Source organism: Streptomyces sp. CNT360 (assembly GCF_000424785.1).
This window is the reverse complement of the sequence record NZ_AUKO01000026.1, coordinates 1-57671: the sequence shown is the minus strand read 5'-3', so window position 1 is coordinate 57671 and position 57671 is coordinate 1. Positions and strand designations below refer to the sequence as shown.

46 protein-coding genes (1 of these 46 running past the window's edge) are annotated in these 57671 nt (G+C 72.6%); 28 read left to right on the top strand and 18 right to left on the bottom strand.

The genetic code is table 11. The features are described from left to right. Positions 1–158, bottom strand: partial view of a TetR/AcrR family transcriptional regulator gene (locus H297_RS0119960; protein WP_027738506.1) — the beginning only. The gene continues 433 nt to the left of window position 1, outside the view; the window shows 158 of its 591 coding nt (coding positions 1–158); the start codon lies at positions 156–158; its stop codon lies beyond the left edge, outside the window. Between the two features lie 247 nt (positions 159–405). Between H297_RS0119960 and H297_RS0119955 the strand changes: the two genes are divergently transcribed. From H297_RS0119955 to H297_RS0119945, 3 genes are read left to right on the top strand one after another with little or no spacing between them, the layout of a single operon-like run. Next, positions 406–987, top strand: a complete 582-nt coding sequence (locus tag H297_RS0119955; RefSeq protein WP_027738505.1) for a 2Fe-2S iron-sulfur cluster-binding protein — start codon at positions 406–408, stop codon at positions 985–987. Then, positions 984–1976 (top strand): FAD binding domain-containing protein, encoded by a 993-nt coding sequence (locus H297_RS0119950; RefSeq protein WP_027738504.1) that lies wholly within the window; start codon positions 984–986, stop codon positions 1974–1976. The genes H297_RS0119955 and H297_RS0119950 overlap by 4 nt, the downstream gene beginning before the upstream one ends. After that, positions 1973–4093 (top strand): xanthine dehydrogenase family protein molybdopterin-binding subunit, encoded by a 2121-nt coding sequence (locus tag H297_RS0119945; protein WP_027738503.1) that lies wholly within the window; start codon positions 1973–1975, stop codon positions 4091–4093. The genes H297_RS0119950 and H297_RS0119945 overlap by 4 nt, the downstream gene beginning before the upstream one ends. Positions 4094–4309: 216 nt before the next feature. On the opposite strand, the gene H297_RS0119940 is transcribed toward H297_RS0119945, so the two are convergent. Together H297_RS0119940 and H297_RS0119935 are read right to left on the bottom strand one after the other, a co-directional pair. Further along, complete coding sequence (locus tag H297_RS0119940; RefSeq protein WP_027738502.1) at positions 4310–4735, bottom strand: CBS domain-containing protein; 426 nt, start codon at positions 4733–4735, stop codon at positions 4310–4312. 116 nt (positions 4736–4851) lie between these two features. Continuing rightward, positions 4852–6300 (bottom strand): dihydrolipoyl dehydrogenase family protein, encoded by a 1449-nt coding sequence (locus H297_RS0119935; protein WP_027738501.1) that lies wholly within the window; start codon positions 6298–6300, stop codon positions 4852–4854. A 313-nt stretch (positions 6301–6613) separates the two neighbouring features. Between H297_RS0119935 and H297_RS0119930 the strand changes: the two genes are divergently transcribed. The 3 genes from H297_RS0119930 (at position 6614) to H297_RS0119920 (ending at position 9600) form a co-directional block, all read left to right on the top strand. After that, positions 6614–8095, top strand: coding sequence for an NCS1 family nucleobase:cation symporter-1 (locus tag H297_RS0119930; RefSeq protein WP_027738500.1), 1482 nt, complete (start codon positions 6614–6616; stop codon positions 8093–8095). A 166-nt stretch (positions 8096–8261) separates the two neighbouring features. Continuing rightward, positions 8262–8987 (top strand): aspartate/glutamate racemase family protein, encoded by a 726-nt coding sequence (locus H297_RS0119925; RefSeq protein WP_027738499.1) that lies wholly within the window; start codon positions 8262–8264, stop codon positions 8985–8987. A gap of 154 nt (positions 8988–9141) precedes the next feature. Beyond that, positions 9142–9600, top strand: a complete 459-nt coding sequence (locus H297_RS0119920) for a hypothetical protein (RefSeq protein WP_027738498.1) — start codon at positions 9142–9144, stop codon at positions 9598–9600. 399 nt (positions 9601–9999) lie between these two features. On the opposite strand, the gene H297_RS43770 is transcribed toward H297_RS0119920, so the two are convergent. The 3 genes from H297_RS43770 to H297_RS0119900 all read right to left on the bottom strand — a co-directional run bounded on the left by H297_RS43770 (position 10000) and on the right by H297_RS0119900 (position 11279). Continuing rightward, complete coding sequence (locus H297_RS43770; protein ID WP_027738497.1) at positions 10000–10221, bottom strand: hypothetical protein; 222 nt, start codon at positions 10219–10221, stop codon at positions 10000–10002. Positions 10222–10441: 220 nt separating this feature from the next. Beyond that, positions 10442–10759, bottom strand: a complete 318-nt coding sequence (locus H297_RS0119905; RefSeq protein ID WP_027738496.1) for a winged helix-turn-helix domain-containing protein — start codon at positions 10757–10759, stop codon at positions 10442–10444. Then, positions 10746–11279, bottom strand: a complete 534-nt coding sequence (locus H297_RS0119900) for a hypothetical protein (RefSeq protein WP_027738495.1) — start codon at positions 11277–11279, stop codon at positions 10746–10748. The genes H297_RS0119905 and H297_RS0119900 overlap by 14 nt, the downstream gene beginning before the upstream one ends. Positions 11280–11584: 305 nt before the next feature. On the opposite strand from H297_RS0119900, the gene H297_RS0119895 reads away from it, so the two are divergent. The 4 genes from H297_RS0119895 (at position 11585) to H297_RS37385 (ending at position 16720) form a co-directional block, all read left to right on the top strand. Continuing rightward, positions 11585–13543, top strand: a complete 1959-nt coding sequence (locus H297_RS0119895; RefSeq protein ID WP_027738494.1) for an aconitate hydratase — start codon at positions 11585–11587, stop codon at positions 13541–13543. 150 nt (positions 13544–13693) lie between these two features. Further along, complete coding sequence (locus tag H297_RS0119890) at positions 13694–14482, top strand: SAM-dependent methyltransferase (protein WP_027738493.1); 789 nt, start codon at positions 13694–13696, stop codon at positions 14480–14482. Between the two features lie 73 nt (positions 14483–14555). Then, entirely contained in the window at positions 14556–15176 is a 621-nt protein-coding gene (locus tag H297_RS0119885) for an L-threonylcarbamoyladenylate synthase (RefSeq protein ID WP_027738492.1), read from the top strand. Positions 15177–15307: 131 nt separating this feature from the next. Next, the gene (locus H297_RS37385) at positions 15308–16720 is read left to right on the top strand and encodes an MFS transporter (RefSeq protein ID WP_051352015.1); all 1413 of its coding nucleotides are present in this window, start codon (positions 15308–15310) and stop codon (positions 16718–16720) included. A gap of 120 nt (positions 16721–16840) precedes the next feature. Here the strand turns inward: H297_RS37385 and H297_RS0119875 are convergent, their stop codons facing one another. Then, a complete protein-coding gene (locus tag H297_RS0119875; RefSeq protein WP_027738491.1) occupies positions 16841–18568 on the bottom strand; it encodes a PucR family transcriptional regulator in 1728 nt (575 codons plus the stop codon). A 125-nt stretch (positions 18569–18693) separates the two neighbouring features. On the opposite strand from H297_RS0119875, the gene H297_RS0119870 reads away from it, so the two are divergent. Together H297_RS0119870 and H297_RS0119865 are read left to right on the top strand one after the other, a co-directional pair. Beyond that, complete coding sequence (locus H297_RS0119870) at positions 18694–20196, top strand: CoA-acylating methylmalonate-semialdehyde dehydrogenase (RefSeq protein ID WP_037794820.1); 1503 nt, start codon at positions 18694–18696, stop codon at positions 20194–20196. A gap of 49 nt (positions 20197–20245) precedes the next feature. Beyond that, the gene (locus H297_RS0119865) at positions 20246–21604 is read left to right on the top strand and encodes an aspartate aminotransferase family protein (RefSeq protein ID WP_027738489.1); all 1359 of its coding nucleotides are present in this window, start codon (positions 20246–20248) and stop codon (positions 21602–21604) included. 101 nt (positions 21605–21705) lie between these two features. Here H297_RS0119865 and H297_RS0119860 read toward each other — a convergent pair whose 3' ends face one another. Further along, on the bottom strand, positions 21706–22128 hold the full coding sequence (locus H297_RS0119860) for a winged helix-turn-helix transcriptional regulator (RefSeq protein ID WP_027738488.1): 423 nt from the start codon (positions 22126–22128) through the stop codon (positions 21706–21708). 80 nt (positions 22129–22208) lie between these two features. On the opposite strand from H297_RS0119860, the gene H297_RS0119855 reads away from it, so the two are divergent. The 3 genes from H297_RS0119855 to H297_RS0119845 all read left to right on the top strand — a co-directional run bounded on the left by H297_RS0119855 (position 22209) and on the right by H297_RS0119845 (position 25739). Beyond that, positions 22209–23678, top strand: a complete 1470-nt coding sequence (locus H297_RS0119855) for an MFS transporter (protein WP_027738487.1) — start codon at positions 22209–22211, stop codon at positions 23676–23678. A 240-nt stretch (positions 23679–23918) separates the two neighbouring features. Continuing rightward, positions 23919–24656: a VOC family protein gene (locus H297_RS0119850; protein ID WP_027738486.1), complete on the top strand. Its 738-nt coding sequence runs from the start codon at positions 23919–23921 to the stop codon at positions 24654–24656. Positions 24657–24881: 225 nt separating this feature from the next. After that, positions 24882–25739 carry an endonuclease gene (locus H297_RS0119845; RefSeq protein WP_027738485.1) on the top strand — a complete coding sequence of 286 codons (858 nt, stop codon included), beginning with the start codon at positions 24882–24884 and terminating at the stop codon, positions 25737–25739. Between the two features lie 22 nt (positions 25740–25761). Here the strand turns inward: H297_RS0119845 and H297_RS0119840 are convergent, their stop codons facing one another. The 7 genes from H297_RS0119840 to H297_RS0119810 form a co-directional block, all read right to left on the bottom strand. Continuing rightward, the gene (locus H297_RS0119840; protein WP_027738484.1) at positions 25762–26925 is read right to left on the bottom strand and encodes an FAD-dependent oxidoreductase; all 1164 of its coding nucleotides are present in this window, start codon (positions 26923–26925) and stop codon (positions 25762–25764) included. A gap of 185 nt (positions 26926–27110) precedes the next feature. Continuing rightward, entirely contained in the window at positions 27111–27803 is a 693-nt protein-coding gene (locus H297_RS0119835) for a TetR/AcrR family transcriptional regulator (protein ID WP_027738483.1), read from the bottom strand. A gap of 169 nt (positions 27804–27972) precedes the next feature. Beyond that, a complete protein-coding gene (locus H297_RS0119830) occupies positions 27973–29133 on the bottom strand; it encodes an NAD(P)/FAD-dependent oxidoreductase (protein ID WP_027738482.1) in 1161 nt (386 codons plus the stop codon). A 56-nt stretch (positions 29134–29189) separates the two neighbouring features. After that, positions 29190–30650: a sodium:solute symporter family protein gene (locus tag H297_RS37380; protein ID WP_051352014.1), complete on the bottom strand. Its 1461-nt coding sequence runs from the start codon at positions 30648–30650 to the stop codon at positions 29190–29192. 218 nt (positions 30651–30868) lie between these two features. Beyond that, on the bottom strand, positions 30869–32014 hold the full coding sequence (solA, locus tag H297_RS0119820; protein WP_027738481.1) for an N-methyl-L-tryptophan oxidase: 1146 nt from the start codon (positions 32012–32014) through the stop codon (positions 30869–30871). A 63-nt stretch (positions 32015–32077) separates the two neighbouring features. Next, on the bottom strand, positions 32078–32791 hold the full coding sequence (locus tag H297_RS0119815; RefSeq protein ID WP_027738480.1) for a GntR family transcriptional regulator: 714 nt from the start codon (positions 32789–32791) through the stop codon (positions 32078–32080). A gap of 110 nt (positions 32792–32901) precedes the next feature. Continuing rightward, complete coding sequence (locus H297_RS0119810; protein WP_027738479.1) at positions 32902–33612, bottom strand: FadR/GntR family transcriptional regulator; 711 nt, start codon at positions 33610–33612, stop codon at positions 32902–32904. Between the two features lie 314 nt (positions 33613–33926). Between H297_RS0119810 and H297_RS0119805 the strand changes: the two genes are divergently transcribed. From H297_RS0119805 to H297_RS0119795, 3 genes are all read left to right on the top strand, one after another. After that, positions 33927–34886, top strand: coding sequence for a dihydrodipicolinate synthase family protein (locus H297_RS0119805; protein ID WP_027738478.1), 960 nt, complete (start codon positions 33927–33929; stop codon positions 34884–34886). A gap of 205 nt (positions 34887–35091) precedes the next feature. Beyond that, a complete protein-coding gene (locus H297_RS0119800; protein WP_027738477.1) occupies positions 35092–36561 on the top strand; it encodes a sialate:H+ symport family MFS transporter in 1470 nt (489 codons plus the stop codon). A gap of 104 nt (positions 36562–36665) precedes the next feature. Continuing rightward, positions 36666–38780: a prolyl oligopeptidase family serine peptidase gene (locus H297_RS0119795; protein ID WP_027738476.1), complete on the top strand. Its 2115-nt coding sequence runs from the start codon at positions 36666–36668 to the stop codon at positions 38778–38780. Between the two features lie 176 nt (positions 38781–38956). Here H297_RS0119795 and H297_RS0119790 read toward each other — a convergent pair whose 3' ends face one another. Further along, on the bottom strand, positions 38957–40588 hold the full coding sequence (locus tag H297_RS0119790; RefSeq protein WP_027738475.1) for an amidase family protein: 1632 nt from the start codon (positions 40586–40588) through the stop codon (positions 38957–38959). A gap of 343 nt (positions 40589–40931) precedes the next feature. Between H297_RS0119790 and H297_RS0119785 the strand changes: the two genes are divergently transcribed. From H297_RS0119785 to H297_RS0119750, 8 genes are all read left to right on the top strand, one after another. Continuing rightward, positions 40932–41816, top strand: a complete 885-nt coding sequence (locus tag H297_RS0119785; RefSeq protein ID WP_027738474.1) for an SGNH/GDSL hydrolase family protein — start codon at positions 40932–40934, stop codon at positions 41814–41816. A gap of 124 nt (positions 41817–41940) precedes the next feature. Next, positions 41941–43662 (top strand): PH domain-containing protein, encoded by a 1722-nt coding sequence (locus H297_RS37375; RefSeq protein ID WP_051352013.1) that lies wholly within the window; start codon positions 41941–41943, stop codon positions 43660–43662. 185 nt (positions 43663–43847) lie between these two features. Further along, positions 43848–45131 carry an ABC transporter substrate-binding protein gene (locus H297_RS0119775; RefSeq protein ID WP_027738473.1) on the top strand — a complete coding sequence of 428 codons (1284 nt, stop codon included), beginning with the start codon at positions 43848–43850 and terminating at the stop codon, positions 45129–45131. A gap of 112 nt (positions 45132–45243) precedes the next feature. Next, a complete protein-coding gene (locus tag H297_RS0119770) occupies positions 45244–46206 on the top strand; it encodes a carbohydrate ABC transporter permease (protein WP_027738472.1) in 963 nt (320 codons plus the stop codon). Positions 46207–46227: 21 nt separating this feature from the next. Continuing rightward, positions 46228–47055 (top strand): carbohydrate ABC transporter permease, encoded by an 828-nt coding sequence (locus H297_RS0119765; protein WP_027738471.1) that lies wholly within the window; start codon positions 46228–46230, stop codon positions 47053–47055. Then, entirely contained in the window at positions 47052–48098 is a 1047-nt protein-coding gene (locus tag H297_RS0119760) for a LacI family DNA-binding transcriptional regulator (RefSeq protein WP_027738470.1), read from the top strand. The genes H297_RS0119765 and H297_RS0119760 overlap by 4 nt, the downstream gene beginning before the upstream one ends. Positions 48099–48189: 91 nt before the next feature. Further along, the gene (locus H297_RS0119755) at positions 48190–50124 is read left to right on the top strand and encodes a cellulase family glycosylhydrolase (RefSeq protein WP_027738469.1); all 1935 of its coding nucleotides are present in this window, start codon (positions 48190–48192) and stop codon (positions 50122–50124) included. Then, a complete protein-coding gene (locus tag H297_RS0119750; protein WP_027738468.1) occupies positions 50121–52424 on the top strand; it encodes a glycoside hydrolase family 3 N-terminal domain-containing protein in 2304 nt (767 codons plus the stop codon). Before H297_RS0119755 ends, H297_RS0119750 begins: the two co-directional genes overlap by 4 nt. A gap of 25 nt (positions 52425–52449) precedes the next feature. On the opposite strand, the gene H297_RS43765 is transcribed toward H297_RS0119750, so the two are convergent. Both H297_RS43765 and H297_RS0119740 read right to left on the bottom strand, forming a co-directional pair. Further along, complete coding sequence (locus H297_RS43765) at positions 52450–52923, bottom strand: hypothetical protein (protein ID WP_199787237.1); 474 nt, start codon at positions 52921–52923, stop codon at positions 52450–52452. Positions 52924–53258: 335 nt separating this feature from the next. Then, the gene (locus H297_RS0119740; RefSeq protein ID WP_486589585.1) at positions 53259–54155 is read right to left on the bottom strand and encodes an SAM-dependent methyltransferase; all 897 of its coding nucleotides are present in this window, start codon (positions 54153–54155) and stop codon (positions 53259–53261) included. 380 nt (positions 54156–54535) lie between these two features. Here H297_RS0119740 and H297_RS0119735 point away from each other — a divergent pair, with 380 nt between their 5' ends. Next, a complete protein-coding gene (locus H297_RS0119735; protein WP_027738465.1) occupies positions 54536–55450 on the top strand; it encodes an AurF N-oxygenase family protein in 915 nt (304 codons plus the stop codon). Positions 55451–55542: 92 nt separating this feature from the next. Then, a complete protein-coding gene (locus tag H297_RS0119730; protein WP_027738464.1) occupies positions 55543–57234 on the top strand; it encodes an FAD-dependent oxidoreductase in 1692 nt (563 codons plus the stop codon). Positions 57235–57671 lie beyond the last annotated feature (437 nt).

Here is a 57671-nt window from a genome sequence, read left to right as displayed (position 1 = left end):
CGGTAGAAGGTGCCCTGGCCGACCCCGGCCTTCTTCGCGATGACGCTGAGGGGCGTGTCCGCCGCGTGTGTCAGTTCCACGAGGGCGACCTCAAGGATGCGGGCCCGGTTGCGTTGCGCGTCCGAGCGCAGCGGGGCGTCGGGCTTCCGGTGTCCCACTCGTCCTCCTCCTGTCGCTCCTGCTCGGCGCACCGCAGCCGAACCGCCGTGCGGGGTGGCCGCGTTGTGGCCCCCTTGCGAAGTGGACACCTGTCCTCTACGTTCGTGTCCCATGCCGGACAGTTGTCCGCTTCCCGCCCCCACACCATAGCGGCGTACGAGGGGAGGGAGGACCACCTCCACCCACCGTTGCCACCGCGCACCGCGACGATCCTCCTCAGCACCGCACTCGCGAAAGAAGCTGCCCATGGCACCAGCCACCGCCGGCGCGATCACCCTGACCGTCAACGGGGAGAAACACACGCTGACCGTCGACCACCGCACCACGCTCCTCGACGCGCTGCGCGAGCGCCTCGGTCTGACCGGCACCAAGAAGGGCTGCGACCAGGGCCAGTGCGGCGCCTGCACGGTCCTGGTCGACGGACGCAGGACCGTCTCCTGCCTGCAGCTCGCGGTCGCGGTGGGCGACCGTGCCGTCACCACCATCGAAGGGATCGCCGACGGGGAGGACCTGCACCCGGTGCAGCAGGCCTTCCTCGACCTCGACGGCTTCCAGTGCGGCTACTGCACTCCCGGGCAGATCTGCTCGGCGCTGGCCGTGCTCGACGAACACGCGGCCGGCTGGCCGAGCGCCGTCACCGAGGACGTACGGCCCGAAGCGAGGCCGCCGGCCCTGACAGCCGAAGAGATCAGGGAGAGGATGAGCGGGAACCTGTGCCGCTGCGGCGCCTACGTCTCCATCGTCCGGGCGGTCGCGCAGGCCGCCGGGCAGCCGGAGGCGACGCCGGCCGGACAAGCGCCCCAGCAGCCGAAGGAGCCCGCCGCGTGAAGGAGTTCCACTACGAACGCGCCCACGACGTCGAGGGCGCCGTGGCGCTGCTCGGCGCCGATCCCCGGGCCCGCTGGCTGGCCGGCGGCACCAACCTCGTGGACCTGATGAAGGCGGGGGTGGAGCGGCCCGAGCGGCTGGTGGACGTGACCGAACTGCCGCTGGACCGGATCGAGGTGACCGAGGAGGGCGGCCTGCGCATCGGCGCCACCGTCACCAACAGCGATCTGGCCGCCCATTCCGAGGTCCGCCGCAGGTATCCCGCCCTGGCCCAGGCCGTTCTGGCAGGAGCCTCCGGCCAGTTGCGCAACATGGCCACCGTCGGCGGGAACCTGCTGCAACGCACCCGCTGCCCCTACTTCACCGACACCGCGTTCCCCTGCAACAAGCGCGCTCCGGGCAGCGGTTGTCCGGCCCGCACCGGTGAGCACCACAACCACGCGATCCTCGGCGCCTCCTCCCACTGCGTCGCCGTCCACCCCTCGGACATGGGCGTGGCGCTGGCCGCCTTCGATGCCGTCGTCTCATACGTGACCGCCGAGGGAGCGGGGCAACTGCCGCTGGACGACTTCTACCCGCCCGTGGGAGAGACCCCGCACGTGGAGACGGCGCTGCCGCCGGGAGCGCTGATCACCTCCGTGACGCTGCCGGCCACCGCGTCGGCGGCGCACTCGCGGTACCGCAAGGTCCGGGAGCGGGCTTCGTACGCCTTCGCCGTCGGCTCCGCAGCCGCCGCACTCGACGTGTCGGACGGTGTGGTGCGTCAGGCACGGCTGGCCCTCGGCGCGGTCGCCTCCCGGCCCTGGCGCGCCCACGCGGCCGAGCGTGTGCTGGCCGGCCGGCCGGCCGACGGTGCCGTGTTCGCCGAGGCCGCCGACGCCGAACTGGCCGCTGCCCAGGCCCTCCCCCGCAACGCCTACAAGGTTCCCCTGGTACGCAACCTCGTCGTCGCCCTGCTCACCGAACTGGCCGAGGAGGCCGCCCGATGACCACCACGGCGAAGCCCCGTGCCCTCGGGGTCGCCCACACCCGCGTCGAGGGCCGGGACAAGGTCACCGGCGCCGCCCGCTACGCGAGCGACCAGCCCTTCGAGCAGCTGGTGCACGGCTGGTTCGTGCTGTCCACCGTCGCGCGCGGCCGCGTCCGCACACTCGGCGAAGAGGCCGTCCGCGCCCTGCCGGGTGTCGTGGCCGTGCTCCACCACGGCAACGCACCCCGGGTGACTACCGACTACACCTCCTTCCTCGGCGCTCCCGACCCGACCACTGCGCTCTTCCAGCACGACCGGGTGCCGCACGTGGGCTGGCCCGTGGCGCTGGTGCTGGCCGAGACGCCCGAACAGGCCCGCGAGGCAGCGGAGCGCCTGGAGGTGGCGTACGACGTCGCACCGCACGACGTCACCTTCCACGCCGACGTCCCCGGCGCGCAGGTGCCCGAGGGCGGCAACCCGGTCATGGCCAAAGGGGATCTGGAGGCCGAACTCGCCGCCTCCGCAGTGGTGGTGGACGCCTCCTACACCACCCCCGAGGAGCACCACAGCGCCATGGAACCGCACGCCGCCACGGCCCGGTGGGACAGCGGCCGACTGGAGGTCTTCGACTCCAACCAGGGCAGCATGTGGGTGGCGGACGAGCTCGCCAAGATGTTCTCGCTGGACCCGTCCTCGGTACGGGTGCGCTCCGAGCACATCGGTGGGGCCTTCGGCTCCAAGGGCATGCGGCCGCACCAGGTCGGCGCCGTCATGGCCGCCACCGTGCTGCGCCGGCCGGTGCGGGTCGCGCTGAGCCGGCCGCAGACGTTCGCGATCACCGGCTACCGCAGCCCCACAGCGCAGCGCGTACGCCTCGGCGCCGATCCGGACGGGCGGTTGCGCGCCCTCGGACACGAGGCCCTCAACCTCACCTCAACGCTGCGCCCCTTCCTGGAGACGAGCGCCGCCCTGGGGCGGGTCCTGTACGACGCGCGGGCGCACCACACGACACACCGCACGGTTCCGCTGGACATGCCGACGCCGACCTGGATGCGGGCCCCCGGTGAGGCACCGGGTTCGTTCGCGCTGGAGTCCGCCCTCGACGAGCTGGCCGACGAGCTCGGCATGGACCCGATCGCCCTGCGGGCCCGCAACGAACCCACCGTCGGGCCGCTGTCCGGGCTGCCCTTCAGCAGTCGTGACCTGCACGGCTGTTTCGCCGAAGGCGCCCGCCGGTTCGGCTGGGTCGACCGCGATCCGCGACCGCGCATGCGCCGTGACGGCCGCTGGCTGCTCGGCACCGGAACGGCGGCCGCCACCTATCCGTCGGGGGCCGCGCCCTCCACGGCCGCGGTGACCGCCGAGGCCGACGGGACCTTCACCGTACGGATCACGGCAGCGGACGTGGGCACCGGCGCCAGGACAGCCCTCACCCTGGTCGCCGCGGACGCCCTCGACGTGGAGCCGGCACGCGTGACCGTACGGATCGGCAACAGCGACTTCGGCCCCGCCTGGGTGGCCGGCGGCTCGATGGGGACCCGCTCCTGGGCCCTGGCCGTCACCTCGGCGATCGCCGAGCTGCGCAGCCGACTGTCGCTGCTGGGCGGCGACATCCCCCCGGAGGGTGTCACCGCGCGCACCGACAGCGCGGCGGTGCTCGCGGAACTCGCCAAGCAGGAGCGGCACTCCTTCGGGGCGCAGTTCGCCGAGGTCGCTGTCGATGTCGCCACCGGCGAGGTCCGGGTGCGCCGCATGCTGGGCCTCTTCGCGGCGGGCCGTATCGTCAACCCCCTCACCGCCCGCAGCCAGCTCGTCGGCGGAATGATCTGGGGCATCTCCATGGCGCTGCACGAGGAGGCCGTGCGGGACCCGGCGTCCGGCCGTCAGGTCGGTGCCGACCTCGCGGGCTACCACGTCGCGGCGAACGCGGACGTACCCCTGGTCGAGGCGGACTGGATCGACGACCCGGTCCCCGACGACCCCGTCGGCATCAAGGGCGTCGGCGAGCTCGGCATCGTGGGCGCCGCCGCCGCGATCGCCAACGCGGTCCGGCACGCCACGGGTGTGCGCCACCGCGAGCTGCCCCTGCGGCCGGACCGCATACTCCGGGCGGAGGAGGCGCGCCAGGGCGGCTGATCCGGCACCGGGCCGTCCCGCAGGCCCCGCCTGGACGACATCACACGGCGTGCGGGTTTGCCGCGCTCCGGGTGAGGGCGGGCGGGGCCTGTCGCGTGGGTACCTACGGGGACCAGGTCGCGTACGGCCATGGCGCGGCCGATCCCCGTGCCGGGCGCGGGCGGATCGTGCCCGCGCCCGGGCATCGTCATCGGTGGGGTCGGTGAGGTCGGTGGGTCAGGAGTAGACCCGTTCGACGAACTGTGCGAGTTGGTCGTCGCTCAGGTGGTGGGCGAGGTCGGCCTCGCTGATCAGGCCGACCAGCCGCTTACCGTCGTCGACGACCGGCAGGCGCCTGATCTGGTTGCCCTCCATCTCGTCGAGTACCTCTGCCAGGTCCGCGTCCGCGCTGATCCAGCGCGGGGTGCCGCGGCACAGGTCCCCGGCGGTGACGCGTGCGGGGTCGTGCCCGGCGGCGACGCACTCGACCACGATGTCGCGGTCGGTGACGATGCCGCACATGCGCTGGTCCGGGTCGTTGACGTCGCTCACGGGCAGTGCGCCCACTCCGAGCTCACGCATGAGCTGCGCGGCCCGGTCCAGGGTCTCGGTGGCGGGCACCCACCGGGCGCCGGGGTGCATGATGTCGGCTGCGGTGGTCATGGCGTCCTCCTGTCGGCGCAGTCCGGCCGTTGGTGTCCCCCTCGGCCATCCTCCTCGTGATCGCCGGTGTCCGCCATTCGGGTCGTCGCGCGGCAGCTCGGGGGCCCGCCGCCGGCTCAGCTGTCCCGGTAGGTCTCCAGCAGCCGCAGCCACACCTCGCTGAGCGTGGGGTAGGAGGGCACGGCGTGCCACAGCCTGCTCAGCGGGACCTCGCCGACGACGGCGACCGTGGCGGAGTGCAGGAGCTCGGCGAGTCCGGGACCGACGAAGGTGGCGCCCAGTACGACTTCACGCCGGACGTCCACGACGAGCCGGGCGCGTCCGGTGTAGTCGTCCCGGTACAGGCCTGCGGCGGCGACGCCGGCGAGGTCGTAGTCGACCACCCGCACGCGCCGGCCGGCCCGTTCGGCCTCGACGGCGGTGAGGCCGACGGCGGTGACCTCGGGGTCGGTGAAGACGACCTGGGGCACCGCGTGGTGGTCGGCGGTGGCGCTGTGCGCGCCCCACGCTCCGGCCTCCTCGGATCCTTCCGCGCGGGCGGCGACGACACTGCCCGCGATGCGTGCCTGGTACTTGCTCTGGTGGGTGAGCAGCGCCCGGTGGTTCACGTCCCCGACGGCATAGAGCCAGCCGCCCTCCACGCCGGTGACGCGCAGCGTGTCGTCGGTCCGGAGCCAGGAGCCCGGCTCCAGACCGACGGTCTCCAGGCCGAGATCCCCGGTGCGCGGGGCCCGCCCGGTCGCGAACAGCACCTCGTCGGCCTCCACTTCCTCGCCGTCGTCGGTGCGCACGGTCACCGGTCCGCCCTGCTGTGCCCGTGCGACCTCGGTGACGGAGACCCCCAGGCGTACGTCGGCCCCGGCCTGGCGCAGGGCGTCGGCGACGAGCTCCCCCGCGAAGGGTTCCATGCGGGGCAGCAGGCCCTCGCCTCGGGCCAGGAGCGTCACCCGTGACCCGAGTCCGGCCCAGGCCGTGGCCATCTCCACACCGACGACCCCGCCGCCGACGACCGCCAGCCTGTCGGGTACCTCCGCGGCGGCGGTCGCCTCTCTGCTGGTCCAGGGGCGTGCGTCGGCGATGCCCGGCAGGTCGGGAACGACAGCGCGGCTTCCGGTGACCACCACGACGGCCTGAGCCGCCGTCAGCCGGTGGACGCTGCCGTCGCTTCGCTCCACGCTCACCTGACGGGGGCCGGACAGCCGGCCGTGTCCGCGTACGAGGTCGATGCCCGCGCTCCGCAGCCACTCGACCTGCCCGTCGTCGCTCCAGTGGGACGCCTCGTCGTCACGGTGTGCGAGGACTTCCGGGACGGACAGCGGACCGGCCCCGGCCTGGCGCAGGCCCGGTGTACGGCGCGCGTCGGCCCGCGCGGTGACCGGGCGCAGCAGGGCCTTGCTGGGCATGCAGGCCCAGTAGGAGCACTCGCCGCCGGCCAGTTCGCTCTCCACCACGGCCACGCTGAGCCCGGCCGCCCGTACCCGCTCGGCGACATTCTCGCCCCCTGGCCCGGCCCCCAGCACGAGCACGTCGTAGGTGGTGGTGCTGTCGGCGTCGTTCGCAGCCATGTCGCTCTCCCGCACACTCGCTGAGCCTCACCGCCCTCACCCTCGGGCGCTGCCGCGCGGGGCAACGACGCCGAGCGGAACGCGTCGCACCGATTCTCCCCGCGCTCCCGGCTCGCGGCCACCCGTATGCGCCGGTCAGAGCAGGTGGCCCACGCGCCAAGTCTTTCCCGCTGAGCTCTTGACGGTGTCCCTCGGCGAAAACTACGTTCCTGTCACCGGAAACGCGCTTCCATTTTGTGGAAACATCCGAACCACTTCTCCCCCTCACCCTCCCAACCCCCCCCTCAACTCCTCCCTCTCCCCCGGAGCCCGTATGACTGCCGTGGACGAGCGAGAGACCGTGGAGACCAGCGGCACCGCCAGCTCTGGTCTGTACACGTACGATCTCGCCCCGACGAAGAAGGAAGGGCGCCGCTGGGGCGCCTACAACGTCTTCACCCTGTGGGCCAACGATGTGCACAGCCTCGGAAACTACGCGTTCGCGATCGGCCTCTTCGCGCTCGGGCTGAACGTGTGGGGTATCCTCGCGGCTTTCGCGCTCGCTTCCGTGCTGCTCTTCCTGCTGCTGACCCTGTCCGGGTTCATGGGGCACAAGACGGGCGTGCCCTTCCCCGTCATGAGCCGCATCGCGTTCGGCGTCAACGGGGCGAAGATCCCCGCCGGTGTACGTGGCGCCGTCGCCATCGCCTGGTTCGGCATCCAGACCTACCTGGCGTCGTCCGTGCTCAGCGCCCTTCTGGTGGCGATGTTCCCGGGCCTGCGGCACCTGGACGCGAACTCCGTGCTCGGCCAGTCGACGCTGGGATGGTTCACCTTTCTGTCCCTGTGGGGGCTCCAGATCCTCATCGTGAGCTACGGGATGCAGATGATCCGCCGGTACATGGCGTTCGCCGCTCCCACCACGCTGATCACCATGTGCGCCCTCGCGGCCTGGATGTTCTTCCGTGCCGACGGCTCGATCGCGCTGTCCGTCGACGCACCGCTGTCCGGCGGCGCCATGTGGCTGCAGATCCTCCAGGGCGCCGCACTGTGGGTGGTCGTCTACGGGACGTTCGTCCTCAACTTCTGCGACTTCACCCGGTCCGCCAGGAGCCGCGGGGCCATCGTGCGCGGCAACGTGATCGGCATCCCGGTGAACATGCTCTTCTTCGCAGTGATCGTGGCGGTACTCAGCGGTGCGCAGTTCGAACTCGACGGGCACGTCATCACCAGTCCGACGGACATCGTGCGGACCATCCCCAACATGTTCCTGCTGGCCGTCGCCTCCCTCGCCCTGATCGCCCTGACGGTGGCGGTGAACCTGCTGGCCAACTTCGTCGCGCCGATCTACGCGCTGGTCAACCTCTTCCCCCAGCGCCTCAACTTCCGCCGGGCCGGCCTGGTCAGCGCCGTTCTGGGGCTGGTGATCCTGCCCTGGAACCTCTACAACAGCCCGGTCGTCGTCAACTACTTCCTCGGCGGACTCGGCGCCCTGCTCGGACCGCTGTTCGGCGTGATCATGGCGGACTACTGGCTGCTGCGGAAGGCCCGGGTGAACGTGCCCGATCTCTACACCGAGAACGCCGAGGGCGAGTACCACTACCGCCGCGGCTACAACCCGCGCGCCGTCGCCGCCTTCGCGCCGAGCGCCGCTGCCGCGGTCGTCGTCGCCCTGGTGCCCGCCTTCCACGCCATGGCCGGCTTCTCCTGGTTCGTCGGCGCGTTCCTGGCCGCGGTCCTGTACGCCCTCATCGCGGACCGTGCCGCGCCGCTTCGCGACGTGGACGGCGAAGCCATCGCCGTCGCCGCCGAATGACTCCCAGCCGGCCGCACGACGCTCCGAGTCGGCCCCCGGGGCCACGAGTCGGCGGACGGCCCGAACCGCCGAGGGGACCCACCCGTCGAACCGGTCGGCCGAAGCCATCGAACCAGCAGCCGCACCAGCAACAGACCGCCGCGAACCAGCAGCAGAAGGCCGGACCATGCGCATCCTCGTCGTGAACGTCAACACCACGCGGTCCCTCACCGACTCCATCGGCCGGGAGGCGGCCGGCGCCGCCTCACCGGGTACCGAGATCGTCCCGCTGACCCCCGGCTTCGGCGCGGAGTCCGTCGAGGGCAACTACGAGAGCTACCTGGCCGCCGTGGCGGTGATGGAGACCGTCCGCGCCTATGCGGAACCGTTCGACGCGGTGATCCAGGCCGGCTACGGAGAACACGGCCGCGAGGGCTTGCAGGAACTGCTCGACGTGCCCGTGGTCGACATCACCGAAGCGGCCGCCACCACCGCCCAGTTCCTCGGCCGGACCTACTCCGTCGTCACCAGCCTCGACCGCACGGTCCCGCTGATCGAGGAGCGCCTCCTCGTGGCAGGGCTGAGCGCCCGGTGCGCCTCGGTACGCGCCAGCGGCCTGGCCGTGCTCGATCTGGAGGAGGACGAGAAGGCCGCCGTGGACGCCATCGCCGAGCAGGCCGCCCGCGCGGTGGAGGACGACCGGGCGGAGGTGATCTGCCTGGGCTGCGGCGGCATGGCCGGGCTGGCCGAGCGGGTCGTCGAACGGACGGGGGTACCGGTCGTGGACGGAGTGACTGCCGCGGTGAAGATCGCTGAATCCCTTGTCGGGCTCGGCCTGTCCACCTCCAAGGCGCGCACCTACGCCGCGCCCCGGCCCAAGAGGATCGTCAACTGGCCCCCGGGGGTGGCCTGACGCGGCCTCGGCGACACGGCCCGCGCGCCCGCCGGAGAGGAGACGCCCGGCCGGAGAGAAGCCTCCGGCCGGGCCGAGCACGGCAGTCGTCCGGAGAGGGCCCGGCCGTCGTCCGGAGAAGACGGACAAAGACCAACGCTCGGAGGCGGAGGCCATGACCCACCTGCACACACGTCAGGCGGTCGAGGAGTACCTGCGGGTCCGCGCCGACCTGTTCGAGGCCATGCGCACCGACCGCAGCAACGGCGTCGCCGCTCAGGAGATCGCACGGATCGCGGCAGGCACCTACAGTCCGCCGGTCATCATGGAGTACCTGTCCTGCACCGAACTGCGCGACCACGCCCGGGCCGCCCTGCGGCGGGCCGGGCTGAACCGCTGGCTGGGGGTGCGGTCGACGGGGGCCGGGCGCGGACCGCGCACCGTGCTGCTGGCGCTCACCCTCGACCCCGCCGAGCTGACGCTGGTGCAGCGTCGCACCCTCCCTCAGCGGCTCACCGCGGCCCTGGCCGACACCGGGATCCAACTGCAGCTCACCGGCGGGGCCTCGCTCGCCGCGACGCTCTACAGAGGAGACGAGGTCCACCTGCGCCGGGCGCGGGACCGCCGCTCCTGACGCCGCCGCACTGCTCGCTCCGTGGTCGGCCCGACGGGCGTCATCCCGGCTGCGGGACGAGCAGGCCCGTGAGCACCCGGTGCGTCATGCGCGCGAACAGAGCCTGCGGGTGCTCCGCCGGATGCGGTGCGGTCCCGCCTGCGGCTTGCTCGGCCAGCGCGGCCGCCACCCTGGAGTGGTCTCCTCGCCCGGTCGTCGCCTCGACCAGGCAGGCCGCCTGGGCCGACTGGCGTCCCGTGGGCGAGGTGCCGTCCGCACCTCCAGGCGGGCGAAGGCGGCGACCAGGGTGTTCACGAGCGCGACGACCTCCATCCTGCTCGGTCCCGACAGCGGCATCGGCTCCATCGTCCGCAAGGCGTGCTCCAGGTGGTCCAGCCCGTTGGGGCCCAGCCGCAGCGGTTACGGCGGGATCCCGGGCAGCCACGCGTGGCGCAGGTGGACCTCTTCGGTGCGGCTCAGGGCGACCAGGTCACGGACGGGATCGCCGGTGAGCGGCACCGTCAGGTCGACCTCTCCCGTCGCCGCGTCCGGCATCAGGTCGAGCAGGTCGTCGCGGCCCGACACGTAGCGGTACAGGGACGCCTGGCCGGTGCCCAGGACCTTGGCGGCCTGCCGCGGCATCGGCCACGAACTGCCCCAGCACGCCTGGGACACCGTCGCGTCCGAGGTGCGGAAGCTCGCCGACGCCGTACCTGCCCCGGGCCGTGCGTGCCGCTCGCGGTGAGCAACTTCGCCGCCACCCCGAGCAGTTCGGCGGGAGAGTCGCCCACGGTGATGCGGCCGCCCGGGGAGGAGAGCCGGATGTTCGACGGCAGGGTCCGGATACGTGGGTGGCTCGCCGTCAGCCTTGCGAGCGCTCCGTGACCTGACGGGAGGCTTCGGCGACGCGTTGCAGTGCGGCGGCGTGCTCCTCCAGGGCCGTGCGCCCCGAAGGGCTCAGGCTCACCCAGGTACGGGGGCGTTTGCCGACGTACCCCTTCTCCACCGCGACGTAGCCCCGCGCCTCCAGCGTGGCGATCTGTTTGGAGAGGGCGGAGGCGGAGACCCCCGCGGACTCACGCACCCACCCGAACTCGGCCCATTCGACGCCCGCGAGGAGCGAGACGACTGCCAGTCGAGTGGGGTCGAGAAGGACGGGATCGAAGTCAGCGTGCGGCACCGGGCGTGCTCCCCGCGAGGCCGCCGCCGCGTACGGCCCGCGCCAGCAGCGCCTGCTGCAACGGCCGGCCGAAGGCGATCAGCACGGCAGCCAGCAGGGCGCCCACCGCCGTGCGCAGATAGGGCACGTGCACGGAGACGTCGGGGCCGAGGAGGATCGCCAGGACGGAGGCCAGCATGACGGCGAGCGCGACCAGTCGGACGCCCCGCCGGTAGCGCGGCGAGATCTGCCGCTTGTCCAGCCGGGCCCGCTGACCCAGCAGCGCGGATCCACGCCGGGTGCGCAGCAGGGCGACGTACCCCACCGCCAGGACGGCATACCCCCACGAGGTCCAGGTGAGCGCCGCGCTACCCAGGAAGTCGGGGGCGGCGAACAGGGCGAAGACGACGAACGCGGCCACCACGTCCACCCATCGGGAGTGGGTGCCGCTGTCGCGTACCGCGGCACCGCGGTGCTGTTCCATCTGCTGCAGCGCGCGGGCTGCTTCGTCGGGCGAGAGGTCGTGCGATGAGGCCGGCATGGAACCCTCCACTGTGCGTCTCACAGGACTGAACGTCCCACAGGAACGTTGTTTCCTGGTAGGAAACTAGTTTCCTGCGGCTGCACTCGTCAAGCCCGCTCCGCGTTGCCGCCGCTTCGGACGCAGCGGACGATGGAGGGGCCGACTCCGCACACGGCCGGCCTCGCGCCTCCCCCTCAGCCGTTACCGGGCGCGTGCGCACGGGTTTCGCGGGGTACCCGGCGCCGGCCCGCCGCCGGGCGCCCCGGTGACGGCACGCACACACCGCGGCAGAGCAGCCGCACCCCGGAGCAAAGGAGGGGGCCATGCCGGCACACGGCACCGTCGCACAGCGCCTGATCGACACCCACCTCGTCGAGGGGAAGGCCGAGGCCGGCCGGGAGATCGGCCTGCGGGTCGACCAGACGCTGACGCAGGATGCGACCGGCACCCTGGTCATGCAGGAGTTGGAGGCGCTGGGACCGGACCGGGCCCGCACCGAGGTCAGCGTGCAGTACGTGGACCACAACATCCTCCAGGCGGACGAACGCAACGCCGAGGACCACGCCTTCCTGCGCTCCGCCGCCCACCGCTTCGGCCTCTGGTACTCCAAGCCCGGCAACGGGGTCTCGCACCCCACCCACATGCAGCGCTTCGGCCTCCCCGGCAAGACGCTGGCCGGCTCCGACTCCCACACCTGCGCGGCAGGCTCGCTGGGCATGCTCGCCGTCGGGGTCGGCGGCCTGGAGGTGGCGCTCGCGATCGCGGGCCGGCCGCTGTACCTGCGGATGCCGCAGATCTGGGGCGTACGGCTGACCGGCCAGCTGCCGCCGTGGGTGAGCGCCAAGGACGTCATCCTGGAGATGCTGCGGCGGCACGGGGTCAAGGGCGGCGTCAACCGGATCATCGAGTACCACGGCCCCGGCCTGGAGTCGCTGACCGCCATGGACCGGCACGTCATCGCCAACATGGGCGCCGAGCTCGGCGCGACGACCACCGTCTTCCCGTCCGACGACGCCGTCCGCGACTTCCTGCGCGCCGAGGGCCGCGAGGAGGACTTCGCCCGGATCACGGCGGAGCCGGACGCCGCCTACGACCTCGACGAGGAGATCGACCTCTCGGCCCTGGAGCCGCTGATCGCCCGGCCCTCCTCCCCCGGTGACGTCGTACCCGCGCGCGAGGTGGCGGGCGAGCCGGTCGCACAGTGCGTCATCGGTTCCTCCGCCAACCCCGGGCTGCGGGACTTCGCCGTCGCCGCGGCCATGGTCAAGGACCGGCGCACCGCGGACGGCGTCAGTCTCGACATCAACCCCACCTCCCGCGAGATTCTTCAGGACCTCACCCGCTCCGGCGCCACCTTCGACCTGATCGCCGCCGGCGCACGACTGCACCAGAGCGGCTGCCTCGGCTGCATCGGCATGGGCCAGGCGCCCGCCGCGGGGCGCAACTCGCTGCGCACCATGCCCCGCAACTTCCCCGGCCGCTCCGGCACCGAGGAGGACTCCGTGTGGCTGTGCTCCCCGGAGACGGCCGCCGCCTCCGCCCTCACCGGCGTCATCACCGACCCGCGTGACTGGGCGGACACCAACGGCGCCGCTCCGCCCGCGCTCGCGCTCCCCGACGAAGCCTCCGTCAACCCCGGCATGCTGGAGGCCCCGCCGTCCCGGGACGAGGCGCAGGACGTGGAACTGGAGCGTGGGCCCAACATCTCCGCGCTGCCCGAACTCGATCCGCTCCCCGACACATTGACCGCCCCGGTGCTGCTCAAGGCCGGCGACAACGTGTCCACCGACGAGATCTCCCCGGCCGGAGCGAAGGCGCTGCCCTACCGGTCGAACATCCCCAAGCTCGCCGAGTTCACGTTCACGCGCCTCGACGCCGAGCACCCGCGCCGGGCCCAGGAGCACGACGGCCACTACTTCGTGGTCGGCGGTGAGAACTACGGCCAGGGCTCCTCCCGCGAACACGCCGCGATCACACCCCGCTACCTGGGGCTGCGTGCCGTGGTGGTGCGCTCGTTCGCCCGCATCCACTGGCAGAACCTCGTCAACTTCGGCGTACTGCCACTGGAGTTCGAGAACGGCGGCGACTACGCACGCGTCAGGGAGGGCGACACGCTGCGCCTGGAGGGCCTGCACGCCGCGCTCGCCCCCGACGCGGAGCCCGTGCTGCGCCTGCGCAACGAGACGCGCGACGAGGAGTACGCGGTACGCCACCACCTCTCGGGCAGGCAACGCGGCATCGTGCTCGCGGGCGGCATCATCCCCGCGTTGGCGGCCGCGTGACCGACTCGTGTGCTCCTGGCACACAAACGGAAAGCAACCCTGCGATATCTGCCCGTTCGGCGGCGTCCTGATCGATGATAGTGCGAACTGGCTGTCATCAGAGAGGGGTTCACGGTGAGCGGGGCGGACCAGCAAGCACCGAAGCCGGGCATGAAGCCGCACACGGCGCGCCTGTACGACTACTTCCTCGGCGGTAAGACGCACTATTCCGTCGACCGGGAGGCGGCGATCCCGGCGCTGAACAAGAACCCGCACGCGATGGTCGCCGCCCGGCAGAACCGCGAGTTCATGCACCGCGCCGCGCTGTACACCGTGGACGAGTTGGGCATCCGCCAGTTCCTCGACATCGGCACCGGCATCCCCACCGCGCCGAACCTGCACCAGGTGGTCCAGGCAGTGGCGCCCGACGCCCGTGTCGTCTACTCCGACAACGATCCCATCGTCCTCACCCACGCCCGTGCGTTGATGAGCAGTACCCCGGAGGGGGTGACCGACTACATCGAGGCCGACATCCGCGATCCGCAGCGGATCCTGGAACACGCCCACACGTTCCTCGACTTCAGCGCCCCGGTCTCGCTCTCGGTGGTCGCGCTGCTCCACTTCATCCCCGACGAGGACAAGCCCTACGAACTCGTCCGCGAGCTGCTGGACCCGCTGGTGCCGGGCAGCGTGCTGATCCTCTCCCAGGGCGCCCTCGATCTGGACGACGGGCGGATGGCCGCGCTGGCCGAGCACTACCGTCAGGCCGTCACCCCCACGCAGTTCCGTACCCGGGAGGAGACGGCCCGGTTCTTCGACGGCCTCGACCTGGTGGAGCCGGGGATCGTGGCGACCTGCGACTGGCGGATGGATCTGGAGCTCGGTCCGGTGCACCAGCTCCCCGGGACGGTCTCCGCCGCCGAGTCGGGGGTGTGGGCCGGGGTGGCCGTGAAACGCTGACGACCGGCCGTTTCCGACGCCGGCCGGCGGCCCCGGCAGTCACCGGGGCACGTCGGCGCATAGGCTCGGGCAGATGGCGAAGTACTTCGACGTCCATCCCGACAACCCCCAGCCGCGCACCATCCGCACCGTGGCCGACAGCGTCCGCGCGGGCGCCCTCATCGCGTATCCGACGGACTCCTGTTTCGCCCTGGGGTGCCAGTTGGGCAGCCGCGACGGCATGTCCCGCATCCGCTCCATCCGGCGGCTCGACGAGCGGCACCACTTCACCCTGGTGTGCGAGAACTTCGCGCAGCTCGGACAGTTCGTACACATCGACAACGACGTGTTCCGCGCGGTCAAGGCGGCCACGCCCGGCCGCTACACCTTCATCCTCCCCGCAACGAAGGAGGTACCCCGCAAGCTGCTGCATCCGAAGAAGAAGACGGTCGGTGTGCGCATCCCCGACCACGTGGCCGCGCAGGCGCTGCTCGCCGAGCTCGGCGAGCCCCTGCTGTCCAGCACGCTCCTGCTGCCCGACGAGGAGGAGCCGATGACCCAGGGCTGGGAGATCAAGGAAGAGCTCGACCACGTGCTGGACGCCGTGGTCGACTCGGGCGACTGCGGCACCGAACCGACCACGGTCGTGGACTTCTCCGGCGACGAGCCCGAGGTCGTCCGCGAGGGGGCAGGCGACATCACGCGCTTTCTGTGACATCGCCCGTTCCGGCGTGGCCCGCGGCAGCCCCGCCGCGGCCCGGCGTCCCCGGGAAGTGACCCACACCACGCCGATAGCACGCCTCCTCCTGGGTAGGTGCCCGCAGCACCTACCCAGGAGGGACTCTCATGCCGACAGCCATCGACCGGCCGCCGACCGGCGAGCCGAACCCCCGGACCCGGCGCTTCCTGCGCCGCCTCACCCTCGCCACCGGCGGCGGCATGTTCATCGACGGCTTCGTCTTCGCCTCGGTGGCCGCCGCCCTCGCGGGCAGCGCGATGTCCCGCGACATCGGGGTCACCACCACCTGGAGCGCGCTGATCTCCGCCTCCACGCTCGTGGGCACGTTCTTCGGCGGACTGTTCCTCGGCTACGTCACCGACAAGCTGGGACGGCGGCCGATGTTCACCATCGACCTGTCGGTCTTCCTCGCCTGTTCGCTGCTGATGTTCTTCGTCACCTCGGCCTGGCACGTCTTCGTCCTGGGGCTGGTGATGGGCCTGGCCGTCGGCGCCGACTACTCGATCGGCTCCCCGCTGCTGGCCGAGTTCGCCCCCAGCGCCCGGCGGGGCAACTACCTCGGCATCCTCGAAATCCTGTGGAACGTCGGCTACGTCGTGGCCTACCTCGTCGGCTACGTCATCAACACCACCTGGCCCGCCGCCTGGCACATCACGCTGGCCGCGAGCGCCGTACCCGCCGTGCTGTGCCTGCTCGCCCGGCATGGTCTGCCCGAGTCTCCGCGCTGGCTGATGTCCAAGGGACGGCGCGCCGAGGCGACGGCCATCATCGAACAGGAGCTCGGCTCCACGGCGGATCTCGACGACTTCCACGCCGAGGAGACCACCGCCACGCGCTACCGCGACCTGTTCTCCCCGGCCTACCTGCGCCGCACCGTGTTCACCTGCACGTTCTGGATCTGCATCGTCCTGCCGTACTTCGCGCTGACCTTCTTCCAGCCCACGGTCCTGACGGCGATCGGGCTCGGGGACAGCGCCCTGGCCGGCGCCCTGCTCGGCACGGTGATCGCGCTGCTCGGGGCGACGACCGGCTGGTGGCTGGTCGACCGGGTGGGCCGCCGCACCATCCTCGTATGGCCGATGTTCGGCTGCGCCCTCGCGCTGTTCCTGGTCAGCCTGGGCGGCCTGCTGCCGATCTGGCTGGGCACCGTCTGCTTCTTCGGCTACCTCTACTCGTACGGGATCATGAGCATCCTCCCCGGCATCTATCCGGAAGAGGTCTTCCCCACCTCGATCCGGACCTCCGGAGTCGGGCTCGCCTCCTCCGCCAGCCGCGTGGGCGCCGCCATCGGCACGTTTCTGCTGCCGCTGTCCCTGACCCATCTGGGACTGGGGTGGTCCATGTTCTTCATGGGGGTGGTCTCCCTGATCGGCGGCGTCACCGCATTGATGTGGGCACCCGAGACCAACGGGGCGAAACTCACCCGTACTGGACACCGTGACGCGGACGCCGGCGGCGCGTGGTGGGTCAGGGAAGCCGTCGTCCCGCGCCTGCCCTCCAAGCGCTCCGCCACGCCCTGACCCGCAGAGGCGGTCGCAGGCACCGGCGTAGCGTCCCGGTCGGCAGGTGCCCACTGCCGCCGGGTCCCTTCCGTCGGGTGCACGGGGCGGGTGGAGCCGCGCCGGACGGGCGGCCTCGCGTCAGGTCTGCCGCCGCTGCGGGACGGCGGCCAGGTCGCGTACGAGCAGGGCGACGTGCAGGCAGGCGCGCGACTCCGGGTCCTCCAGGCCGACGCCCAGCAGGCGTTCGATCGCGGCGAGACGGTTGTAGAGCGTCGGCCGGCTCAGCCGCGTACGACGGGCCAGGGCGTTCTTGTTTCCGTTCACGGCGAGGTAGTCGCGCAGGAGGTCGAGCAGGGCAGGGCCGTTGCGCGCCTCGTCCTCCAGCATCCGGTAGAGCTCCGCTTCCGCGAACGCCTGGACGTGCCGGTTGTCCCGCAGCAGGGACAGCAGCCCGCGCAGGCGCAGGTCCGCGCTGCGGTGGTAAGGCCGCTCGGTGCCGTCCATCCCGGCGGCGACCTCCGCGATGTGGGCCGCCTCCGGCAGATTGCGTGCGGCAGCCACCAGGGAGGCGGCCCCGTGCCCCACGCCGAGGCGCCGGTGCCGCCACCTGTGACCGCTCGGCCGCTCGGGGCCGGGCTCTGCCGTCGGGGCGGGAAGCTGCTGGTCGAGGGCGCGTGTGAAGCGTTCCAGCAGCCGGTCCTCCTGGGTGGGGCCCGCACACGAGAGCAGCACGAGCACCTCCCCCGTGTGGTTCGCGGTGACCAGGGCGGAGAGCCCGGCGGACCTGCCGGCGCGGGTGACGGCCTCCAGGTGGCGGCGGTCGCGGCGCTGCACGTCGAGGGGGTCGGCGCCGGCCGGGTGCGGGAAGCGGAGCGCGAGCGGGAGGTAGCGGGCGCCCGGGCGCAGCCCCACCGCCTCGGCGCGGGCCAGCGCCTCGGCCTCGGCGGGCACGCGGCCCTCCATCAGATCGTTGAGGAGACCGCCCTGGGCCCGGCGTTCGACGTCGGCCTGGTCCTGCTCGGCCATCAGGCGCAGCGACAGCGCCTGGGCGGCGCGTTCGAGGACCATCCGCACGCGCGGCGCCGGCTCGTGGGCTCTCCCGGCGGCGTGCGGCATCACCAGCCGCCCCCACCCGCGCTGGTGCACGTCGACCGGTGTGTGCAGCCAGCCCTCGTCGCCGCTGACGCCGGTACGGTCCAGCTCCGGTGCCAGCCGGGACCGCCGCTCCCAGCCGGTCAGCAGCTCGACGGTGGACTGGCCGGGCCCGGGCGTGGAGGCGAGGACCCGGTGCGCGACGTCCTCGAAGACGACGGCCGTGCCCGCGAGGGCGGCGGCACGGCCGACGATGGTCTGCAGCGAGGCGTGTTCGAGGCTCAGCGTCGTGAAGGCCTCATGGGCGCGCTGGGCGAACTTCAGCTCCTCGTAGTGCTCGTTGACGATCTGGCTGTGCACAGCCTCCGTGACGTCCACGAACCGCACCGTTCCGGCCAGCAGGACCACGGGGAACCGGAGCCCGTCGGCGGCCCGCGCCAACGCTGCCATCGGGCCCGTGACCGCGGGGCCGCTCCCGCTGCCCGGACCACCCGGTCCGCCGTCGCCGGCCGCCTCGATCACCACGCCCGCCGCACCCGCGGCCTTCAGCCGCGTCACGTAGGCGGCCTGTGCCGACCCGTCCTGGGCTCCGGCGAGGGCCTCGGCGGTGGTGAGGACCAGCTCACCCCCGCGCAGCAGCCCCGTCAGGTCGGTGAGCTGGCTGACATGGACCCAGCGCACCGGCTCGTCGAGCCCGTCCGCACCGGCGACGACCTGCGGCGCTCCGGCCCGCAGCGGCTCCAGGGCGAGGACGTCGCGAACGGAGAGCGGCATTGTCACAGTGTAAAAGAGCAGCCGTATTCCCTTGCACTGTGTCGGGCAGCGGGGGCTCGCCGAGGCCGCACAGTGGCCAGTGCGGCCCGAGGAGAGTCCCCGGCCGCTCGGCTGGGAGGTCCTGGATGAGCGCGAGCGTGACGACGGTTCCGCACTGGGTGAACGGCGAGGAACTGCTGCCCGCCGGATCCCGTGCGGGCGAGGTCTTCGACCCGGCGACCGGCGAGGTGACACGAAGGGTCGCCCTGGCCGGTGCCGCGGACGTCGACACGGCGGTGGCCGCGGCACGGGCCGCGTTCCCGGCCTGGCGCGACACCTCGCTGGCCAGGCGCACCCAGGTGCTCTTCGCCTTCCGGGAGCTGCTCAACGCCCGCAAGCAGGAGCTGGCCGGGATCATCACCGCGGAGCACGGAAAGGTGCTCGGCGACGCGCTGGGCGAGGTCACGCGCGGCCTGGAGGTCGTGGAGTTCGCCTGCGGCATCGCGCACCTGATGAAGGGCGGGATGACGGAGAACGCCTCCACCAAGGTGGACGTGGCCTCGATCCGCCAGCCGCTGGGTCCGGTCGCGGTCATCAGCCCGTTCAACTTCCCGGCGATGGTGCCGATGTGGTTCTTCCCCGTCGCCGTCGCGACCGGCAACACGGTCGTCCTCAAGCCGTCCGAGAAGGACCCCTCCGCCGCCAACTGGCTGGCCGCGCTGTGGGCCGAGGCGGGCCTGCCCGACGGCGTCTTCAACGTCGTCCACGGGGACAAGGGCGCCGTGGACGCGCTCTGCGACCACCGGGACGTCAAAGCGGTCTCCTTCGTCGGGTCCACGCCGATCGCGCGGTACGTTTACGAGCGCGCCACCGCTGCGGGCAAGCGCGCGCAGGCGCTGGGCGGTGCGAAGAACCACATGGTGGTCCTCCCCGACGCCGACCTGGACGTCGCGGCCGACGCCGCGGTCAACGCGGGGTTCGGCTCGGCCGGTGAACGGTGCATGGCCGTCAGCGCCCTGGTCGCCGTCGGCGCCGTCGCGGACGAGCTGGTGGCGCGGATCGCGGCACGTGCCGAGGGGCTGCGGACCGGCGACGGGCGGCGCGGCTGCGACATGGGCCCGCTGGTGACCGGCGCGCACCGCGACAAGGTGACCTCCTACGTGGCGGCCGGCGCCGAGCAGGGCGCGACGCTGGTCGTGGACGGCCGGGAGGCCAAGCCCGACGGCGGTCGGGACGGCTTCTGGCTCGGCCCGACCCTCCTGGACCACGTGACCCCGCACATGTCCGTCTACACCGACGAGATCTTCGGCCCTGTGCTGTCCGTGCTGCGCGTCGAGACGTACGAGGAGGCACTGGAGCTGGTCAACGCCAACCCGTACGGCAACGGCACCGCCATCTTCACCAACGACGGCGGCGCGGCCCGGCGGTTCCAGAACGAGGTCGAGGTCGGCATGGTGGGCATCAACGTGCCGGTACCGGTGCCGATGGCCTACTACTCCTTCGGCGGCTGGAAGAGCTCCCTGTTCGGCGACACCCACGCGCACGGCGCGGAGGGCGTGCACTTCTACACCCGCGGCAAGGTCGTCACCTCGCGCTGGCTCGACCCCAGCCACGGCGGCATCGACCTCGGGTTCCCGCAGAACGTCTGACCACCGGCGCGGACACGTCCGGCTCCGCAGCCTGGAAGGAGAGCACCGCATGACCGCCGAACCCCTCGTCGACCCCGCGGCCGCAACACGCGCGTACGAGCTCGACCGCGCCCACGTCTTCCACTCCTGGTCGGCCCAGGCGCGGCTCGATCCGATGGTCGTTTCCGCGGCCCGTGGCAGCTACGTCTGGGATGGTAAGGGCACCAAGTACCTGGACTTCTCCAGCCAGTTGGTCAACACCAACATCGGCCATCAGCACCCACGCGTGGTCGAGGCCGTCAAGGCGCAGGCCGACCGGCTGTGCACCGTCGCCCCGCAGCACGTCAACGACCAGCGCTCGGAAGCCGCCCGGCTCATCGCCGGGTTGACTCCGGGAACGCTCGACAAGGTGTTCTTCACCAACGGCGGCGCCGACGCCATCGAGCACGCCGTACGCATGGCCCGGCTGCACACCGGGCGCTACAAGGTGCTGTCCGCCTACCGCTCGTACCACGGCGGCACCAGCACGGCCGTCAACCTCACCGGTGATCCGCGCCGTTGGCCCAACGACTACGGGTCGGCGGGAACCGTCCACTTCTTCGGGCCGTTCCCCTACCGCTCCCCCTTCCACTCCGAGAGTCCGGAGCAGGAGACCGAGCGGGCGCTGGACCACCTGGAACAGGTCATCTCGTTCGAGGGGCCGGACGCCTTCGCCGCGATCGTGCTGGAGTCCGTGCCGGGTACGGCGGGCATCATGCCGCCTCCCCCCGGCTACCTGGCGGGGGTTCGGGAACTGGCGGACCGGTACGGCATCGTCTTCATCGCCGACGAGGTCATGTCCGGCTTCGGGCGCACCGGGAAGTGGTTCGCCATCGAGCGGGACGGAGTCGTACCCGATCTGATGACCTTCGCCAAGGGCGTCAACTCCGGTTATGTGCCGCTCGGTGGAGTCGCCCTCAGCGACCGGATCGCCGACACCTTCGGGGAGCGTCCCTTTCCCGGCGGGCTGACCTACTCGGGGCATCCGCTGGCGACCGCGGCGGCCGTCGCCACGATCAACGCCATGCAGGACGAGGGGATCGTGGAGAACGCGGAGCGGATCGGTGAGACCGTCCTCGGCCCCGGCCTGCGGGAGCTGGCCGAGCGGCACCCGTGCATCGGCGAGGTCCGCGGGATGGGCGTCTTCTGGGCCCTCGACCTGGTCAGGGACCGCGCCACGAAGGAGCCCCTGGCCCCCTACGGCGGCACCAGCGCCGCCATGACCGAACTCGTCGCCGCCTGCACGGCGAACGGCATGATCCCGATGACCAACTACCACCGCCTGCACGTGGTGCCTCCGTGCACCATCAGCGCCGACGAAGCCCGTGAGGGCCTGACCGCCCTCGACAAGGCCCTGGACGCCGCCGACCGCCACACGGTGGACGGCTGACCCCAGAGGCCTGGCCGGGGGCTCCGGCGACTCCCCGGCGGAGCGCTGGTCGCCGCCGGTCCGGCCCGGGATGCGGGGCCGGAGCGGTGGCGGCCAGGTGGTCAGCCCGCCGGCCGGGAGGGGGACTGCTGCGTCGGCGCGGCAACCGCTGCCGTGGCGTCGTAGGCGGCCCGGGCCCGGGTGATCGCACCCCGGTGCCGCTCCGCCCAGTCGACCAGGCCACTCAGGGAGGAGTACAGCTCCTGCGCCATGGGCGTGAGGCCGTACTCGACCTTCGGCGGCACCGTGGGATGCACGGTGCGTGTCAGCAGGCCGTCACGTTCCAGCTTGCGGAGGTTCAGCGTCAGCATCCGCCGGCTGATGCCTGCGATGGAGCGTTCCAACTCGGTGAACCTGACGGGGCCGCGTGCGGCGGCGACCAGGATGCCGATGCTCCACTTGCCCGCCACATGATCGATCACCTCGACGAGCGGACACGCCTCGTCGATGACCTCCTCGGACACATGCGTGTGACTGCGTGACATGAAAGTGCCTCCTTCCGGAGCGCCTCATGGTTACAGAAGATGACTGCTGTAACAAAGGGTTCCCCAAGGGAGGTTCGCGTATGTCCCGGTCCGCTGCACGGACGCATGCATCACCGTGGCTGACGGTCACGCTGCTCTGCGTCGGCCAGATGATGATCATTCTCGATCAGAACGTCGTGAACGTGGCGCTGCCCACGGTCCAAAGGGACTTCGGCCTCTCCTCCGGGAACCTCGTCTGGGTGGTCAACGCCTACGTCATCCCGTTCGGTGGCCTGCTGTTGCTGGCCGGACGGCTCGGTGACCTGATCGGCAGGAAGGCCGTCTTCCTCTCGGGCATCTCGCTGTTCAGCGTCGCCTCCGTGCTGTGCGGAGTCGCGTCCGGCGAGACGATGCTCCTGGCGTCCCGCTTCGCCCAGGGCATCGGCGGGGCCGTCGCGTCCGCCTGCGTCCTGGGCATGGTGGCGACCGTGTTCTCCGACCGCCGCGAGCAGAGCAGGGCCATCGCCGTCTACAGTTTCGCCTCCGCGGGCGGCGGCGCGATCGGCCCCCTGCTCGGGGGCGCCCTCACCGAACTGACCGACTGGAGCTGGATCTTCTTCATCAACGCCCCCATCGGGGCCCTCCTCCTGCTCGCCGGAACGCGCGTACTCCCTCAAGACCGCGGCGAGGGAGTGGGCGAGGGCACCGACTTCCCCGGGGCCTTGCTGATGACGGCCGGCATGATGCTGCTCGTCTACACCGTCGTGGACGCCGAGCGGGTCGGGTGGGGAGCCGCGCGCATCCTGTTGCTCGGACCGCTGTCCCTCGTGCTGCTGGTCGGGTTCGTCGTGCGACAGGCCGTGGCCGCCGAGCCGCTGCTGCGGCTGCGGCTCTTCCGCTCGCGGAGCCTGACCGCCGCCAACGCCGTCCAGTTCCTGCTGATCGCCGCCATGTTCGGCCTGTTGTTCTTCGGCACCCTCTACCTGCAACGGGTCCTGGGGTACGGGTCGCTGCGGGCCGGCGCCGCGTTCGCGCCCATCGCCGTGACGATCGCGGCCGTCTCCCTCGGCCTCTCGGCCCGGCTCGTCACCAGGTTCGGGCGGCGCGCGCTGCTCCTGACCGGGCTCGCTCTGGTCGCCGCGGCGTTCGTCATGCTCTCGTTCGCCCGCGCCGACGGCGTCTACCTGGTGGACTTCCTCCCGGCGGGGTTGACGATGGGGCTGGGGTTCGGCCTGGCCGCCCCGGCTGTCATGGGGCTGGGCATGACCGATGTGGCACCGGCCGAGTCCGGTGTCGCCTCCGGACTGTTCAACACCACGCAACAGCTGGGCGGCGCGGTCGGACTGGCCGTGCTCAGCTCCGTGGCCGGCGCGCGGACGGACGGGCTCGCCGCTGCGGGAGCGAGCCCGGCGGAAGCGCTGGCCGGCGGCTACCACGCGGCCTTCCTGACCGCCGCAGGACTCGCGCTCACCGCGGCCGCCGTCGGCGCCGCCCTGCTGCGGCCCACACCCTCCCGGAAAGGGCGGCAGCAGGACGGCGCGGTCTCCACGCAGCAGGCTCCGGCCTGCTGACCAGCCGCCGCCCGCGGGCACCGGTGCCATGGCGCAGGCGCAGTCGACCGGGACGGTGGGTGTGCGCGAGCCCGGGCGGCGCGAAGGTGGGGGCGCCGCCCGGTGCCGCGGGGCCCGCACGGTGACGACCGGGGGCGTCGGGAAGGTCTTCGGGGTGCGACTCGGCGCGAGCCGAAGGCGCGGCGGGAGCCGAAGATGCGGCGGGAGCCGAAGATGCGGCGGGCGCATAGGATTCGCGGCATGCCGACGCGACTTGTACAGCTGGCGATGAAGGCGCGGGACGACGCCGCTCTCGGGCGGTTCTGGGCGGAGGTGCTGGGCTGGGGCCTCGGCAGCGAGGGGCCCGGCGTGACCAACCTGGAACCCGAGGGCCTCGCCTACCCCGACCCTGCCGCGGTCTTCATCGACGTGCTCCGCGTCCCTGAACCCAAGACGGTGAAGAACCGCATCCACATCGACCTCGCCACCACCTCCGCCGCTCACCAGTCCGCCCTGGTCGGCCGCCTGAAGGAACGCGGCGCGACGCCCGTGGACGTGGGTCAGGGCGACGTCCCCTGGATCGTCCTCGCCGATCCGGAGGGCAACGAGTTCTGCGTGCTGGAGCCGAGGGAGGTGTACCGGGACACCGGGCCGATGGCCGCGGTCGTGGTCGACAGCGTGGACCCCCGGGCCGCGGCCCGGTTCTGGGGCGAGGCCATGGACTGGACCCTGCACGAGGTGACCGACGAGCACGCGGTGCTGCGCTCCGCCGACGGCGTCGGCCCCTGTCTTGAGTTCCTCGGCAACCCGGACGCGGAGACCGAGGGGAACCGCATCCATCTCGACCTGCGGCCGTACCCCGGAGACGATCAGGCGGCCGAGGTCGCCCGACTGCGGGCTCTGGGCGCCACCGACCTCGACATCGGCCAGGGCGACGTCCCGTGGACGGTCCTCGCCGACCCCGAGGGCGCCGAGTTCTGCGTCCTCACACCCCTCTGACGCCGTCTTCTCGAAGGGCGTGAAGGGAGGCACCGCTGCTGTCCGGCGGCCGTCGACGAAGACGCCGGGCACCGCGACCGTGCACGCGGGAACCTTCGGGCACGGGCGCCCCCTCTTGCACCTGTTCGAAAGTGTGGCAGGCTGCCCGATCACATGCCCAACGCGGGTCGCTCCCGGGACGGTTGAGGGCCCGGGGGCGGCACCGTACCGTCGAGAGGACCCCCCATGCGTGCACTCCGCGCTCCTCTGACCGCCGCCCTCGGTACCACGGCGCTGCTGGCGCTGGCCCAGGCGGCTCCTGCCACGGCGATGCCGCTCGCCCCCGACACCCCGCAGCACTCCCCCCACGCAGCCGCGGCCGACGCCCACCCGTCGGCCGCCGGCCGCTACGCCGCGCCCGACGACTACTACAAGAACGCCGAGGGGAAGTCCGGCCCGGAGCTCAAGACGGCGCTCCACGGAATCATCAAGGACGCCGACACCCTCTCCTACGACGAGGTGTGGGACGCACTCAAGGCCACCGACCAGGACCCCGCCGACTCCTCCCACGTCATCCTCCTGTACTCGGGCCGTTCCCAGAGCGCGGACGACAACGGCGGAGGCGCCGACCAGTGGAACCGGGAGCACGTGTGGGCGAAGTCCCACGGCGACTTCGGTACCTCTCCCGGTCCGGGCACCGACGTCCATCACCTGCGCCCCGCCGACGTGTCGGTCAACAGCCAGCGAGGCAACAAGGACTTCGACAAGGGCGGTGAAGAGGTCGACGAGGCTCCCGGCAACTTCACCGACGACGACTCGTTCGAGCCCCGGGACGAGGTCAAGGGCGATGTGGCCCGCATGGTCCTGTACATGGCCGTCCGCTACGACGGCGAGGACTCCTTCCCCGACCTGGAGCCCAACGACAAGGTCGACAACGGGTCCGCCCCCCATCTGGGACGTCTGTCGGTGCTGAAGCAGTGGAGCGAACAGGACCCGCCCGACGACTTCGAGAAGCGCCGCAACGACGTCATATACGACCAGTTCCAGCACAACCGCAACCCGTTCGTCGACCACCCGGAGTGGGTCGGCTCGGTCTGGTCGTAGACCCCCGGACCGAACGGTCCCGTCAGCGCTGACAGGACCGTTCGGCGTCGAAGCGGGCGAACATCTCCAGCAGCGGCCGAGGCGCGTCCGGGGCCAGAATGGTCTCCAGGCTCCGGGCGGAGTCCTCGGCCGTTCGGGCCGAGCGGGGGAAGAGAAGTTCCTCGTAGGCCGCGAGCGCGGCCTCGGTGTCCCCCGGGTGTGCGGCCAGGCAGCGGCCGAGGTCGGCACCGTCGATGAGGGCGAGGTTGGCACCCTCACCGGCGAAGGGTGACATCAGATGGGCCGCGTCGCCGAGGAGCGTCACACCCGGGACGCGGGGCCAGCGGTGTACGACGGGCAGGGCGTGAACGGCACGGGGCACCGGCGGGCCGTCCGCCGCCGCGATGAGGCGGCGCAGCGCCGGGTCCCAGTCCTCGAAGTGCTGTAGCAGCTCTGCCTTGGTGGTGTCGGCGTCGGTGCCGTCCAGGCTGTGCAGCCAGGCCTCGTCCGTACGCAGCGCCACGTAGAGGTGCAGGCTGCCGTCGGTCTCCCGGTGGGCGAGGAGCCCCTTCCGGTCGCCGAGCCCGAAGAACATCCCGCCGCCGACGAGCTCGGCGCACGCGGGGTGACGCGCGTCCGCGTCCAGCAGGTCCAGTTCGACGAAGGAGACACCGCTGTACTCCGGCCGCGCCGGGGAGACCAACGGTCTGACCCGCGACCAGGCGCCGTCGGCGCCGACCAGCAGGTCCGTGGTGAACACGGTGCCGTCGGCCAGCGTCACCTCGTGGGGGCCCCTTCCCCGCGCACGGCAGGAGACCGCCTTGGCGTTCCACCGCACGGTGCCCTCGGGGAGCGAGGACAGCAGCAGGTCGCGCAGGTCCCCGCGGTCGATCTCGGGACGGCCGCCGGAGCCGTCGTCGGCTTCGTCACGCAGGATCCGGGCGTGCTTGTCGGTGATCCGCATCGCCTGTCCGCCGGGGTGGACCTTCGCCAGGAAGTCCTCGTGCAGTCGGGCCTCCCGCAGCGCGGCCTGCCCGGTCTCCTCGTGGATGTCGAGCATGCCGCCCTGGGTACGGGCGGAGGGGGAGGCGTCCAGGTCGAGGACGGCTGCTTCGATGCCGTGGACGTGCAGGACCCGGGCGAGGGTCAGCCCGCCGAGTCCGCCGCCGACCACGGCGATCGGGAGATGAGGGGTGGTGGCTGTCATGGGCTCTCCTTTCTCGAAAGCGGCCGGCTCCAGAACGGAGTCCGGCCCGGCACGCCACGGACCGACGGCAACGGCTCGGGTCGTTGGGCAAGGCGGGGAAGGCGGGGAAGGCGGGGAAGGCGGGGAAACAGTACGGGGGCAGAGAGCCGCCGAAGGCACCGTCCGGACCGGGGAGGGTCCCCGGGTCAGCGCGGTCCCCGAGGAGTGGCGAGCACTCCGTTGATCACGGCGCGGAAGATCCAGTGCAGACGCTGCCGCGGGGTGCCGGAGGTCAGTTCGTCGCCGAGCGCGGCGATGCGGGGGTGCGTACCGGGCGGGGCGGCCGTGAGAGCTCGTACGAGTGCGCCGTGCTCGTCCTGTGCCGAGGGGGCGGACCGGCGTGCGGACTGCTCGGCGGCGGTGGCCGTGGCCACCTGGAGGAGGACGTCCACGCCCCAAGCCGCCTGCCCCTCGGGAACACCGCCCTCGTGCAGCAGGGCCAGCACCCCCTCCACCAGGGCCAGGTAGTGCGCCCCGGAGGGCCGGGTCACCAGCGCCGAGTGCGCGAGCCCGGGGTGCTCGAAGAGGACGTGGGTGTAGGAGACGAGGAGCGAGGTCAGCCGGTCCTGCCAGTCGCCCGCCGCCGTCACCGGTGCGAGGTCCACCGACCCCAGGAACTCCTCCAGCACCGCGGCGTGCAGCTCCGCGGTGTCGGCCACGTACACGTACAGCGACGCGGGGCCGGTGTCGAGCTCCGTGGCCAGCCGCCGCATGGTGACGCGCTGGAGCCCTTCCGCCTGCATGATCCGCACCGCGGCCGCGACGATGCCCTCATGGGTGAGGGCGGGCTTGGCCGGGCGCTCACGGCGGCCGGCGGGACGGCTCGACGGGCTGCTCATGAAGGACTCCGCAGGGGATTCGGGGAGGCGGAAGGCAGGACGACATGGGCGCCGTCCTGCCGACCACCGTAACGAACATGTTCGTCACGAACAAGTTCGTACCGTCGGCCGCCCGGCGCCCCCACGCGCGCCGCCTGCTGCCGACCGCGGCCCTCCGGCCGTCCGCCGCTCACTGCTGGCCGGCGAACCGGGCCGGAGTCAGCGGAGTGAAGGTCTCCTTGTCCACGCCGACGAACCGGTCGGGGCGGAAGGTCGTCAGCAGCGGGCTCTCCTCGCCCCGGACGATCTCCTGGGCGGCGAGCCGGCCGAGGAGCGGCCCGAGAGTGATGCCGCTGTGGGTGGCGAGGGCGTACACGGCGCCGCCGTCGCTGAAGCCGGCGGCGGTCCTGCCGTCCGCGGGCATCGAGCGCTGACCGACACGCAGCGACTCCAGCCGGGCGCCCTCGGTGCCTGCCAGCAGTCGGCGCAGCCGGACGAGCAGTTCCTGGGCATGCGGGCCGTCGGCCGGCGGGACGGCGGCCGGGTCGGCGTCGGCGTCCAGGTCGAGCCCCTGGACGACGAGTCGGCCGCCGCCGTCGGGCCGCACGTTCAGCTCCGGCGTGGTCAGCACCCGGTCGAGGCGGGTGACGACAGGCGCGGTGCAGCCCAGGAGGCCGACGGTGGCGGAACCGGCCGCGTCCGGGTCCGCCATCGGCAGGGGCATCCCGGCGGACCCGGCCAAAGCCTCGCTCCAGCGCCCGGTCGCCAGGACGACGACGTCGTACTCCTCGGTGCCGCCGGACGCCGACGTCAGCCGGGCGCACCGCTGTCCTTCGGCGACCGCGACGACCTCTTCGGGGCAGCGCAGGACGGCACCGTGGTCCCGCGCCTCCCCCCACAGCCGGGCGAGCAGAGCGGCCGGCAGCACGTACCCCTCCCGGGGGTACCAGGCGATGTCGGCCACCTCGTCGGGGATCCGCAGATCCGGCACCAGTTCGCGGGCGCGCGCAGGGGTGATCCACTCCGCGTGGTAGTCGCGACGGCGCAGTTCGTCGACGGCCGCGGCGAGGTGGGCGTGCCCGGCCGGGTGCGCCCACTCGATGTTGCCGCCCTGCACGAACCACCGGCCGCCGGGCTCCTGGAGGGCTTCGTGCTCCGCCATCCCGGCCACGTTCAGCTCGTGGTACGGCAGCGGGTTCTTCTGGTGGGAGTTGACCCAGGCGAAGGAGGTTCCGCTGGTCCCGGCCGCCGGGGCGGTCCGCTCGAACACCGTGACCTCGGCCCCGGCAAGCGCCAGCGACCTCGCGGCACCCGCTCCGACGACTCCCAGTCCTACGACGGCAATACGCACTGATCTCTTCCTCTCGGCTGCTTCGACGTGGGGACGGACGACAGGACGGCGGACGGTCAGCCCTGCGGAGCGGACAGGGGGTGCTCTGCGGCGGGCTCGTCCCGCGGCGCTGCGGGCCCGCGCCGGGAAGCGGGCAGTACCAGGGCCAGCAGCGCCAGGGTGGATGCCGCGATGCCGTACACGGCGTAGGGCACGGTCGTGTCGAGGAGTTGGGCGACGGCGCACCCGCCGATTCCGGCGACCATGCCGGCCAGCGCGGCGGCCGGTCGCAGGGTGAAGCGCTTTTGCAGCAGGTATCCGCCGAAGACGGGGGCGGCGAGGGTGGCGGCCGAGTAGGCGTAGCTGGCCACCAGCCAGTCCAGGGCGCTGGGGAACAGGATGGCCAGGGCGGCGGCGAGCGCGGCCACCACGACGGTGACGACACGGGAGAGGGAGACCGTCTCCCGGTCACCCCGGTCGCGGCCGAAGACGTTCTGGTACAGATCGCGGATGACGTTGGCGACCACGGACTGCAGGGCGGCGCCTGTGGTGGAGACGATCGTGGCGACGAGGAACGCGCCGTAGACGACCAGCAGGACGGCGGGCAGCCGGGTGATCAGCCAGCCGGCCGCGTCCTCCGGGTTGTCCAGGCCGGGGTTCATCGCGCGCACCGCCAGGCCGATGCACCCGGCGTACAGGCCCCCGATCAGGATGGTCACCCCCGACAGCACCAGGCCGCGGCGGGCGTCGGAGACCTTCTTGGTGGCGAAGACCCGCTGGAAGTAGAGCTGGTTGGTCAGGGTGCCCGGGACGATGGCGGCCACCCACAGCCAGATCTGCTCCCCGCCGGCCGCGGTCAGTCCGCTGGGCTGCCACAGCCTCTCGGGCGCCTTGCCGGTGACGCCGCTCCAGCCGCCCGCGAGGTGGATCGCGTACCCGGCCACCACCAGCGACATGACGATCTTGAAGATGCCGAAGACGAAGTCGGTCCACACCACGGAGGTGAGCCCGCCGGGCAGGACGAAGATGAGCGAGCCGGCCGTGATCGCGAGGATGAGCACCGTGGCCGAGATGCCGGTGAGTGCGCCGAACAGTTTGGCGAAGGCGACGAACTGGGTGGCCAGCCAGCCGAACGGCACGATGAGGGCGGCGACACCGGCCACGGCGGTGACCGGTCTGCTGCCGCCGAACAGCCTGCTGATGATGTCGGGGACAGTGGTGAACCGCTGTTCGCGCAGCCAACGGGCGATCAGCGTCAGCCCGAGGAAGCCGAGCAGGACGCAGCCCTCGTAGGCGAACACGGACCAGCCCGCCGCGTAGGCGATGCCGACGTGCGCGATCAGCACGCCGCCGCCGACGGCGGTGGCGAACTGGGTGATCACGACGACGCCCAACGGCAGGGACTCGGGAGCCGCGAGCCAGTCGTCCGAGTTCTTCGCCCGCCTGCCGAAGTACATGGACAGCAGGGCGCCGAGCGCGATGATGAGCAGGCTGGCGAGGACGATGGCGATGATCTGGCCGGTCGAGTTTCCGGGCATGGCATGCCTCCAGGGACATGACGGGACCAGCACCCGGGCATGGCGCACGCACGGGCGGAGGAGGGGAGGGTGGGGAGAGGCGCTGCGGCCGCACGGGCGAGGGGAGGCGGTGCGGGGTGGGGGCGTGCGGTGAGGGACGGGTCGGGGGCCTGCGCCGTCGGGTGGGTGAGGGACGTACCGGCTCGGGGCGGGCTCCCGGGCCTGGGCTGCTGTGGTCGTTAGGCGCCGCGGGCGAAGCGGTGCGGGTCCAGGGGCGCGATGTCGTGGTCCGTGCCGCCGTCCAGGGCGAGATCGGCGGCGATCTCGCCGAAGACCGGGGCGAGCTTGAAGCCGTGCCCGGAGAAGCCGGTGAGCACGGTCGCGTTGGCGGCACCGGGCAGCGGTCCCACCAGGGGGTGGTTGTCGGGCGTGAAGCCTTCCGCGTAGGTGCTGATGCGCACAGGGTGCGGCACGAGGCCGGGCAGCAGCCGGCTGACGGCGGCGGACGCCGCGCGGGCGAACTCGGGGTCGGCGCCGCGCGGGAGGGCGACGGGATCGTCCAGCTCGGGCCAGCCGAGGTGGTGCGGCACGATCTTGACGGCGGTCCCGTCGAGCACGGGGAAGCAGGAGAAGCCCGCCTCGGGATGGCGGCGGATGGCGACAGGGAGCCGGTCGGGGCGGTGGGCGTCCACGTCCCGTGCGGCGAACCAGCACGCCGTGATGAGCCGTGCCCGCACGGGGAGGGAGGCCAGGGGTACGAGGTGCCGCGCCCACGGGCCCGGGGTGAGGAGGAGGTGGTCGACCTCGTGGGTCTCCCCCTCCGCGGTCACCCGCCAGCCGGTGGCCGTCTCGGTGCACGCGTCCACCCTGTGGTACGAGAGGATGCGCGCGCCGTGCTGCTCGGCCGCCTCCAAGGCGCCCTGGACCGCCGGTTCGGGGCGCAGGACGCCGGCGTCCGGATCGCGCAAGGCGATCTCGCCGGGGTCCATGCGGTGCTGCGGGAAGCGCTCCGCGGCGGCCGCCGCGTCGAGCACTTCGTGGGAGAGCCCGGCTTCCTGCGCGCAGCGGCGTACCGCGGCCAGGTCGGGCTCGTCGGGGGCGCCGATCGTCAGGCCGCCGCACAGTGTCAGCAGCGAGCGGCCGGACTCCGCCTCCAGGGCCCGCCACAGCCGGTGGGCGCGGCGCAGCAGCGGAACGTAGGAGGCACCCTCCTTGTAGACGGTACGGAAGATGCGGGACTCGCCTGCCGAGGCCCCGCGGTCGTGACCGCGGCCGTAGCGGTCGAAGGCGAGGACGTGTGCGCCTCGTGCGGCGAGTTGCCAGGCCGCCATGGCGCCGATGACGCCGGTTCCGACGAGGGCCACGCGGGGTGCCGAAGCCGTCATGAGAGCTCCTTCACGGGGAGCGCGCGTACGCGGTGCGGGGACGCACGCGGTGCGGGTTGGGGGTCAGTCGCCGCGTACCGACTGCTCGATGTAGAACTCCACGAGCCCGGGCCGCAGCAGGTACGCCGCGGCCTCGGCGAGTTCCCCGTTCTCCAGCCAGGTGAGTCTGCGCTGCCGCAGTACCGGGACGCGGGGCTCGCAGGCGAGCAGTTCGGCGTCCCGCTCGTCGAGCAGGACGGGATCGAGGTACATCCGCGAGGTCGCGACGGGCACGCGGTGCTCGCGGAAGTACGAGAGCAGGGTGAGGTGGGTCAGGTCCTCGTCGAGCAGGCGGGGGGCGAGCGCGAAGGGGACGGCGGTGTACTCCAGCGCGAGAGGGGTCTCCTCGGCGTCGAACTTGCGGCGCACCAGGTGGTGCACCGGGGTGTCGTCCGCCAGTCCGGGTGGCGGGGGTGTCGCTTCGGCGGCACGGACGACGGTGGCGCTGCGCACCTCGTGCCGTCCCGGGATCTCCGGGCCGGTCAGCCGGGGGTTCACGAACCGCAGCAGGTTCTCCTTGCGGGCGGTGTCCGCCACGAAGGTGCCGCGGCGGCGGTGCCGTTCGACGAGCCCCGCCTGGGCCAGTTCGTGCAGGACCCGCTGCGCGGTGGCGCGGCCGATCCCGTAGTGCTCCTGCAACGCGGCCTCGGTGGGGAGCCGGGAGCCGGGCGGCAGCTCTCCGGATCTGATGCGGGCTTCGAGCTCGCCGCGGATCCGGAGGTACAGCGGCGCTGACATGAATTGACCGTAGTAGTGGCTCATTTGACCGGTCAATACCCCGGCACGAGGAGAAGCGGACCGCAACCCGTCGGCGCCGCCCCGGTCGGCCGTGTCGCTCGCGCCGCCCCTCAGCCGGTGCCGCTCGCGTCGAGTTCGGCGAGGAGCCGCTCGCGGATTCCGTCGAAGTGGGTACGCATCGCCCGCTCGGCGCGCGGTCCGTCGCCGGCCGCGACCGCGGCCACGATCTCCTGATGGTGGGCGCAGGTGACGAAGGGGTCCTGGTGGCCGTCCTCGAAGTCGCCCCGCACCTGTTCCATGGCCGCCCAGAACGCGTCGAGCACCTCGCTCAGCAGGTGGTTGTCGAGCGAGCGGTACAGGGCCAGATGGAAGGCCCGGTCGGTGGCGCGGGCGATCCGCCCCTCCTCCTTCGCCTCCCGCTCCATCTCCGCGACGACCCCTCTGAGGGCCTCCAGGTCCTCGGCGGGCACGGAGGCGGCCACCCCGACGATCAGCCCGGCCTCAAGAGCCTCCCGCACCCGCATCAGCTCGTAGAGCCCCGCCTCCCCGTGGCGGTGGCGGACCGCCGCACGGAAGGCGAGCCCGTCGGCGAAGGGCGCCAGGGACAGGGAGCCGACGACGGTGCCGGAGCCTCGCCGGATCTCCACCACACGCAGGGCCTGCAACGCCTTGAGCGCCTCCCGCACGGAGACCCGGCTGACGTCGAAGAGCTCCACCAGTTCGGTCTCGGTGGGGATCGGGGAACCCGGTCCGAGACCGCGGTCCAGGATCAACTGCCGGATCCGCGCCTGCAGATCCTCCGACACCGTGGTGCGTGGCACGCGCGTGTTCCTTTCTCCCCGTGGCCAGTGGCCTTCCGTGGCGGTAGGGCACTACGTGACCGAGCTTCCCACCCCGGGCACCCCTGGTCACCCTGCGTCCTCGACGACCCGTTTCCGAGGCCCGGCGGCGGCCCACATACGGCGACCCCTGCCCTCGGGACCCGATCCGGATTCTGACCCATCACCCCTTGATGCCACGCGACGGGGCGGCTTAGGCTGCAGACGTAGGACATCTTACGTCCTACGTTTCGGTGGCCGCTTCTGCCGCCTTCGCGCAACCGGCCGCCCCGCTCAGCGACTTGTGGAGAGGCCCCATGCCTGTGACCGCCCCCCTGCGCGGGGTCGTCCCGCCCGTGTGCACCCCGCTCGACGCCTCCGGCGAGGTCGACACCGCGTCCCTGTCCCGGCTGGTCGAGCACCTGATCAGTGGCGGGGTCCACGGGCTCTTCGCGCTCGGCTCGACCGGCGAGGTCGCCTACCTCACCGACCGTCGGCGCGGCACCGCGCTGGAGACGGTCGTGGCCGCGGCCGACGGCCGGGTCCCGGTGCTGGCCGGGGTCATCGACACCACGACCCCCCGGGTCCTCGACCACGCCCAGGAGGCGGCGCGGCGCGGCGCCGACGGCCTGGTGGCCACCGCGCCCTTCTACACCCGCACCCATCCCCGGGAGACCGCCGCCCACTTCCGGCGCGTCCGCGACCGCGTCGACCTGCCGCTGTTCGCCTACGACCTGCCGGTCTCGGTGCACAGCAAGCTGTCCCCCGCCCTGGTCACGGAGCTGGCCGCCGACGGGACCCTGGCGGGCCTCAAGGACAGCAGCGGCGACGAGGGGTCGCTGCGCCGCCTGCTGGTGGGCCTCGGCGGACGCGGTGGACGCGCCGACGGGCCCGCACCCGGCTTCTCCGTCCTGACCGGTTCCGAGCTCACCGTGGACGCCGCCCTGCTGGCGGGCGCAGACGGCGTGGTGCCCGGTCTGGGCAACGTCGACCCCGCCGGGTACGTGCGGCTGTGGGAGGCCGCCCAGGCCGGTGACTGGCTGCTGGCCGCCGAGGAGCAGGAACGGCTCGCCGCGCTGTTCGCGATGGTGGACGCGGGCCCGGAGGCCGAGATGGGACGCAACTCCTCGGCGTTGGGCGCCTTCAAGGCGGCGCTGCGGCTGCTGGGTGTCGTCGAGGACGGCGGTACGGCCTTCCCGCAGATCCCGCTGGACGAGGCGGCCGTCGCCCGGGTCGCGGAGCGGTTGAGCGCCGTCGGCCTGTCGGTGGTCCGATGACACCGTCCCCGGCGCCGCCGCCCGCACCGGGTGGACCGGGAGCGCGCCGGCGGCCGGACCCGGCGCCCGCACCGGTTCGAACAGCCGCTTCCTGACACGCCTCAGCGACTGCTGAGGCAGCGCCGCCGAGGTGTCCGCCTCGGTGGGCTTCCCCTCGTCCCCGACGGTGCTCGACGACGAGTCCGTCCGGCATCCTGGAGCCGCCGTGCACCACACCGCCCCTCCCCCGCCTCCCTGGTACCGCCAGGTCGGCCGCAGCCGGTGGAAGGCCTTCTTCGCCGCGTGGATCGGCTACCTTCTCGACGGTTTCGACTTCGTGCTGATCACGCTGGTGCTGACCGAGATCAGCGACGACTTCCACCTCGACACGGTGCAGGCGGCCGGCCTCGTCTCGGCGGCATTCATCACCCGCTGGCTCGGCGGCGCCCTGCTCGGGGCGCTCGGCGACCGCTTCGGGCGCAAGCTGTCGATGGTGGTCAGCATCCTGCTGTACTCGCTGGGCACCTTCGCCTGCGGGTTCGCGTGGGACTACACCAGCCTGTTCGTCGCCCGGCTCGCGATCGGCATGGGCATGGCCGGGGAGTACTCCGCCAGCGCCACCTACGTCATGGAGAGCTGGCCGGTGCGGATGCGGAACCGGGCCAGTGGCTTCCTGATCTCGGGCTACTCGGTGGGGACCGTCCTCGCGGCCGAGGTCTACAAGTGGGTGGTGCCGTCGCTGGGCTGGCGGTGGATGTTCTACGTCGGGCTGATACCGATCGTCATCGCCCTGTGGATGCGGCGTGCCCTGCCGGAGGCGGCGGACTGGAAGGCGGAGGTCGCCGGGCAGGAGGAGCGGCCCAACCCGTTCCGTCCGCTGTTCGCCACCCCGGCCCGAGCGACCGTGAACCTGGTGCTGGCGGTGGCGGCCACGGTTTCGCTGTTCGCGGTCTTCACCCCGCTGGGCGCGGGCCTGGTGCCGGTGCTGTCGGTCGTGGCGGGAATCGCCCTGGTGGCGTTCGCCGTCCAACTGGGCGGGCGGCGCGGCTGGCTGCTGTACGTGTCGATGATCGTCACGATCTTCTTCGCCTTCCTCTACTCCTGGCCCATCCAGGCGCTGCTGCCCACCTATCTGAAGTCGGACCTGGGCTACTCCCCCGGGCAGGTCACCGACGTGCTGTACTACGCGGGCTTCGGCACCATGGCCGGCTGCTGGCTGGCCGGTTTCGTGGGCGACTGGATCGGCACCAAGAAGGCCTACGCCGGCACCCTGGTGGCCTCGCTGGTCTTCGTCTTCCCGGTCTTCGCGGTGGAGGACAACCTGCTGCTGCTCGGGCTCCTGCTGTTCGCGCTGCAGGCCACCAGCTTCGGCATCTCCGGACTGCTGCCCCGCTACATCGGCGGCCACTTCCCCACCCGGAGCCGGGCCGCCGCCCTCGGCTTCACCTACAACGTGGGCGCGCTCGGCGGTGCGGTCGCCCCGGTGCTCGGCGCACAGTTGGCCTCCGGCATGGATCTGGGCCGTTCCCTGGCGGTCCTCACCTTCGCCGGGACGATGATCGTCGTCCTGCTCGTCGGCCTCGACGTCCCCGGCCGGATGAGCAGGCTCCTCGACCCGGACGGGCCCGCCGACCACCTCGTGGCGGAAGGGGCGGTCTCCCGACAACCGCATTCCCCGGCAGCCACCGGGACCTGAGCCGGTGCCGGCGCCGCCGGGCACCCCTGCTCGGCGCCCGTCTCAGCGATTCCGGGCAGGGCACGTGCGGGGACGGGCGGCGAGGGGCCGACAATCGGAGGGTGATCGAGGACGAGGACCCGTACCTGTGGCTGGAAGAGATCGAAGGCGACGCCGCGCTCACCTGGGTGCGCGAGCGGAACGCCGAGACGGTGGAGGAGCTCACCGCGGACCCGGGGTTCGAGGCGCTGCGCACCGAGACGCTGGACGTCCTGGAGGACCCCGCGCGCATCCCGTACGTGACGCGCCGCGGACCGCATCTCTACAACTTCTGGCGCGACGCCGACCACGCCCGAGGTGTGTGGCGCCGCACCACGCTGGAGGGGTACCGGGGGCCGGAGCCGCGCTGGGAGACCGTGCTGGACGTGGACGCGCTGGCCGCCGCGGAGGACGTGCCGTGGGTGTGGGCGGGCGCGACCGTGCTGCGGCCCGGCCTGGAGCGGGCGCTGGTGAAGCTGTCGCGTGACGGGGCGGACGCCACCGTGGTGCGGGAGTACGACCTGACGGAGCGGGCGTTCGTCGCGGACGGCTTCCGGCTGGCGGAGGCCAAGAACGTCGTGAGCTGGATCGACGAGGACCACCTCTTCGTCGGCACCGACACCGGCCCCGCGGCCCTGACCGCCTCCGGCTACCCCCGCACCGTACGGCGCTGGCGCCGCGGCTCGCCGCTCGATGCGGCGCCTGTCGTCTTCGAGGGGCGCCACGAGGACGTGTCCGTCTCCGCCTGGCACGACCCGACGCCCGGCTTCGCCCGCGATCTGGCGGTCCGGCACAAGGACTTCTGGCACAGCGAGTACTTCCTGCTGCCGGCCGAGGGCTCCCCGGTACGCATCGAGGTGCCCGAGGACGCCGAGGCCCACGTGCACCGGGAGTGGCTGCTGGTCAGCCTGCGCTCGCCGTGGCTGGAGCGGCCGGCCGGTGCGCTGCTGGCCTTCGGCCTGGAGGCCTTCCTGCGGGGTGAGCGGGCGCACGAGGTGCTGTTCACGCCGGACGAGCGCACCGTTCTGGACGGGTACGCCACCACTCGGGGCCATCTGATCCTGGAGACACTCACCGACGTCTCCTCGCATCTGCACCTGCTCACACCGGCGGCGGGAAGCTGGTCCCGCCGCACGCTGGGGCAGGTGCCGCCGCTGTCGACGGCCGGCGTGACGGCGACCGCCCCGGACGAGGAAGGGGAGGAAGGGGAGGAGGTCTTCTACACCGTCAGCGGGTTCCTCCAGCCCGCCACGCTCTGCCGCACCGTCGCCGACCGGCCGGACGCGGGGACGGATCCGGGGAGGGCGAGGGAGCCGGGCCCGGGGGCCGAGACGCTGAAGACGGCGCCGACGCAGTTCGCCGCCGAAGGGCTGCGGGTGCGGCAGCACTTCGCCGTCTCGGCCGACGGAAGCAAGGTGCCCTACTTCGTCGTCGGGCCGGAGAGCCAGGAGGGCCCGGTGCCCACCCTGTTGTACGGCTACGGCGGCTTCGAGATCTCGCTGACCCCCTCCTACTCCGCGGTGACCGGCCGGACGTGGCTGGAGCGCGGCGGCGCCTACGCGGTGGCCAACATCCGCGGCGGCGGCGAGTACGGTCCCGACTGGCACCGCGCGGCGCTCGGCGCCCACCGCCCTCGCGCCTTCGACGACTTCGCGGCCGTCGCCCGGGACCTGACGCGGCGAGGGATCACCGCACCGGAGCGGCTCGGCGTCGCCGGCGGCAGCAACGGCGGCCTGCTGACGGGGGTGATGCTGACCCGGTACCCCGAGTTGTTCGGTGCGGTCGTCGCCGAGGTGCCGCTGCTGGACATGGTGCGCTTCCACCGGCTGCTCGCGGGCGCGTCCTGGGTCGCCGAGTACGGTGATCCGGAGGACCCCGGCGACCGCGCCCACCTGCTGGACTGGTCGCCGTACCACAACCTCCCGTCCGGCCCGGAGGCCCACCGCGCCTGTCCGCCGCTGCTGTTGACGACCTCGACCCGCGACGACCGCGTCCACCCGGGTCACGCCCGCAAGATGGCTGCCCGGATGCGCGAGCTGGGACTTCCCGTGCGCTACTACGAGAACACCGGCGGCGGTCACGCCGGGGCCGCCGACCACGAGCAGGCGGCGTTCGTGGAGGCAGTCGTCCACACGTTCCTGTGGCGGACGCTGAGCGAGAACGGCCGCGTGCCCGGGAAAGAGGCGGCCGAGGGACGGTGACGGACGAGACGTGGCACGCCCGGTGCGGCAGGCCGCGGGGCGGCCCGCCCACGGGTGCGGCGCGTCCGGCTGCCGGAGCGCTCGTCCGGCGTGCTCCCGAAAGCTGCGCGGCGGGCGGCCGGTGAGGCGTTCGGCCGTGTCGGTGGTGCAGTCCTCGGCGCCCGAGGCGACGGAGGTCAGTGCGCGGTGGTGCCGGCTTCCCGTGAGGGCAGGTAGCGCGGCGCGCGCCAGGCGTCCAGCCGGTGCTCCACCGCGGCCCCGAGCGAGAGCACCTCGGCGTCCTGGCGGTTCCCGGCCATCAGCAGGAGGCCGACAGGGAGTTCGCCCACCGACCCCGCGGGCACCGACAGGGAAGGGTAACCCGCCACGGCGGCGGGTGTGGAGGACGGGATCACGTCGTTGTCGCCCCGCGCGCAGTCCGTCGTCCACGCGGGCGGGTTCGCCGGGGAGGCGAGGGCGTCGAGGCGGTGGGCCGCCATGGTCTCGTCGATGGAGCGGCTGGAGAGGTCCCGCAACTCGGCCCGCATCGCGCGGTACTTCGGGTGGGTGGTGGGCGGCGCGGCCAGCGCCTTCTCGAACAACTCCTGCCCTGCGAAACAGCTTTGCTCCGCGGGGTGTGCGCGGTTGAACTCGACCAGGGCGGCCAGGTCGCGCGGCCCCTCGCGGGTGGCGAGGTAGGCGTCGATGTCCCGGTGGAACTCGCTCAGCAGCGCGGGGAACTCCAGCTCGGCGAGCCGGTCCTGGTAGGGCGGTGTCACCTCCACGACCGTCGCCCCCGCAGACGTGAGCTTCTTCGCCGTGCGGGTCATCACCGCATCCACGTCCGAACCGAGCGAGGGCAGCCGCCACAGTCCGATCCGCTTGCCGCGCAGACTGCTCGGCCGTGTCAACTCCCCGGCGGCCTCACCGTCTTGCGCCCCCTTCGACCGGCCGAGAAGGCCGCCCGGGTGTGCGGAGCCGCGCTGCGCGGTGAGCACCGAGAGGGTGAGCGCGGCGTCGGTCACGTTGCGCGCCATGGGCCCGGCGGTGTCCTGCTCGGCGGAGATGGGCACCACGCCGGAGGGGCTGACCAGCCCGAGGCTGGGCTTGTGCCCGACGACGCCGTTCATTCCCGCTGGGCACACGATGGAGCCGTCCGTCTCGGTGCCGATCGCCACCTGGGACAGCGACGCGGCCAGCGCGGCGGCCGAACCGGAGGAGGAGCCGCAGGGGTTGCGGTCAAGCACGTAAGGGTTGCGGGTCTGACCGCCCACGGCGGACCACCCGGAGGTCGGCTTCTCGGCGCGGAAGTTCGCCCACTCCGACAGGTTGGTCTTGCCGAGGATCACCGCTCCCGCGCTGCGCAACCGGGTCACCAGATCGGCGTCGCCGCGCGGTGGGCTGCCCGTCAGCGCCAGCGATCCGGCGGTCGTCGGCATGTCACGGGTGTTCACGTTGTCCTTGAGCAGCACCGGGATCCCGTCCAGCGGGCCCCGCGTGGCGCCGTGCCGGCGGCGGGTGTCGCTGGCAGCTGCCTGCCGCAGGGCCGTCGGGTCGTGACGCAGCACGGCGTGGATCGTCGGGTCGAGGGCGGCGATCCGGTGCAGGTATGCCTTCGTGAGCTGCGAGGAGGTCAGCGTGCCGCGTGCCATGCGGAGTTGGAGTTCGGGAATGGTCACCGTGTCGAGGTCCGCTCCGGACCTGGCGAGCGGCCCGGCAGACCGTGGCGTGCCGCTTCCGGGCCCGGCCGCTTGCGCGCCGGGCACGCCCGTCAGCAGGGCGCCCGCGACCACGGCGGCGCTCAGTGCGGCCACACTCCTCTTCCCCATGGGCGCAAGCCGACACCACTCCGACCCGCCGCGCAAGAGGGCCGCGCGGCGGTGAAGCCCGGGGCGTGTCAGGGGTATTGACGCCTGGCGAACGCGTGGCCATTCTTACTGGTCGGTAGGAGTGGTTGTCCGCAGCGCGGCGCCCCGGCAGGCCACGGCCAGGCCCTGTCGGCCCCGCTCCCGCGGCAGCAGCTCCCCCGGCTCGGCTCCACCTCTTACGGCTCAGCTCTCCCCGGCGCTTTCCCGACTCATCTCTCCCGGCCCGGTTTTCGACCCGGTTCTCCCGGTACAGCCCCGCTGCCCAGCCCTCCGGCTCGCCCCGCCCGTCCTGTGAGGAAGTGTCATGTCTGCGTCCAGAGTCGCTCTGTCCGCCACCGCGATACTGCCGGCCGTCGCCACCCTCGTGCTCACCGGTGCCCCGTCCGCCTCGGCCGCCGCGCCTGGCGCGGGCGGCGGCCCGGGAGCCGTCAGCCACTATGTCGCCCTCGGTGACTCCTACACCTCCGGCCCCGGCATCCCGGACCAGACCGACGAGAACTGCGCCCGCTCCGACCACAACTACCCGACACTGACGGCGGCCGCCCTGACGCCGGACACGTTCACGGACGTGAGCTGCGGTGGCGCGACGACGGCCGAGATGACCGGCCCGCAGGGCACCGCGGCTCCGCAGTTCGACGCGCTCACCGAGGACACCGACCTGGTCACGGTCGGCATCGGGGGCAACGACATCGGCTTCGGCGGCATCGTCACGCGCTGCGTCGTCCTCGGTGCCCTCGTACCGAACGGCGCCCCCTGCAAGACCAGTTACTCGCTGGGCGGCAGCGACGAACTGGCGGCCCGCATCCAGGAGACCGCCGGCAAGATCGACAAGGTGCTGGACGGTATCCACGACCGCTCCCCCGACGCACGGATCCTTCTCGTCGGTTACCCCGCGCTGCTGCCGGACGACGGCAGCAACTGTCCCTCGACCGTCTCCCTCGCCACAGGCGACGCCCCCTGGCTGCGGGACACCGAGAAGCGGCTGAACTCCATGCTCGCCGACCGGGCCGAGGCCGCGGGAGCCGCCTACGTGGACACCTACGGCGGCTCCGTCGGCCACGACGTGTGCAAGCCGGTGGGCACCCGCTGGGTCGAACCGCTCCAGCCCGTCGACGGCGCCGGGTTCCACCCCAACACCGCGGGCCACCTGGCCATGTCCGAGGCGGTGCTGTCGGCCGCCCGTGGGTGACCCGCGCGGGGCCGCGAACCCCCGCTGAGGAGGCCCGGCGGAGAGCCACCGGCAGTCCGACCGGCCCCGACACTGCCGTAGGCACCACATGAAGGCGCGGGCGCGCTCGGGGCACGATGTCCGCATGAACGCTCCCGCCCCGGTGGTCTTCCGCCCACCTGCCCAGCACGCCCGGTGGTATCTCGTCGCGCTCGGAGCAGTCGGAGCCTGCCTGGCCGCGGTGCGCCTGGTGCACCTGGTGCGCGGCGGCCCGCTGCTGGACGGATGGCTGGCCGCCGGTCTGCTGCTCACCACGGTGGGGTCCGCCGCACTGAACGGGATCACCACCCGGGTGAGCGCCGACGCGTACGGGGTGCGGTGCCGGACGCTGCTGCGACGCTGGAGTGTGCCGTGGTCCGAGGTGGCCGAACTCCGGGTGCTGGTGCGGTACGCGGACATCCACCGCACCCGGGAGATCCGCCGCGCCTGCCTGACGGTGCAGGGCGGACGCACGCGGTTGCTGCCCCTGCCGCGCGACCCCCGGCAGCACCGCGCGCACGTGGACCGCGCCCGGCGGCCCCGTCCGCACGAGGGCTTCGAGGAGGAGGTGGAGGCCCTGCGCACGCTGCATCGCCACTACGGCACGCCCGCCTCCCGCCACCTCCCCGTCGTCTCGTACCGCACCGCGGGGCGCCCCTGGGCCGGAGCACTGAGTACATGTGCCCTGCTGCTGATCGCCGCGGGCCTGGTCGCCGGGCTGGCGCCGGGTGCCGCCGCGCGGGAGCGGGCGTGGGAGTCGGCGGCTCCCTGCCCGACGCGGACACCGGCCGCCCCGGACCGAGCAGTTGCCCCGGGCGACAGGGCTCGCGCCCAGGAAGAAGGCAGACGCGAGCAACGCGGGCAGGCGTGCCTGACGACGGTGGAAGCCGTGATCTCACGGACCGAGCCCCACCGCCCGAAGAAGCGCAACTGGATCTACTTCGCCCACAGCCGGCCCCTGAAGCGGCTCGGGGTCTCCCGCGAGGCCGCCCTGGCCTTCCGTACGGGAGACCGCGTCACCCTGGCGGTCTGGCACCGTGAAGTGCGGGAGGTCCGCGGTGAACGGTACGTGTGGCGGGACCACCACGCCGGGCCGGGAGACCTTCTTGCCGTCGCAGCCGGACTCGCCCTCGCGGCCGGCTATCCCGGCGCGCGGGTGCTCCTCCGTGTGCGAGGACGCCACCTGCCCGCCGACGACATCCTCCCTACCGCACTCCCCTTCGCAGCCGCGCTGCTGGGTACGGCGCTGTGGCTGCTGCCACTGTGCTACCTCCGCCCGGCCGGCTCCCTCTCGGCACCGGTGACGGTCGCCTGGGCCGTGGGAGGCGCGGCGGTCACGCTGTCCCTCTTCCTGTGGGCCTGGCGCGCCACCCGCGTCCGCGTGCCGGGGGCGGCGCGTGCACCGCAGGAGGTCCGCACGCCGGGAGCAGGCGAGCCGGAGAAACCCGGAAGGGGAGCGCCGCAGGAGCCAACGGGGGACGAGGCGGCGGAGGTCTTCGTGCCCGCCCGCTTCCTGGAGCACACGGACTACAACTCGTACCGGTTCGGCACGCACATCGTCCTCGGGGGCGGTTCTCCGCCTGCGGTGACACCGCACTCCGGCCCCGGCAGGTTCTCCGCGAAGCGGATACCGGTGGAGCGGCTCACCGTCCGGGAGGTGCGGCGCCTGCGGGGTGACGAGGGCGACACCGTCCCCACGGGCTGGCATGTCGCCGTGCTCGACGACGCGGGGCGGCGGGTGCGGCTGACTGCGGCGCCCGCGGACCTGACCCGCATCCTCGGCGCACTGCATGTCACCGTCCCCGACCCGCCCGCGGTGCCGAAGTAGCAAGCTGCGTGTGCGTTCGGCTGGGAGCGGGGGCGTCTTCAGCGACCGGCCGGAGAGTGCGCCTGCGAACGGGACAGCCGTCCGCGCACCCCTTGACCCGTACCGGCCTGGCGTCTAAGTTCCTCGCACCTCCAGAGGTACATCGATTAACCACTCGTTAACCGCCTGGTTGGAGACCTCCCGCTGTGCGCTCCTCCCCGCTGACCCGGCGCGGCTTCCTCGCCGCCGGTTCCGGCCTCGCCGCAACCGCCCTGCCCACCCTGTCCGGCTGCTCCGCGCTGGCCGCGGCGGACACCGACCCCGATACGCTCGTCGTGCACAGCCAGTTGGGCACCACGGCGCCGGGCTCCGCCACCTATCTGCGTGCGCTGGACCGGTTCCGCGAGGAGAATCCGGGACTGACCGTCAAGAACCTGGTGAACGGCGACGATCTCGCCCAGGTGTACGAAACGGCCCGGCTGGCCCGCAAGGAGCCGGACGTCGTCATGGTCAACCTCTACGACAAGACCCTGGCGTGGACGGACGTGGGCGCCACGGTGGACGTGAAGGACTACCTGGACGACTGGGGGCTGCGCTCCCGCGTGCTGCCCCAGGCGCTGACCGCGTGGACCGACGGCAAGGGCCGGCTGCGGGCCTTCCCGTACTTCGCCACCAACTGGCCCGTCGCCTACAACAGGGCGCTGCTGGAGAGGGCCGGCGTATCGCGGATACCGACCACAGGGGACGCGCTCGTACGCGCCGCACGCAAGCTGCGCGCGAAGGGGACCGCCCCCGTGACGACCGGCGGCAACGACTGGACCGGGCAGAAGCTGCTCGCCCAGATCATCCAGACCTTCCTGACCGAGGACGAGGCGCGGCACGCCTACACCACGGGGGACTTCGGCAGCAGGGGCGCCCGCGAGGGCATCGCCTACTTCGTGCACCTGCGGGACTCCGGGGTCTTCACCGACAAACCGCAGGGGCTGACCTCCGACTCGATGATGACGCAGTTCAACACGGGGTCCGCGGCCATCGAGTCGGCCATGTCCTCGGCGCTGGCCGAGGTGCCCGGCAAGGTGGCCCGCCACACCGACATCGGCGGGTGGCCGCTGACCGACGGTGCTGTGCACGACAAGCCCACCGTCCTGCGCAGCTACACCCTCATCGGCTTCTGGATCAGCCCGAACGGCACCAAGAAGATCGACGCCGTGGAGAAGTTCCTCCGCTTCATGTACCGGCCCGGCACCGTCTCCCGCTTCATCACCGAGAGCGGCCGCGACATGGCGGTGCGCTCCGACACGCTCAGCACCGACTTCCCCCTGGTGGCCGCCGCCCAGCGGCTGGGCTCCGACGTCAGTCAGGTCCTGCTGCCCGACGTGTACGTGCCGCCGAGCGCCAACCAACCACTGATCACGGCCACCAGTACGTCCTTCACCCGCGGCACCAGCGCGGCCAAGGTGCGTGCCGCGCTCGAAGCCGCGTACCGCTGAGCGTGACGCCGCACCGCTCGCGCCCTCCTCGCCGCACCGCTCCGCCCTCGCAGACCTTCCCCGCTCCCCGGGGCTTCCCGCTCCCGAGCCACACAGTCCACGGAGTCCCCTCATGACGACGCTGACGCCGACACCGGGCGCGCCCGCGGTCGGCCCGACAGGTGAGCGGACCGGCGCCGCCGGACGCCGCCCCCGTTCACGGCCCCGCTCCGGGCCACCGGCACAGGGCGGCACGATCCTGGCCGTACCCGCACTGGTCTGGTACCTGGTCTTCATGGTCGGCCCGATGGTCGCCATCTTCGTCATCGCAGCGCTGCACTGGCCCGGCATGCTCCAACCGGTGTCCTTCGCCGGGCTGGGCAACCTGCGGACCGTCCTGGACGACCCGGTCTTCTGGGCGGCGGTACGCAACACCGCGGTCCAGCTTGCCGTCGCGCTGCCCGTCATGGTCGTCTGCGCCTACATGGTGGGGTACTACGTGGCGCAGCGCCCGCCCGGGCACCGCGTCATCCGCTACCTGCTGTTCGTTCCGGGACTGATCTCCACCCCGGCGAAGGCGATGGTCTTCTACGCGGCTCTCTCGCCCGACGGCCTGCTCAACGGCGCGCTGGAGTCCGTGGGCCTGTCCTCGCTCACCGACGCCTGGCTCGCCTCCCCGTCCACGGCGCTGGCCTGCCTCATCGCCCTGGACATCTGGGCGGGCATCGGGTTCACCGCCGTTCTGTTCGCCGCCCGGCTCGGCAGCGTGCCGGACGAACTCGGCGAGGCGGCCCAGCTGGACGGGGCCGGGCACTGGCGCACGATGTGGCGCGTCCACTTCCCCGTCATCCGGGACTACGTGGGCGTGGTGACCATGCTGCAGTTCCTGTGGACGCTGTTCGGCTCCGCGCAGCACGTGCTGCTGCTCACCCAGGGCGGCCCTGGCAGCTCCTCCACCACGCTGTCCTTCCTCGTCTACCAGAAGGCGTTCATCGCCGCCGATCTCGGCTACAGCCAGACCGTCGGCGTTCTCCTCTTCCTGGCCGGGCTCGTCGGGCTGCTCACCATCCGCCGCGTCTTCCGGCAGACCTACTGACACCGAGGGGATCGGCTCACCATGAAGTTCGGCAAACGCTGGATACCCGCACACCTGCTGGTGTGGAGCTACGCGGTGCTGCTGGTCGTGCCGCTGTACTACTTCCTCGCCTCGGCGTTCAAGTCCAACGAGGAGATCTTCGCCCACCCCTTCGCCCTGCCGTCGTCCCTGGGACTCGGCAACTTCACCACGGCCTTCACCCGTGCCGACCTCGGGCTCGCCGTCGTCAACTCGCTGCTGGTCACCGGCTTCGCCCTGGTGCTGACCCTGGCGCTCGCGCTGCCCGCGGCGTTCGCGCTCGCCAGGTCGCGGGGGCGGGCGGCCTCGGTGATGGAGAAGGTCTTCTCGCTGGGGTTCTTGATCCCCACCTTCGCGGCTCTCTTCCCCACCTTCCTGCTCGCCGCCGTGACCGGCCTCTTCCACTCCCGCACCTTCATGGTGCTGTTCCTCCCGGCGACGGCCATGCCGCTCTCGGTCGTCATCCTGGTGCAGTTCATGCGGACCGTTCCCCGGGAGATGGAGGAGGCCGCCCGGATGGACGGGGCCTCCACGTATGCGGTGCTGCGACACGTCTACGCGCCCATGTGCATGCCGGGCATCGCGACGGTGCTGCTGCTGAACTTTTTGACCTTCTGGAACGAATACCTGTACTCGCTGGTGATCATCGGTCCCGACCCCGCCCAGCGCACCGTCCAGGTCGCCCTGCCCACGCTGAAGGCGATCACCGGCACCGACTACGGCGTGTTGACCGCCGGAACGGTGCTCACCCTCGTCCCGGTGTGGGCCGTCTACACGCTGCTCCAGCGGCGGATGCAGCAGGCCCTCGTCAGTGGGGCGGTGAAGATGTGAGCGCGCCCGCCGAACAGCCGCCTGCCAAGCGCCCCACCATCAAGGCGGTGGCCGCCGCGGCCGGGGTCTCGACCGCCGCCGTCTCGCAGGCCTTCAACGACAAGGGCCGCCTGGCGGAGACGACGCGGCAGCGGATCCTGGAGACGGCCGTGGAGATGGGCTGGTCGCCCAACGCGCCCGCCGCCGCCCTGCGCAGCGCCCGCACCCGGACCCTGGCCCTGGTGGTGCGGCGCCCCACCGACGTCCTGGGTGCCGACCCGCACTTCAGCGAGCTGATCACCGGGATGGAGGGCGAACTGGCGCCCCGCGGCTACGGCCTGCTGCTCCACCTGGTGGCCGGGGTCCGTGAGGAGACGGCGCTGTACCAGCGGTTCGCGGCCGAGGGGAGGGTCGACGGCGCGGTCCTCACCGACGCCCGCGCCGACGACCCGCGCCCCGCCCTGGTGGCGAGGCTGCGGCTGCCCGCTGTGCTGCTCGGGCCACCCGCGTTTGCCGGTCCCGTGCCGAGTGTCGGTCTGGGGCAGCAGGGCGCCGGAGTCGAGGAGGTGGTGGCGCACCTGACGGACCTGGGGCACCGCCGGATCGCCTACGTGGCGGGCCCGGCCGAGCTCCAGCACACGAGGCTGCGGCGCGCCGCCTTCGAAGCGGCGCTGCAAAGGGCCGGACTGCGGCCGTACGCGGTGCTGCACACCGACTTCACCGAGGTGTCGGCCGTGGCCACCACCGACGCGCTGCTGGCCGCCGAGGACCGGCCCACGGCGATCGTCTACGCCAACGACTCCATGGCGGTGTGCGGCATCGGTGCGGCGCAGCGTGCGGGGCTGCGCGTACCCGGGGACCTGTCGGTCGTCGGCTACGACGACCTGCCGCTCGGCCGCTGGCTGCACCCCCGCCTGACCACCGTGGACCAGCAGGTGCAGCGGGTCGGCGGCGCGGCCGCCCGCACGCTGCTCGCCCGCTGCGGCGAGGACGTGCCCGAGGCGGTGCTGGAGGACCGGCCGCACCTGGTCGTCCGCGAGTCCACCGGCCCCGCACCCCACTGACCTGAGCCCCACGCACGCCCGTACAGCACCCGCACCCGCACCCGCACCCGCACCCGCACCCGCACCCGCACGACGATTGCCGAGAAGAACCATGCGACGCCACAGCGCCCGCCTCACCCACGACCCCGCCGTCCTGCCCTGGCTGGGCACCAACTTCTGGTCCCGCACCGGCGGACCGCTGATGTGGCGGGACTACGACCCCCAGACGGTCCGCGAGGAGCTGCGGGTCCTGCGCGAGAACGGCCTCACGATGACCCGGTCGTTCTTCTACTGGCCCGACTTCCACCCCGAGCCGCACCGCGTCGACGAGACCCTGTGCGCCCGCTTCGCCGACTTCCTGGACGCCCACTCCGAGACCGGCATGGGCACGGTGCCCACCTTCATCGTCGGCCACATGTCCGGCGAGAACTGGGACCCGGTCTGGCGCGGGGGCCGCGATCTGTACGAGGACGTGTGGATGGTGGGCCGGCAGGCCTGGTTCGTCTCCGCGATGACGCGCCGCTTCAAGGACCACCCCGCGGTGACCGGTTGGCTGATCACCAACGAGATGCCCGGCTACGGCCGCATCTACCAGGTCGACCCGCCCTCGTCGGACGTCGTCACGGCCTGGGCGCAGGCCATGTGCAACGCCGTACGGGCCGCCGGCGGGACCCAGCCGGTCTCGCTGGGCGACGGCGCCTGGGGCATCGAGGTGACGGGCCGGGACAACGGCTTCTCGCTGCGCGAGACCGCGGAGTACGTCGACTTCGTCGGCCCGCACGTCTACCGCTCCGACACCGACCGGATCCGCCAGCACCACCGCGCCGCATTCGAGTGCGAGCTGGCTGCCGTCACCGGGCAGCCGGTCGTCCTGGAGGAGTTCGGGGTCTCCACCGACACGGTCTCCGCCGAGAACGCCGGCGTCTACTACCGGCAGACGCTGCACACCTCCCTGCTGGGCGGTGCCACGGGCTGGATGGCGTGGAACAACACCGACTACGACCACCTGTGGGACCGCTCGCCCTACGACCACCACCCCTTCGAGATGCACTTCGGCATCACCGACCACTGCGGGGCCCCCAAGGAGCCGCTGCGCGAACTCGCCGCTTTCGCCCGGACGCTGGAGGCGGTCGACTTCGCCCGCTGCCACCGCTCGGACGCCGACGCGGCCCTGGTCGTCCCCGCCTTTCTGGAGCGGGACTACCCCTACAGCCGCGCCGCCGACCGGCCGCTGATCTTCACCTCACTGCACCAGAGCTACGTGACGTCGCGCGCCGCCGACCTGCCCGTCGGCCTCGCCCGGGAGGCCGACGGGCTGCCGGACGACGCGGCGCTGTACCTGCTGCCGTCCACCCGGCAGTTCACCACCCGCACCCGGCGCGCGCTCCAGCGCCGGGCCGAGGAGGGCGCCACCGTCTACCTGTCGTTCTGCTCGGGTGAACACCCGGGGACGCGAGGTCCTTGGTTCGACGGGCTGGACTCCCTCTTCGGCGTGGAGCTCCAGTTGTCCTACGGCGTGGCCGAGCCGATCGAGGACGACGTGCTGGAGATGACCTTCACCGAGGACTTCGGCCCGCTGCCGGCCGGTGAGGTCCTGCGCTTCCGCGTCGCCGGGAACGAGGACAGCCGCGCCCGGCTCCCCGTCGTCCCACGGGACGCACGCGTGGTCGCGGTGGACGCGCACGGCCGTCCGGCGCTGCTGGAGCACGCGACCGGACGCGGCCGCACCGTGCTGGCCACCTACCCGCTGGAGCACATGGCCGCCCGCACGGCCCGCGTCAACCCCGAGGACACGCACCGGCTGTACGCGGCGCTCGCACAGGTCGCAGGGGTGCACCGCCCGGTCACGGTCGACGACCCTCACGTCGGCGCCGACCTGCTCGTGCACGAGGACGGTCGGCGCTTCGTGTGGCTGGTCAGCCAGCACGCTCGGGAGACCACGGTCCGCCCGGCCGCCGACGGCACCCTGCACGACCTCTCCTCCGGCGCCCCGGCCGAGGCCGTCACGCTGCCCGCGTGGGGTGTGCGGGTGCTGGAGCTGCGATGAGTCCGCCCCGCTACCGCGACCCTTCCGTACCGGTGCCCGAGCGGGTGCGGGACCTGCTGCCACGGATGACGCTCGATGAGAAGGTCGGCCAGGTCAACCAGCGGCTGTACGGCTGGCACGCCTTCACCCGTACCGCGGAGGGGCACCGGCTCAGCGACGCCTTCCGCGCCGAGGTCGCCGCCTGGGACGGAATGGGCGCCCTGTACGGGCTCCAGCGCGCGGACGCCTGGTCCGGTGTCGGCTTCGCCGACGGCATCACCGCGGCGGACGGTGCGCGGGTCGCCGACGCGGTGCAGCAGCACGTGGTGGAGCACACCCGGCTGGGCATTCCGGTGCTCCTGGTCGAGGAGATGCCCCACGGCCACCAGGCGCTCGACGGCACGGTTCTGCCCGTCAACCTGGCCGTGGGCGCCACCTGGGACCCCGAGCTCTACCAGGAGGCGGTCGCCGGTGCCGCCGCCGAACTGCGGGACCGCGGCGGGCACGTGGCCCTCGTCTCCGCGCTCGACCTGGTGCGCGACCCGCGCTGGGGCCGGGCCGAGGAGTGTTTCGGTGAGGACCCCTACCTGGCGGCGCGGTTCACCGAGGCGCTCGTACGCGGCGTGCGCTCCGCCGGAATAGCCGTGGTGCTCAAGCACTTCGCCGGCCAGGGCGCGACCGTCGGCGGCCGCAACAGCGCGGCCACCGAGCTGGGCGCACGGGAACTCCACGAGATCCACCTGGCGGCCGCCCGTGCCGGGATACGCGCGGGCGCAGCGGGGGTGATGGCGGCCTACAACGAGTTCGACGGGCTGCCCTGCGTCGCCAACCGGGAGCTGCTGACGGGGCTGCTGCGGAACCGGTGGGGCTTCGAGGGGCTGGTCATGGCGGACGGCACGGCCGTCGACCGGCTGGTCAGGCTCACCGCGGACCCGGTCGCCGCAGGGGCCGGAGCGCTGGCGGCGGGCTGCGACCTGGGCCTGTGGGACGCGTGCTTCCCCCGCCTCGCCGAAGCCGTCACCCGGGGTCTGGTGGCCGAGGAGGCGCTGGACACCGCCGTGGCCCGGGTGCTGACGCTCAAGTTCCGTCTGGGCCTGTTCGAGCAGCCGTACGCCCGCGCCGAGCCGCCGTACACCACCCCCACCGCACGTGCGCCCCGGGCCGCCCCGTCGTCCTTTGCCGCGCTGCGCCGGTCGAGCGAGCGGCTGGCCCGCGCCTCGCTCACCCTGCTCGACCACGACGGGTGCACCCTCCCACTGCCGCCCACCATCCGGCGGATCGCCGTACTCGGACCGCACTCCGACGCCCTCCCCCACCAACTCGGCGACTACACCGCGCCGCAGCGGCCCGGCGGCGGCATCACCGTTCTGGAGGGCATCCGCTGTGCCGCTCCGCCCGGTGCCGAGGTGACCCACACACCCGGTTGCGGCCTGGTCGGGGCGGACGTCGGTGGGGTACCGCACGCGGTGGCGCTCGCCGCCGAGGCGGACGTGGCCGTCGTCGTCCTGGGCGGATCCAGTGCCCGACGCCACGACACCGCCTTCGCCGCCAACGGCGCAGCCCTCGCACCGGCGGGTGAACCGGGCGGCATGACCTGCGGAGAGGGCGTCGACCTTGCCGATGTGCGGCTGCCGGACGGGCAGACCGCGCTGCTGCGGGCCGTGGCGGCAACGGGCGTGCCGGTCGTCGTCCTCCTCGTCCAGGGCCGGCCGCACGCGCTGCCGGAGCTGCCGGGTAAGGCGGCGGCCGTGCTCAGTGCCTGGTATCCCGGGCCCTGGGGAGGGCGCGCGATCGCCGAGGTCCTGTTCGGTGCCGCGGAGCCGGAGGGCCGGCTTCCGGTGTCCGTCCCTGCCTCGTCGGCACAGCTGCCGGTCTGCTACAACGGCAAGGACCACGGCTACCGCGGCTACGTCGACCAACCGGCCCTGGCGCGCTACCCGTTCGGCCACGGCCTGTCCTACACCACGGTCGCCTACGGGCCGCCCCTCCTGTCCCGGTCCCGAGTCACCACCGCTGCCCCCTCCCTGACCTGCCGGGTCGCCGTACGCAACACCGATGAGCGGCCCGTGCGCGAGACGGTGCAGCTCTACCTGCGCCGCGTCTCGGGCGGCTCGTCCTGGCCCCGCGTCCGCGAACTGCGCGGATTCGTCCGCCTGTCGCTGCCGCCGCGCCAGGAGGCAGAGGCCGTCTTCGAGATCGACGCGGACACCCTCGCATCGGTGAACCGCGCCCTGGACCCGGCCGTGGAGCCGGGCGAGGTCGCCCTGGAAACGGGGCCCTCCTCGGACCGTACGCAGGGGGCCCGACTGGTCGTCGAGTGAGCGGCGGGCGCACACGGCACGGCTGTCACCGCGGACCGTCGGCGGGATCCACGCCCGCCAGCTCGCAGCTCGCCTGCCACAGTCGGTCGGCGCACTCGGTATCGGTCAGCGGGCGCCACCGTGGCACCCGGTGGGGCCGGCCGCGCAGACCGGCGACGCGCGGCCCCCACAGCTGCCCGCCTGCGACGGCCGTGTCCAGCACGGCCCGCACCGCGGGCCACGCCCCGGCCCCCGTGGTGGCCTCGTCCGTCAGCGGGGTCATCAGCAGGCCGATGCCCGGCCCCAGGACGGCGGCCACGAACGTGCCCTGGGGCGCGAGGACGAACCCCTGCCAGCCGAAGCCGGCGGCTGCGGCCACTCCGCCGACGGCCACCATCGTGCGCGTACCGAACCGCTTCATCAGCCGGGGCGCCACCTTGGAACCGGCGATGACCCCCGCGGTGTGCGGCAGGAAGCTCAGGCCCGCACCGGAGGCGGGGGTGGTGGCCGGTCTGGTCAACACCTCCCGCCAGATCGGCGGCGCACTCGGTCTGTCGGTCCTCGGCGCCGTCGCCGTGGCGGTGACGGGCGCCGGGGGCGGCACCCCGGGCTGCCGCCCTCCCCGGGCCTGCTCGCCGACGGTCACGCCGCCGCGTACCTGGCGACGGCTGCGCTCACCGCCGTCTCGGTGCTGCTCGTCGGCCTGTTGCCGCGGACGGGGCCCTCGACGGCAGCGGCCGGGGACACCACCGGCGCCGCGGGCCTGCCGCCGCGGCCCCCGGCACTCGCGGGTACCGGGAGGACGGGACCGGCGCCATGGAGGGCCCGCGTCCGCGGTGAGGGTGCCCGGCGGTGTCAGCGCAGCCGGCCGATCCCCCCGTACCAGGAGACCTCCGCGTGGGAGGGGCGGGCGGCCTCCGGGACGGTGGAGCGCCAGTCGGAGACGACCTGGATGCCGGGGTCGACGAGTTCGAACCCGGCGAACAGGCCGGCCAGCGCCTCGCGGTCCCGCAGCGTGAGAGGAACGCCCTGCGCACGGTAGGCACTCTGCACACCGAGTGCCGTCTCGGGCGAGATCTCGGCCGTGGCGTGCGAGAGCACCAGGACGCTGCCGGGCGCCAGTGCCTCGCGGATGCGGTCGACGAGGGAGGCCGGGTCCTCCTCGTCGGAGATGAAGTGCAGGACCGCCACCGCGAGCACGGCCACCGGCTGCGTGAAGTCGATCAGTTCCCGCGTCTCGGGGTGCTCGATGATCGCCTGCGGGTCACGGATGTCGGTCTCGATGACGGTGGTGCGCTCGTCGGTGTCGAGCAGCGCACGGCCGTGGGCCAGGACGATGGGGTCGTTGTCGACGTAGACGACGCGGCAGGACGGGTCGTGGGCCTGGGCGACCTGGTGCACGTTGTGTGCGGTCGGCAGGCCGGAGCCGATGTCGAGGAACTGGCGGATCCCGGTCTCCTCCACGATCCACCGCACGGCCCGGCCCATGAACTTCCGGTTCTCCCGGGCCGCGATGCGCAGCGTCGGGAAGGCCGACACCGCCTTGTCGGCCGCCCTCTGGTCGGCCGGGTAGTTGTCCTTGCCGCCCAGCAGGTAGTCGTACATCCGGGCCGAGTGGGCCTCCTCGACGCGCAGGGAGGCTCCGCTGGACTCCTGCGAGGCGGCGACCTGTTCCACCGCCTCGGTCATCAACTCGGCCGCGCTCGACGCCGGGGAGGGGGCCTCTTCGTGGTTCTTGCCGGGGTACGTCACAGATCCTCCGCCGCTCGCTTCAACTCCCGCAGGGCGCCAGGCAGATGACCTGCCTGAACTGGGGAAAGCCTAACCGGCCTGGCGGGAGGGCGTCGCCCCCGCGGGCCGGTTCCGCTACCGGCGGGGCAGCCGGAGGCGGCAGACGACGACCTCCGTACTGGAGGGTAGGCACAGCTTTCCTCTTGTTATACAGTCCGTCTAACAAGGGGCGTGGGGCGCCTTCGGGGGCGCCCCGTCACCCGCCCGGGAAGCGGCCCCGCAGCGCCGCAGCCCCACACCGTCATGGCCCCCGCACGGGCGGCACGGCCGACGGCGGCCGGGGACCGTCGAAGCGACGGCCGGCCCGGAACGGCCCGATATCCGAACCGAGGAGTCGCACCATGGCAAGCAGCACCACCCGGCCGGACATCCCCGAGAGCACGGACGCGCACGGTGTCGCCCGGCGGCTTTTGGAGTCCTCCGCGACGCTGTCGTACGACCCGCGGACGGAGGTCGACTGGGAGACGCCCCTGGACGAGAACTTCCACGGCACCAGCCCCGAGTGGAGCACGCTGTACGGAACCTCCTACTGGCAGGAGATGACCGAGGCGCAGCGCAAGGAACTCACCCGCCAGGAAGCTGCGTCGGTGGCCGGCACCGGCATCTGGTTCGAGATCATCCTCCAGCAGATGATCCTGCGCGACGTCTACGCCAAGGACCCCTCCCAGGACAAGGTCCAGTGGGCGCTCACCGAGATCGCGGACGAGTGCCGGCACTCGATCATGTTCGCCCGCGGCGCCAAGAAGCTGCGCGCGCCCGCCTACCAACCACGGCTGCCCGCCCGCGAGCTGGGGCGCGCCTTCAAGACCCTCGCCTTCGGGGAGGCCGCCTACGCCGCGATCCTCGTCGCCGAGGAGGTCCTCGACGTCATGCAGCGTGACTGGATGCGGGACGAGCGGGTCGTGCCGTTCGTCCGCACCATCAACAACATCCACGTGGTCGAGGAGTCGCGGCACATGAAGTTCGCCCGCGACGAGACCCGCAAGCGGCTGGCGAAGGCGAGTTGGGTGCGGCGGCAGATCAACGCCTTCGTCATCTCCGTCGCCTCCTACGTCATCGTCACCAGCATGGTGAACAACAAGGTGTACGCCAACGCCGGCCTGGACCAGAAGCGTGCGCTCGCCGAGGCCCGGGCCAACGAGCACCACAAGTCGATGCTGCGTTCCAGCTGTGCGGGGCTGATGGAGTTCCTGGCCTCGGCCAAGCTGCTGACCAAGCCGGCACTGATCTTCTACAAGCGCGCCCATCTGATCTGACCTGATCCGGCCCCGCCACCCGACCCGGTCCCCACGACACCACCCGCCGCCGCGGCCTCCGGCCTCCGCACCCCGCCGACGGAACTGAACCCATGACCTACGCCATCAGCCAGAACTGCTGCAACGACGCCACGTGTGTGTCCGTCTGCCCGGTCAACTGCATCCATCCGGCCCCCGGTGAGCGGGGGTTCGGCAGCACGGAGATGCTCTACATCGACCCGGCCACCTGCATCGACTGCGGCGCCTGTGCCGATGCCTGCCCGGTGGACGCGGTCTTCCCCGTGGAGAGCCTCACCGGACCGCAACAGGCCTACGCCGAGATCAACGCCGCCTACTACGCGGACGCCACACCCCCGCAGCCGGGCGGGGACAGCCCCAACTTCCACTCCTGGAGCGAGCCGTCCTTCACCCGGACCCTGCCCGCCGACTTCACCGCCCCGCGGGTCGCGATCGTGGGCACCGGTCCGGCCGGCATGTACGCGGCCGAAGATCTGCTGCTGCACACGGCGGCCGAGGTCACCCTGCTCGACCGGCTGCCGGTGGCCGGGGGCCTCGTACGATACGGCGTGGCGCCCGACCACCCGGCGACGAAGAGGATCGGCGACACCTTCGCCCGGTTCCACGACCACCCGCGCGTACGCATGCTCCTGGGTGTGCAGGTGGGCGAGGACCTCAGCGTGGACGAGCTGGCCGCCCACCACGACGCCGTCGTCTACGCGGTGGGCGCCCCCGGCGACCGCCGGCTGGACATCCCGGGCGAGGAGGCCGCCGGTGCCGTCTCGGCCACCTCCTTCGTCGCCTGGTACAACGCCCACCCGGACGTTCCTGCTGACGCGATCGACCTGACCACTCCGCGCGTCGTCGTGGTCGGCACCGGCAACGTCGCCCTCGACGTGGCCCGCATCCTGCTGACCGACCCGGAGGAGCTGGCCGGCACCGACATCGCCGACCACGCGCTGGAGGCGCTCCGGGCCAGTTCCGTACGCGAGGTCGTCCTGCTGGGACGGCGCGGGCCCGAACACGCCGCCTACACCCGTCCGGAGCTGCTGGCCCTCCCCCACCTGCCCGGTGTCGACCTCGTCGTCGACGACCACGACCCGCGCACCGGCGCGACGATCGACGAGGCGGGACCGCAGGAGAAGGCCGCGCTGCTGCGCGGGTTCCACCGCACCCGGGTCGACTACACACAGCCACCGTCACCGGACGCCCGCCGCCTGGTCCTCCGCTTCCATTCGGCGCCTGTGGAGGTGCGCGACGACGGCGACGGGCCGACCGCGCAGGGAACGGGCCACGTCACCGGGGTCCGCGTCTCCGGCAACGCGGGCGAGGTGACCATCCCGACCGGCATGCTGCTGCGCGCCATCGGCTACCGGGGCGCTCCCCTGCCCGGGCTGCCGTTCGACGAGACGAGCGGCACCGTGCCGCACGAGAACGGCCGGGTGAAGGGCCGGCCCGGCACCTACGTGGTCGGCTGGATCAAGCGCGGCCCCACCGGCGGCATCGGTGCGAACCGCGCCTGCGCCGCCGAGACCGTCACCTCGCTTCTCGACGACGCCGCGAGCGGTTCCCTTCCCACACCGCCGTCCACCGGAAAGGCGTTCCGGCGCCTGGCGCGCCGGCGCAGCCGCCACGTGGTGGACGCCCGGGGCCTGGCCGCCATCGACCGCGCGGAGCAGGCCCGCGGAAGCCGCACGGGCCGCCCCCGCAGCAAACTGGCCACGGTCCCCGAGCTCGTGGCGGCCTCGAAGCCCCGTCTGGCCCGCCGAGGTCCTGGCACAGCGTGAGGGTCTGCTGCGCTGTGGGTGAGGGTGGGTGGGGCCTGTTGTGAGGGCGCCCATAGGAGCCAGGTCACCTACGAAGCGGGTTCGCAGGTTCCGTGTGCGGGGTGCGGGGGTGGGGGCGGTTCAGCGCGTCGGGGTGGGGGTTGGGGACGAAGCGGGGTCGTAGGTCACACAGTTGTCGGCTCGGGGAGCCGGTTTCCAGGGTGGGTGCCGGATCGCGACGAGAGCCGGGGTACGCCCCGCACGACGCGGTCGGATGTGTCCCCCTCCGAAAGGCATCCCCCCTTCACATGCGTACTGCTCTGCGCAACCGCAAGCTGACCACCGGCCTGACCGTCCTGGGTGCCGCCGGTATCGCCACCGCCACCCTGACCGGCACCGCCCACGCCGCCGACCAGCCCGAGCACGGCAAGCCCGCCGCCCAGACCCGCCAGCTCCCC

Coding starts and splice junctions, on each gene's coding strand:
- H297_RS0119850 (WP_027738486.1), top strand. CDS start 23,919: ATGCCGACGCGACTTGTACAGCTGGCGATGAAGGCGCGGGACGACGCC.
- H297_RS0119855 (WP_027738487.1), top strand. CDS start 22,209: ATGTCCCGGTCCGCTGCACGGACGCATGCATCACCGTGGCTGACGGTC.
- H297_RS0119885 (WP_027738492.1), top strand. CDS start 14,556: ATGGCGAAGTACTTCGACGTCCATCCCGACAACCCCCAGCCGCGCACC.
- H297_RS0119940 (WP_027738502.1), bottom strand. CDS start 4,735: ATGACCACCGCAGCCGACATCATGCACCCCGGCGCCCGGTGGGTGCCC.
- H297_RS37375 (WP_051352013.1), top strand. CDS start 41,941: ATGAACGCTCCCGCCCCGGTGGTCTTCCGCCCACCTGCCCAGCACGCC.
- H297_RS0119895 (WP_027738494.1), top strand. CDS start 11,585: ATGCCGGCACACGGCACCGTCGCACAGCGCCTGATCGACACCCACCTC.
- H297_RS0119890 (WP_027738493.1), top strand. CDS start 13,694: ATGAAGCCGCACACGGCGCGCCTGTACGACTACTTCCTCGGCGGTAAG.
- H297_RS0119840 (WP_027738484.1), bottom strand. CDS start 26,925: ATGACAGCCACCACCCCTCATCTCCCGATCGCCGTGGTCGGCGGCGGA.
- H297_RS0119845 (WP_027738485.1), top strand. CDS start 24,882: ATGCGTGCACTCCGCGCTCCTCTGACCGCCGCCCTCGGTACCACGGCG.
- H297_RS0119815 (WP_027738480.1), bottom strand. CDS start 32,791: ATGTCAGCGCCGCTGTACCTCCGGATCCGCGGCGAGCTCGAAGCCCGC.
- H297_RS0119835 (WP_027738483.1), bottom strand. CDS start 27,803: ATGAGCAGCCCGTCGAGCCGTCCCGCCGGCCGCCGTGAGCGCCCGGCC.
- H297_RS0119930 (WP_027738500.1), top strand. CDS start 6,614: ATGACTGCCGTGGACGAGCGAGAGACCGTGGAGACCAGCGGCACCGCC.
- H297_RS0119870 (WP_037794820.1), top strand. CDS start 18,694: ATGAGCGCGAGCGTGACGACGGTTCCGCACTGGGTGAACGGCGAGGAA.
- H297_RS0119750 (WP_027738468.1), top strand. CDS start 50,121: ATGAGTCCGCCCCGCTACCGCGACCCTTCCGTACCGGTGCCCGAGCGG.
- H297_RS0119860 (WP_027738488.1), bottom strand. CDS start 22,128: ATGTCACGCAGTCACACGCATGTGTCCGAGGAGGTCATCGACGAGGCG.
- H297_RS0119790 (WP_027738475.1), bottom strand. CDS start 40,588: ATGGGGAAGAGGAGTGTGGCCGCACTGAGCGCCGCCGTGGTCGCGGGC.
- H297_RS0119945 (WP_027738503.1), top strand. CDS start 1,973: ATGACCACCACGGCGAAGCCCCGTGCCCTCGGGGTCGCCCACACCCGC.
- H297_RS0119920 (WP_027738498.1), top strand. CDS start 9,142: ATGACCCACCTGCACACACGTCAGGCGGTCGAGGAGTACCTGCGGGTC.
- H297_RS0119785 (WP_027738474.1), top strand. CDS start 40,932: ATGTCTGCGTCCAGAGTCGCTCTGTCCGCCACCGCGATACTGCCGGCC.
- H297_RS0119730 (WP_027738464.1), top strand. CDS start 55,543: ATGACCTACGCCATCAGCCAGAACTGCTGCAACGACGCCACGTGTGTG.
- H297_RS0119735 (WP_027738465.1), top strand. CDS start 54,536: ATGGCAAGCAGCACCACCCGGCCGGACATCCCCGAGAGCACGGACGCG.
- H297_RS0119770 (WP_027738472.1), top strand. CDS start 45,244: ATGACGACGCTGACGCCGACACCGGGCGCGCCCGCGGTCGGCCCGACA.
- H297_RS0119765 (WP_027738471.1), top strand. CDS start 46,228: ATGAAGTTCGGCAAACGCTGGATACCCGCACACCTGCTGGTGTGGAGC.
- solA (WP_027738481.1), bottom strand. CDS start 32,014: ATGACGGCTTCGGCACCCCGCGTGGCCCTCGTCGGAACCGGCGTCATC.
- H297_RS37385 (WP_051352015.1), top strand. CDS start 15,308: ATGCCGACAGCCATCGACCGGCCGCCGACCGGCGAGCCGAACCCCCGG.
- H297_RS43770 (WP_027738497.1), bottom strand. CDS start 10,221: ATGCCGCGGCAGGCCGCCAAGGTCCTGGGCACCGGCCAGGCGTCCCTG.
- H297_RS0119955 (WP_027738505.1), top strand. CDS start 406: ATGGCACCAGCCACCGCCGGCGCGATCACCCTGACCGTCAACGGGGAG.
- H297_RS0119875 (WP_027738491.1), bottom strand. CDS start 18,568: ATGCCGCTCTCCGTTCGCGACGTCCTCGCCCTGGAGCCGCTGCGGGCC.
- H297_RS0119935 (WP_027738501.1), bottom strand. CDS start 6,300: ATGGCTGCGAACGACGCCGACAGCACCACCACCTACGACGTGCTCGTG.
- H297_RS0119925 (WP_027738499.1), top strand. CDS start 8,262: ATGCGCATCCTCGTCGTGAACGTCAACACCACGCGGTCCCTCACCGAC.
- H297_RS0119900 (WP_027738495.1), bottom strand. CDS start 11,279: ATGCCGGCCTCATCGCACGACCTCTCGCCCGACGAAGCAGCCCGCGCG.
- H297_RS0119755 (WP_027738469.1), top strand. CDS start 48,190: ATGCGACGCCACAGCGCCCGCCTCACCCACGACCCCGCCGTCCTGCCC.
- H297_RS37380 (WP_051352014.1), bottom strand. CDS start 30,650: ATGCCCGGAAACTCGACCGGCCAGATCATCGCCATCGTCCTCGCCAGC.
- H297_RS0119805 (WP_027738478.1), top strand. CDS start 33,927: ATGCCTGTGACCGCCCCCCTGCGCGGGGTCGTCCCGCCCGTGTGCACC.
- H297_RS0119865 (WP_027738489.1), top strand. CDS start 20,246: ATGACCGCCGAACCCCTCGTCGACCCCGCGGCCGCAACACGCGCGTAC.